At 47.8% G+C, this 57,671-nt stretch carries 58 protein-coding genes (1 of these 58 cut by a window edge); 38 read left to right on the top strand and 20 right to left on the bottom strand.

Annotation, left to right across the window (positions count from 1 at the left end; translation table 11 throughout):
* The 3 genes from DC345_RS23655 to DC345_RS23650 form a co-directional block, all read right to left on the bottom strand.
* A protein-coding gene (locus DC345_RS23655) for a GNAT family N-acetyltransferase (protein WP_113055281.1) crosses the window boundary here: on the bottom strand, window positions 1-179 show its beginning. 352 nt of this gene lie to the left of the window's left edge; only the first 179 of its 531 coding nucleotides appear in the window; its start codon is at window positions 177-179; its stop codon lies beyond the left edge, outside the window.
* A 318-nt stretch (window positions 180-497) separates the two neighbouring features.
* Window positions 498-653: a hypothetical protein gene (locus DC345_RS31840; RefSeq protein WP_162842450.1), complete on the bottom strand. Its 156-nt coding sequence runs from the start codon at window positions 651-653 to the stop codon at window positions 498-500.
* 153 nt (window positions 654-806) lie between these two features.
* Window positions 807-1,097, bottom strand: a complete 291-nt coding sequence (locus tag DC345_RS23650; protein ID WP_113055280.1) for a hypothetical protein — start codon at window positions 1,095-1,097, stop codon at window positions 807-809.
* Window positions 1,098-1,320: 223 nt separating this feature from the next.
* Here DC345_RS23650 and DC345_RS23645 point away from each other — a divergent pair, with 223 nt between their 5' ends.
* The 3 genes from DC345_RS23645 (at window position 1,321) to DC345_RS23635 (ending at window position 4,908) form a co-directional block, all read left to right on the top strand.
* Window positions 1,321-2,829, top strand: coding sequence for a DUF6359 domain-containing protein (locus tag DC345_RS23645; protein ID WP_397333734.1), 1,509 nt, complete (start codon window positions 1,321-1,323; stop codon window positions 2,827-2,829).
* A 145-nt stretch (window positions 2,830-2,974) separates the two neighbouring features.
* On the top strand, window positions 2,975-3,604 hold the full coding sequence (gene cdaS / locus DC345_RS23640) for a sporulation-specific diadenylate cyclase CdaS (protein ID WP_113055278.1): 630 nt from the start codon (window positions 2,975-2,977) through the stop codon (window positions 3,602-3,604).
* Window positions 3,605-3,801: 197 nt separating this feature from the next.
* Window positions 3,802-4,908, top strand: a complete 1,107-nt coding sequence (locus tag DC345_RS23635) for a Glu/Leu/Phe/Val family dehydrogenase (RefSeq protein WP_113055277.1) — start codon at window positions 3,802-3,804, stop codon at window positions 4,906-4,908.
* A gap of 209 nt (window positions 4,909-5,117) precedes the next feature.
* Here DC345_RS23635 and DC345_RS23630 read toward each other — a convergent pair whose 3' ends face one another.
* Window positions 5,118-5,981, bottom strand: coding sequence for a LysR family transcriptional regulator (locus DC345_RS23630; RefSeq protein WP_113055276.1), 864 nt, complete (start codon window positions 5,979-5,981; stop codon window positions 5,118-5,120).
* Window positions 5,982-6,163: 182 nt separating this feature from the next.
* On the opposite strand from DC345_RS23630, the gene DC345_RS23625 reads away from it, so the two are divergent.
* Complete coding sequence (locus DC345_RS23625) at window positions 6,164-7,207, top strand: alkene reductase (protein ID WP_113055275.1); 1,044 nt, start codon at window positions 6,164-6,166, stop codon at window positions 7,205-7,207.
* 70 nt (window positions 7,208-7,277) lie between these two features.
* Here the strand turns inward: DC345_RS23625 and DC345_RS23620 are convergent, their stop codons facing one another.
* On the bottom strand, window positions 7,278-8,483 hold the full coding sequence (locus tag DC345_RS23620) for an MFS transporter (protein WP_113055274.1): 1,206 nt from the start codon (window positions 8,481-8,483) through the stop codon (window positions 7,278-7,280).
* Window positions 8,484-8,740: 257 nt separating this feature from the next.
* Between DC345_RS23620 and DC345_RS23615 the strand changes: the two genes are divergently transcribed.
* On the top strand, window positions 8,741-9,322 hold the full coding sequence (locus tag DC345_RS23615) for a TetR/AcrR family transcriptional regulator (RefSeq protein ID WP_113055273.1): 582 nt from the start codon (window positions 8,741-8,743) through the stop codon (window positions 9,320-9,322).
* Between the two features lie 97 nt (window positions 9,323-9,419).
* Here DC345_RS23615 and DC345_RS23610 read toward each other — a convergent pair whose 3' ends face one another.
* Window positions 9,420-10,544 (bottom strand): LLM class flavin-dependent oxidoreductase, encoded by a 1,125-nt coding sequence (locus tag DC345_RS23610; protein ID WP_113055272.1) that lies wholly within the window; start codon window positions 10,542-10,544, stop codon window positions 9,420-9,422.
* A 410-nt stretch (window positions 10,545-10,954) separates the two neighbouring features.
* Here DC345_RS23610 and DC345_RS23605 point away from each other — a divergent pair, with 410 nt between their 5' ends.
* The 13 genes from DC345_RS23605 to DC345_RS23545 all read left to right on the top strand — a co-directional run bounded on the left by DC345_RS23605 (window position 10,955) and on the right by DC345_RS23545 (window position 22,935).
* Window positions 10,955-12,199 carry a transcriptional regulator gene (locus DC345_RS23605; protein WP_146752155.1) on the top strand — a complete coding sequence of 415 codons (1,245 nt, stop codon included), beginning with the start codon at window positions 10,955-10,957 and terminating at the stop codon, window positions 12,197-12,199.
* 303 nt (window positions 12,200-12,502) lie between these two features.
* A complete protein-coding gene (locus DC345_RS32470; protein ID WP_181586708.1) occupies window positions 12,503-12,619 on the top strand; it encodes a helix-turn-helix domain-containing protein in 117 nt (38 codons plus the stop codon).
* A gap of 224 nt (window positions 12,620-12,843) precedes the next feature.
* Window positions 12,844-13,296: a hypothetical protein gene (locus DC345_RS23595; RefSeq protein ID WP_146752154.1), complete on the top strand. Its 453-nt coding sequence runs from the start codon at window positions 12,844-12,846 to the stop codon at window positions 13,294-13,296.
* 41 nt (window positions 13,297-13,337) lie between these two features.
* Entirely contained in the window at window positions 13,338-13,499 is a 162-nt protein-coding gene (locus DC345_RS23590) for an aspartyl-phosphate phosphatase Spo0E family protein (protein WP_113055264.1), read from the top strand.
* A gap of 136 nt (window positions 13,500-13,635) precedes the next feature.
* Complete coding sequence (locus DC345_RS23585; protein WP_113055262.1) at window positions 13,636-14,145, top strand: DUF1453 family protein; 510 nt, start codon at window positions 13,636-13,638, stop codon at window positions 14,143-14,145.
* A gap of 247 nt (window positions 14,146-14,392) precedes the next feature.
* Window positions 14,393-14,581, top strand: a complete 189-nt coding sequence (locus DC345_RS23580) for an aspartyl-phosphate phosphatase Spo0E family protein (protein ID WP_064642743.1) — start codon at window positions 14,393-14,395, stop codon at window positions 14,579-14,581.
* Window positions 14,582-14,802: 221 nt separating this feature from the next.
* On the top strand, window positions 14,803-16,632 hold the full coding sequence (locus tag DC345_RS23575; protein WP_113055260.1) for a cache domain-containing sensor histidine kinase: 1,830 nt from the start codon (window positions 14,803-14,805) through the stop codon (window positions 16,630-16,632).
* Window positions 16,633-16,637: 5 nt separating this feature from the next.
* Window positions 16,638-17,405, top strand: a complete 768-nt coding sequence (locus DC345_RS23570; RefSeq protein ID WP_113055259.1) for a response regulator transcription factor — start codon at window positions 16,638-16,640, stop codon at window positions 17,403-17,405.
* A gap of 103 nt (window positions 17,406-17,508) precedes the next feature.
* Entirely contained in the window at window positions 17,509-18,804 is a 1,296-nt protein-coding gene (locus DC345_RS23565; protein ID WP_113055258.1) for an ABC transporter substrate-binding protein, read from the top strand.
* A gap of 30 nt (window positions 18,805-18,834) precedes the next feature.
* A complete protein-coding gene (locus tag DC345_RS23560) occupies window positions 18,835-19,548 on the top strand; it encodes a hypothetical protein (protein ID WP_258530775.1) in 714 nt (237 codons plus the stop codon).
* Window positions 19,549-19,790: 242 nt separating this feature from the next.
* On the top strand, window positions 19,791-20,705 hold the full coding sequence (locus DC345_RS23555; protein WP_079695868.1) for a carbohydrate ABC transporter permease: 915 nt from the start codon (window positions 19,791-19,793) through the stop codon (window positions 20,703-20,705).
* Complete coding sequence (locus DC345_RS23550) at window positions 20,689-21,543, top strand: carbohydrate ABC transporter permease (protein WP_113055256.1); 855 nt, start codon at window positions 20,689-20,691, stop codon at window positions 21,541-21,543. Before DC345_RS23555 ends, DC345_RS23550 begins: the two co-directional genes overlap by 17 nt.
* Before the next feature lie 54 nt (window positions 21,544-21,597).
* Window positions 21,598-22,935 carry an FAD-dependent oxidoreductase gene (locus DC345_RS23545; RefSeq protein WP_113055326.1) on the top strand — a complete coding sequence of 446 codons (1,338 nt, stop codon included), beginning with the start codon at window positions 21,598-21,600 and terminating at the stop codon, window positions 22,933-22,935.
* Window positions 22,936-23,063: 128 nt separating this feature from the next.
* Here the strand turns inward: DC345_RS23545 and DC345_RS23540 are convergent, their stop codons facing one another.
* From DC345_RS23540 to DC345_RS23525, 4 genes are all read right to left on the bottom strand, one after another.
* Complete coding sequence (locus DC345_RS23540; RefSeq protein ID WP_063566273.1) at window positions 23,064-23,714, bottom strand: amino acid ABC transporter permease; 651 nt, start codon at window positions 23,712-23,714, stop codon at window positions 23,064-23,066.
* Window positions 23,715-23,767: 53 nt separating this feature from the next.
* Entirely contained in the window at window positions 23,768-24,490 is a 723-nt protein-coding gene (locus tag DC345_RS23535) for an amino acid ABC transporter permease (RefSeq protein ID WP_113055254.1), read from the bottom strand.
* Window positions 24,491-24,593: 103 nt separating this feature from the next.
* Window positions 24,594-25,427, bottom strand: a complete 834-nt coding sequence (locus DC345_RS23530) for an ABC transporter substrate-binding protein (protein WP_113055252.1) — start codon at window positions 25,425-25,427, stop codon at window positions 24,594-24,596.
* A 32-nt stretch (window positions 25,428-25,459) separates the two neighbouring features.
* On the bottom strand, window positions 25,460-26,212 hold the full coding sequence (locus tag DC345_RS23525; protein WP_079695864.1) for an amino acid ABC transporter ATP-binding protein: 753 nt from the start codon (window positions 26,210-26,212) through the stop codon (window positions 25,460-25,462).
* A gap of 437 nt (window positions 26,213-26,649) precedes the next feature.
* Between DC345_RS23525 and DC345_RS23520 the strand changes: the two genes are divergently transcribed.
* Window positions 26,650-28,263, top strand: a complete 1,614-nt coding sequence (locus DC345_RS23520) for a glycoside hydrolase family 28 protein (RefSeq protein WP_113055250.1) — start codon at window positions 26,650-26,652, stop codon at window positions 28,261-28,263.
* Between the two features lie 114 nt (window positions 28,264-28,377).
* Here the strand turns inward: DC345_RS23520 and DC345_RS23515 are convergent, their stop codons facing one another.
* Entirely contained in the window at window positions 28,378-29,229 is an 852-nt protein-coding gene (locus DC345_RS23515) for a helix-turn-helix transcriptional regulator (RefSeq protein ID WP_113055248.1), read from the bottom strand.
* Window positions 29,230-29,487: 258 nt separating this feature from the next.
* Here DC345_RS23515 and DC345_RS23510 point away from each other — a divergent pair, with 258 nt between their 5' ends.
* A complete protein-coding gene (locus tag DC345_RS23510; RefSeq protein WP_109999303.1) occupies window positions 29,488-29,946 on the top strand; it encodes a cupin domain-containing protein in 459 nt (152 codons plus the stop codon).
* Between the two features lie 326 nt (window positions 29,947-30,272).
* Here DC345_RS23510 and DC345_RS23505 read toward each other — a convergent pair whose 3' ends face one another.
* Window positions 30,273-31,100, bottom strand: a complete 828-nt coding sequence (locus DC345_RS23505; RefSeq protein ID WP_113055247.1) for an aldo/keto reductase — start codon at window positions 31,098-31,100, stop codon at window positions 30,273-30,275.
* A gap of 336 nt (window positions 31,101-31,436) precedes the next feature.
* Here DC345_RS23505 and DC345_RS23500 point away from each other — a divergent pair, with 336 nt between their 5' ends.
* The 5 genes from DC345_RS23500 (at window position 31,437) to DC345_RS23480 (ending at window position 34,984) form a co-directional block, all read left to right on the top strand.
* A complete protein-coding gene (locus DC345_RS23500) occupies window positions 31,437-32,693 on the top strand; it encodes a DUF445 domain-containing protein (RefSeq protein ID WP_113055245.1) in 1,257 nt (418 codons plus the stop codon).
* A 157-nt stretch (window positions 32,694-32,850) separates the two neighbouring features.
* A complete protein-coding gene (locus tag DC345_RS23495; RefSeq protein ID WP_113055244.1) occupies window positions 32,851-33,057 on the top strand; it encodes a hypothetical protein in 207 nt (68 codons plus the stop codon).
* On the top strand, window positions 33,044-33,325 hold the full coding sequence (locus DC345_RS23490) for a hypothetical protein (RefSeq protein ID WP_113055242.1): 282 nt from the start codon (window positions 33,044-33,046) through the stop codon (window positions 33,323-33,325). Before DC345_RS23495 ends, DC345_RS23490 begins: the two co-directional genes overlap by 14 nt.
* A gap of 81 nt (window positions 33,326-33,406) precedes the next feature.
* Window positions 33,407-34,657, top strand: coding sequence for a Tle-like phospholipase domain-containing protein (locus tag DC345_RS23485; RefSeq protein ID WP_113055325.1), 1,251 nt, complete (start codon window positions 33,407-33,409; stop codon window positions 34,655-34,657).
* A gap of 54 nt (window positions 34,658-34,711) precedes the next feature.
* Window positions 34,712-34,984: a hypothetical protein gene (locus tag DC345_RS23480; RefSeq protein WP_113055240.1), complete on the top strand. Its 273-nt coding sequence runs from the start codon at window positions 34,712-34,714 to the stop codon at window positions 34,982-34,984.
* 157 nt (window positions 34,985-35,141) lie between these two features.
* Here DC345_RS23480 and DC345_RS23475 read toward each other — a convergent pair whose 3' ends face one another.
* The 4 genes from DC345_RS23475 to DC345_RS23460 form a co-directional block, all read right to left on the bottom strand.
* Window positions 35,142-35,912: a YcnI family copper-binding membrane protein gene (locus tag DC345_RS23475; protein WP_258530773.1), complete on the bottom strand. Its 771-nt coding sequence runs from the start codon at window positions 35,910-35,912 to the stop codon at window positions 35,142-35,144.
* Window positions 35,913-36,156: 244 nt separating this feature from the next.
* Window positions 36,157-37,788 carry a copper resistance CopC/CopD family protein gene (locus DC345_RS23470; RefSeq protein ID WP_181586707.1) on the bottom strand — a complete coding sequence of 544 codons (1,632 nt, stop codon included), beginning with the start codon at window positions 37,786-37,788 and terminating at the stop codon, window positions 36,157-36,159.
* Between the two features lie 243 nt (window positions 37,789-38,031).
* Window positions 38,032-38,688, bottom strand: a complete 657-nt coding sequence (locus DC345_RS23465) for a response regulator (RefSeq protein ID WP_090904095.1) — start codon at window positions 38,686-38,688, stop codon at window positions 38,032-38,034.
* Window position 38,689: 1 nt separating this feature from the next.
* Window positions 38,690-39,520 (bottom strand): sensor histidine kinase, encoded by an 831-nt coding sequence (locus tag DC345_RS23460; protein ID WP_113055236.1) that lies wholly within the window; start codon window positions 39,518-39,520, stop codon window positions 38,690-38,692.
* Window positions 39,521-39,822: 302 nt separating this feature from the next.
* Here DC345_RS23460 and DC345_RS31835 point away from each other — a divergent pair, with 302 nt between their 5' ends.
* Window positions 39,823-39,990, top strand: coding sequence for a hypothetical protein (locus tag DC345_RS31835; RefSeq protein WP_162842449.1), 168 nt, complete (start codon window positions 39,823-39,825; stop codon window positions 39,988-39,990).
* A gap of 128 nt (window positions 39,991-40,118) precedes the next feature.
* On the opposite strand, the gene DC345_RS23455 is transcribed toward DC345_RS31835, so the two are convergent.
* The 3 genes from DC345_RS23455 to DC345_RS23445 form a co-directional block, all read right to left on the bottom strand.
* Entirely contained in the window at window positions 40,119-41,951 is a 1,833-nt protein-coding gene (locus DC345_RS23455; protein ID WP_113055235.1) for a bifunctional diguanylate cyclase/phosphohydrolase, read from the bottom strand.
* A 252-nt stretch (window positions 41,952-42,203) separates the two neighbouring features.
* Window positions 42,204-42,836: a DUF5317 domain-containing protein gene (locus tag DC345_RS23450; protein ID WP_113055233.1), complete on the bottom strand. Its 633-nt coding sequence runs from the start codon at window positions 42,834-42,836 to the stop codon at window positions 42,204-42,206.
* Window positions 42,837-43,075: 239 nt separating this feature from the next.
* Window positions 43,076-44,518, bottom strand: coding sequence for a hypothetical protein (locus DC345_RS23445; protein WP_113055232.1), 1,443 nt, complete (start codon window positions 44,516-44,518; stop codon window positions 43,076-43,078).
* Between the two features lie 276 nt (window positions 44,519-44,794).
* Between DC345_RS23445 and DC345_RS23440 the strand changes: the two genes are divergently transcribed.
* From DC345_RS23440 to DC345_RS23415, 6 genes are all read left to right on the top strand, one after another.
* On the top strand, window positions 44,795-45,826 hold the full coding sequence (locus tag DC345_RS23440) for a BMP family lipoprotein (RefSeq protein WP_113055230.1): 1,032 nt from the start codon (window positions 44,795-44,797) through the stop codon (window positions 45,824-45,826).
* A gap of 104 nt (window positions 45,827-45,930) precedes the next feature.
* Window positions 45,931-47,430, top strand: coding sequence for an ABC transporter ATP-binding protein (locus DC345_RS23435; protein ID WP_113055228.1), 1,500 nt, complete (start codon window positions 45,931-45,933; stop codon window positions 47,428-47,430).
* Entirely contained in the window at window positions 47,427-48,494 is a 1,068-nt protein-coding gene (locus tag DC345_RS23430; RefSeq protein WP_113055226.1) for an ABC transporter permease, read from the top strand. The genes DC345_RS23435 and DC345_RS23430 overlap by 4 nt, the downstream gene beginning before the upstream one ends.
* Window positions 48,478-49,401: an ABC transporter permease gene (locus tag DC345_RS23425; RefSeq protein ID WP_076290669.1), complete on the top strand. Its 924-nt coding sequence runs from the start codon at window positions 48,478-48,480 to the stop codon at window positions 49,399-49,401. Before DC345_RS23430 ends, DC345_RS23425 begins: the two co-directional genes overlap by 17 nt.
* Before the next feature lie 46 nt (window positions 49,402-49,447).
* On the top strand, window positions 49,448-50,119 hold the full coding sequence (locus tag DC345_RS23420) for a sulfite oxidase-like oxidoreductase (RefSeq protein ID WP_113055224.1): 672 nt from the start codon (window positions 49,448-49,450) through the stop codon (window positions 50,117-50,119).
* A gap of 1 nt (window position 50,120) precedes the next feature.
* Entirely contained in the window at window positions 50,121-50,879 is a 759-nt protein-coding gene (locus DC345_RS23415; protein ID WP_113055223.1) for a nucleoside phosphorylase, read from the top strand.
* 186 nt (window positions 50,880-51,065) lie between these two features.
* Here DC345_RS23415 and DC345_RS23410 read toward each other — a convergent pair whose 3' ends face one another.
* A complete protein-coding gene (locus tag DC345_RS23410) occupies window positions 51,066-51,953 on the bottom strand; it encodes a LysR family transcriptional regulator (protein ID WP_113055221.1) in 888 nt (295 codons plus the stop codon).
* A 212-nt stretch (window positions 51,954-52,165) separates the two neighbouring features.
* On the opposite strand from DC345_RS23410, the gene DC345_RS23405 reads away from it, so the two are divergent.
* The 6 genes from DC345_RS23405 (at window position 52,166) to DC345_RS23380 (ending at window position 57,549) form a co-directional block, all read left to right on the top strand.
* Window positions 52,166-53,056: a DMT family transporter gene (locus DC345_RS23405; RefSeq protein WP_113055220.1), complete on the top strand. Its 891-nt coding sequence runs from the start codon at window positions 52,166-52,168 to the stop codon at window positions 53,054-53,056.
* Window positions 53,057-53,180: 124 nt separating this feature from the next.
* Window positions 53,181-53,363, top strand: a complete 183-nt coding sequence (locus tag DC345_RS23400; protein ID WP_063566250.1) for a hypothetical protein — start codon at window positions 53,181-53,183, stop codon at window positions 53,361-53,363.
* A 205-nt stretch (window positions 53,364-53,568) separates the two neighbouring features.
* Window positions 53,569-54,051: a GNAT family N-acetyltransferase gene (locus tag DC345_RS23395; protein WP_181586706.1), complete on the top strand. Its 483-nt coding sequence runs from the start codon at window positions 53,569-53,571 to the stop codon at window positions 54,049-54,051.
* Window positions 54,052-54,274: 223 nt separating this feature from the next.
* Complete coding sequence (locus DC345_RS23390) at window positions 54,275-54,607, top strand: metal-sensitive transcriptional regulator (RefSeq protein ID WP_258530779.1); 333 nt, start codon at window positions 54,275-54,277, stop codon at window positions 54,605-54,607.
* Between the two features lie 48 nt (window positions 54,608-54,655).
* Window positions 54,656-54,856: a copper ion binding protein gene (locus tag DC345_RS23385; RefSeq protein WP_113055216.1), complete on the top strand. Its 201-nt coding sequence runs from the start codon at window positions 54,656-54,658 to the stop codon at window positions 54,854-54,856.
* A gap of 164 nt (window positions 54,857-55,020) precedes the next feature.
* Complete coding sequence (locus tag DC345_RS23380; RefSeq protein ID WP_113055214.1) at window positions 55,021-57,549, top strand: heavy metal translocating P-type ATPase; 2,529 nt, start codon at window positions 55,021-55,023, stop codon at window positions 57,547-57,549.
* Window positions 57,550-57,671: the final 122 nt, after the last annotated feature.

The raw sequence follows: 57,671 nt of genomic DNA, 5'->3' as shown, positions 1-57,671 counted from the left end.
CGTGGTTGTGTTTGCTGTGAATTTAGCACAAATTCCACATAATCTCGCGTATCTTCTTCTGTATTCGGTCCCCATGCCGTATGCTGAGTAACTTCTGTCATGGATGTGTAGTTATGTATGCTCTCCCAGTCTGTCTCCAGAATATCCCGGATAATGAGTCGTTCGGTCTCCAATTGCATCGCTATTCCCTCCCAATATAAATTGAACTAAAGAATATTTACACTTGCCACTCCGATGACAGAACAACCTTCCGATCGCTGTTATCCCCAGATTTTTTTTGAATCCCTTATTTAAAGGGGGAAATCCGGGGATAAAGGCGAAGTGTATGCTTTCGATGCAGCTTTCTTTTAGAAAGCTTTTAGCTCCGCTTCTTCAGGTTATTTCTGTCCTCTCCGTTTCTCGTGTAAATGTTAAGTTCAATTATATAGTAAAACAAAAATAGCCCAATAACCGATTCATGTAAAGAATGGGTTACGAGCTATGTAAGTATAAGCATGCTATTGTGGTTGTTTACATTCAACTGCGGGATAAGTATAAGCCAGCTTGCGGATAATTTCCTTTTGCCATTTGGTGTCACCCAGGTTGGTTGCCAGGTTCAGAAGATCCAAATAATCGTCAAGCTGCAGATCAGCCTTTTGCAGAGTTGTATTCATTCGATGTTCGTTCCCCTTTATCTATAAAATCGTTAAGTCATGTACAGTAGACAGAAGACTTGAGACAGGCTCAAGAATGATAATCATTATCACAGTTATATTATCATTATGCAATGAACGATGGCAAAATGCAATGCCAAGGCTCGAATGTACTCAACTTTTTTTCGAAAAAAGGCTCATCCACAGCAGATAGGGAACGTACACACCCAGGTATGCAGACGGATAAAGGAACCATCGATTTAACAGGAAATGGTGAATTTCTGTGGTGAATGTTGTCATATGGGCATTCGTTGCGTACACATCACCGGCAATGACAGTGGCAGCACTATAGAAACATAACAGGGCAAGTACATGGAAAATGCGGGTCACCATCCGGGAGCGAATCGCAACAAAAACCATAATGAGTGGAACAATCAGTAGGAGTAGAAGAAATAGAAACTTCATGATACAGGTCTCCTTTGGGATACTTTTGTTAACCAGTATGGGCAATTGGTGGAATTTCCAAAAGTTTTTGCAAACATTTTACAAAAAGAAAGAGGAATTCATCATATGAACGATTAAATTAAAGGTGGATAACCCATTATCAGGTAATTATGAGGAGGAGAAGGCAAGTATGAAGAAAGCGATATGGCAGCATTGGATCGGGGGATTCCTGATCTTCATCATGATGGCGACGGCATTGCTTCAACCTGGTTCACAAGGTCCGGTACAGGCCGCTGCAGCACCTATTACGGTATCGCAGGCCATCGCTGCCCAGAGTGGCGGAGCAACGGCAACGGTGGAAGGATATATTGTTGGACATGCCACCGGCTCGCTTACAGCCAAGTTTACATCTCCTTACGCCAATGATTTCAACTTCCTGATTGCAGATTCAGCGACAGAGAAGACGAACGCGAAACTGCTTGACGTGCAGATTCCAGCGTCGTACCGCTCGCAATATGGGCTGGCTTCCAACCCGAATCTTGTGGGGCAGAAGGTTATCGTAACCGGAACGCTTGGCGCATATAACAGTTATGCCGGAGTTAAGAATCCTACCTCAATTACACTCTCCTCTGGAACAACCAATCCTGATCCTGATCCAGGCACAACGCTGCCAGATGGCACAGGGAAGAAAGTATTGTTCGACAACACGCATGCTCAGACAGCCGGGGCTGCGGACTGGGTTATAGATGGGGCATTTTCGGACTTTGCGAATGGTTTGCGAAACGCAGGCTTTACCGTGGATCAGCTGAATCGCAGCATCCCGTATACCTTCGGTGAGCAAGCCTTCACCTTTAATAAATTGAAAGATTATGATGTCTTCGTTATCGGCGAAGCGAACGTGCCTTTCAAAGCGACAGAGCAGGCTGCGCTGCTGCAATATGTACAGAATGGTGGCAGTGTCTTCTTCATTGCCGACCACTATAACGCAGACCGGAACAAAAACCGCTGGGATTCCTCTGAAGTATTCAACGGCTATCGCCGGGGTGCATTCTTGAATCCAGCCAAAGGCATGTCGTCAGCAGAAGCCGAATCTCCAGCCATGCAAGGCGTGACCAGTTCAGACTGGTTGGCATCCAACTTCGGTATTCGTTTCCGCTACAATGCACTGGGTGACGTTAATGCAACGGATATCGTTGCACCTTCGCAGTCGTTCGGCATTACAACTGGAGTGAGCGCAGTGGCTATGCATGCAGGCTCCACACTCGCCATTATTGACCCGAGCAAAGCCAAAGGTCTGGTGTATGTGCCTAGTGGTGTATCCAAATGGGGCAACGCGGTAGATCAGGGCGTATACAATGGCGGCGGACGAGCGGAAGGAGCCTATGCAGCGATCGCCAAGGTGGGGGCAGGTAAAGCAGCATTTATCGGTGACTCCTCACCTGTTGAGGATGCAACGCCAAAATATCTACGTGAAGAAACAGGCGCTGCCAAAACAACGTATGATGGCTTCAAAGAAGTGAATGACGGTGTATTCCTTGTGAATACCGTGAAATGGCTTGCAGTAAAAGAAAGCTACACAAGTCTGTCTCAGGTGTCTGGACTGACATTGGATACGCCGACAAGTCTGCTCGCGATTGAAGCGCCGGCTTCTTCCACCGAGCCGCAAACCGAGCCATGGGCTACACCTGCTGCAGGCTACAAATGGTATGATCCTACAACGTTTAAGACAGGTTCGTACGGCAAAGCGCAGTAAGATAAGCAGTAAGGGAAATATACGGAAAATCGGCCTGTCCGCAATCGTTGCGGATAGGCTTTATTTTGTATAAATGCCCGGAGCAGAGGGAAACGTATGGGTAATTATGAATGTTGAGTGAGATGCCAAGGTGAGGAGGAAGACCATGATGAATCGGCAAGCAGACTGCGACAGCTCGACCATGAGACAGAAACTCAAAGGAGATCTTCATCGTGTGGCAGATCGAATGAACCAGACGTTGTCTACCTTTGATCATGACAGTGTGTGTCTGCTGGGTCAATTTGCGGAGATTCGGGCCGAGATCAAGCAGATCGAGGTACTGGCGTCTTCCTTTTATCTGGATTGTTATCTGTCTCCCTTCACGGAGAAATTTGCCGAGCTGACTGCCAGTGTACAGCATTTGTCGGATCGCAGATATGGTGCGCTCATTGTAATTGAACGGGAAATACCGCTTGAACCGATTATCCACTCAGGGGTTGCAGTGGATGCCAGAGTCACTCATGCATTGCTGGAATCGCTGTTTATACCGGGTGCACCTCTGCATGATGGGGCAGTGCTGATTCGGGGCAATCAGATAGTATCCGCGGGCAATGTATTGCCTTTGTCACAGGCCATTGCACATGAACGGAAGATTGGCACAAGGCATAGGGCTGCTCTTGGATTGAGTGAGCTGACGGATGCGGTTGTGCTGGTTGTCTCGGAAGAGACTGGTCAAGCTTCGTTCGCCGTGGGTGGGGATCTGCATCCCATCAACGTGGTTGAAACTTTGCCATGATCACTCGTTGCTAGATTTTTTTACCGATTCCATGCTGGAGTAAATGAACCTTTTTCCCTGTGAAGAGAGAAAGGTCTTTTTGTTACATCGTGATGTGGTTTTGCACAAACTTGATAATCATGGGTACAATAGAGGATGGAAGACGAACTGAAGAAGGCGATTTGATCGCAAAAATGGTTGGAGGAGACGGTTAACACATGAGCTGGTTTGAAGCAATGGAACATCACGATTATGAGGAACTGGTACTGTGCCAGGATAGAGCCTCTGGTTTAAAAGCAATTATTGCTATTCACGATACAACACTCGGTCCTGCGCTGGGAGGCACACGGATGTGGACCTATGCTTCTGAGGAAGCTGCCATTGAAGATGCCTTGCGCCTTGCGCGGGGAATGACATATAAACATGCTGTATCCGGACTGAATCTGGGCGGAGGCAAAGCCGTAATTATCGGGGATCCGCGCCGTGATAAAAATGAAGCGATGTTCCGGGCCTTTGGCCGATACATTCAGGGACTGAACGGGCGTTATGTCACTGCAGAGGATGTGGGAACGACAGAAGAAGATATGAATCTGATCTATCAGGAAACCGACTATGTTACAGGCATATCGCCAAGCTACGGCTCCTCCGGCAATCCTTCCCCGGCAACAGCCTATGGCGTATATCAGGGCATGAAGGCCGCGGCGAAGGAAGCATTCGGCACAGATCTGCTGGAAGGCAAAACTGTAGCTGTACAGGGTGTGGGCAACGTGGCGATGCGTCTGTGTAAATATTTGTACGAAGAAGGTGCGCATCTGATCGTTACCGATATCCATAAGGATTCCGTGAAACAGGCTGTGGATCAATTCGGTGCAAAAGCGGTAGACCCTGCCGACATTACTGGAGTGGATTGTGATATTTATGCTCCATGTGCATTGGGAGGTACAATTAATGACGATACGTTGAAACTGCTCAAGGCTAAGGTTGTGGCAGGCTGTGCTAACAACCAACTGCTGGAGCCGCGTCATGGTGACAAGCTGCATGAGATGGGAATCGTATACGCACCCGACTATGTGATCAATGCAGGTGGCGTAATTAATATTGCGGATGAGCTGAACGGCTATAACGCAGATCGTGCGTGGAGCAAGGTTGGGGAGATCTACAATAATCTGGAGAAAATCTTCGACACGTCGCGGACCGAAGGCATCGCAACGTATATTGCTGCGGATCGTCTGGCTGAACGCCGCATTGAACTGATGAAGAATACACGTAGCACGTTCCTGCAAAATGGTCATCACGCGCTGAGCTCCCGCAGACTGCGCGGGTAAATTTAAAGGATTCACATTACAATAAAATGTAAAACAGCTAAAGGCAGGCATCCCCATGGTGAACTGCACCCCATTTGTTAGAGAGGAGGTGCAGTGCAATGGATGCCTGCCTTCTCTTTGAGTTTAAAGAGTTTTTTTGTAAGGAGATCATCATATGGTTCGGCTAATATTAGAATAATCCTATAACCCGAGAGGAACGAAATGATATTTCAAAATGTAATACACTTCTGATTCAGCAGCTTCACAAATCGATCCAGCGCGCTGCTGACGTATCGATCTTCACCCCGGACAAAGGTTGTTGTGGTATGTGTGAATCGTTCGGCCAGATCATGTACCGAGAACTCATCCGGTTTCTTGTGAATAACGCTGCAAGGCATAATGGTAAAAGCAATCCCCGACTCCACACAGCTGAGCAAGTTATCCATCGTGCTGACTTCAATCATATTGCGAGCAGACAAACCTTCTTCCTGCAAATATTCCTCCGTAATTTCACGGTATGGGCAGCCCTTTGGGAAAACGACCCACGAAACCTGACACAGGCTTTCAGGTGGAACGTCCATCCGTTTGGAGATGATATGCACCGTGTCTTGCATTTCATATTCCACCTTCAGGCCCTCTTTCACACACGCACCACTAATAAAAGCACCGTCGATCTCATACTCCTGTATTTTCTTGCGAAGGACTTTGGGTGAAGTGGCATTAACAAGTGAGATGGAGACCGCGGGATAGGTCACCTGGTATTCATTGAGAATTTCCATGAATCGGCTGGATGCTGCCGTCTCCACAATCCCGATTTTTAACGTACCTGAAGGCTCACCGGGATCAGTCATATCCTGCTCCAGATCGTTTAACAGGTCACGGATGCGTGTTGCATACTGGACAAACTGTTCTCCTTTGGAAGTCAGCACCACCCCTTTGGGAAAGCGGTTGAACAACTGCACCTGATATTCCTGCTCCAGTTTTTTGATACGTGTAGTGACGTTGGATTGAGCGTAATTCAGTTCTTTGGCGGCCTGTGAGATTTTACCGGACCGTACCACCGCGAGAATAATATCGATATCCGAGAGTTCCATGGTTCTGGCCTCCTGAGTTGTAATGAAATGAGTTGTCAGGTATCTCTATGAGAGATATATCTATATATTTCAATCATTTTACGATATATACATGCCAGCTTACAATATCATTATCAAAAGCTTTTACAGCGCATGGAATTATGCAAAACGCTGATAATGGAGAAGGAGTTGTGGTGAAAAATATGTCTACATTACTGAGCCCGGTGACGATCAACGAATGGCATTTGAGAAACAGATTGGTGATGGCACCTCTTACCCGAGGGTTTGCCAGTGATCAGGATGGGACCGCGACGGAAGAGATGGTGGCGTATTATGAGCGACGTGCCCAGGATGGAGTGGGACTGATCATTACAGAGGGGATCAACCCCTCGCTGGCAGGTAAAGGAACCTATGGCATCCCCGGATTATATACGGCTGAACAGACCGACTCATGGAAGAAAGTAACGAATGCCGTCCATAAACACGGAGGGACCATCATCGCTCAGCTGTGGCATGTGGGCAGACTGTCTCACTCCGATCTGATCGGTACCCAGCCACTGGCACCTTCAAGCATTCCTGCTCAAGGAAGAGTCCATAAATTGCATAAGCCATATCAGATACCACAAGCCATGAGTACGCAAGATATCCGGGAAAGCATTCAACAATTTCAAACGGCTGCCCGCAATGCGGTACTGGCTGGATTCGACGGAATTGAGCTGCATGCAGCACATGGTTATCTGATCGACCAGTTTATCAATGAGAAGACGAACCACAGAACAGACGAATACGGAGGCGATATCCAGGGACGATTGCGTTTTCTGAAGGAGATCATTATTGCAGTTCAAAAAGAAATCAGCGTGGATCGCATATCGGTACGATTTTCCGAGAAAAAAGATGATGACCCTTCCTATGTCTGGTCAGACAAGGCTGGAGTGCTGAACGCCTATCTGAGTCTGTTCCGCGAGACAGGCATTACAATCCTACATCCTTCAACAGATCTGTACACCACAGTCTGGGATGGGGAACAAAATTTCCATGAGGCGATTCGCGAGCAGTGGGATGGAATCATCATTGGCGTAGGCGATCTTGAGGTAAACACAGCAGAACAGGCTGTGCAAGATCGGAGCATTGATTTGGCAGCGTTCGGCAGACCGTTTATCGCCAATCCTGATCTGGTGCAAAAATTGCGTACGGGGCAGCAGTTGATCGAGTATGATGCCAATGCACATCTGACTGTGTTGGTGTGAATGTAGCAAGAAAAGGGCAGAAGCTGATCCTAAAGATCATTCTGCCCTTTGTTTACGTATGGAAGGATGGTTACGGGTTACTGACGACGGTGACTTTCTTTTCCGTTAAGTAGTATACGAGTGCCAGCAGAGGCATTAACAGACCAATCAATGTAGTGAGACTCCAACCTCCATGCGCGTAGGACCAACTGCCAAGAGATGATCCAATTGCGCCCCCTACAAAAAAGATCGACATAAATATCCCGTTTACGCGTCCTCTTGCTTCGCTCAACGAATAGATAATGCGCTGTCCCAGTACCAGATTACCCGAAACCGCCATATCCAGTGTGATGGCAACAACCACAAGCAGAATAAGGGTAGCGGTAGAATGACCCTGGAACAGATAGGCAAGCCCAAAAGATGCAGCCGCGATGACCATGGCGAGTCCGGTTAATATACGGGTTAAACCTTTATCTGCCCATCTTCCGGCAATAGGTGCTGCGATGGCACCCCCAACACCAGCCAGTGCAAACCAGGCAATTCCCTGTTGGGACATGCCATACTCATTGGCGAGCTGCAAGGGAACTGTAGTCCAGAACAAGCTGAAGGCGCCAAACAGACTGGCCTGATAGAGGGCTCGGCGGCGAAGCATGGGAAATGTTTTGAGCAGGGAACCCAATGACAGAATTAATTGTCCGTACTTCATCGCAGGTTGTGGCTGACGTGCAGGAAGTGCGCGTGACAGGAGCAGTGTAAGCAATCCGATAATGATTGCCGAGAAGACAAAGACCGCTTGCCAGCCGAGCAGGCTCGTAATAAAACTTGCGACAGGCCGAGCCAGCATGATGCCCAGCAGCAGACCACTCATCACATTGCCGACAACCCGTCCGCGTTGCTCCTCAGAAGTGAGGTAGGTGGCATAAGGAACCAGAATTTGCGCAACGACGGAACTGATACCGATGACAAGGGAAGCCGTCAGAAATAATACGGCATGGGAAGAGAAGGCGGCTCCAATCAATGCAACGACTAGAATGATGAGGAAAAAAGTTACCAGTCGCTTATTCTCCAAAATGTCACTGAGCGGAACGATAAACAGCAGGCCAATAACATACCCGATCTGTGTTAACGTCACAATCAGTCCAGCAGCAGCGGAGGAAAGCCCTGTTGTAACGCTGATAGGCCCTATAACGGTCTGAGCATAATACAGGTTTGCCGCAATCAGCCCGCACGCCGCAGCCAAAAGTAAAATCAACCAGCTTGGAACTGAATTTGCCTTCACATCAGGTTGTATATCCATAAGTTTAACCCTCCACTTGTTCTCAAATTATTTTTTATTAAAGTACACTTGTATTGAATTTATTAATTACTAAACGGTGCGTTTACTAATTACAAGTATATAATAAACTAAACGTTTAGTATTGTAAATAGACGTGGGGATTTTTGTTGTCAAAGTAAGGTAAGCACAAAATTGTTTAATGGATTGGTGTTTTAGTATAATGAACGTATAGTTTTTATGATTTACAGATGCATTTGTTACACCAAGGAGGGTTTATGATGACAGCCAAAAGAGGGCGTCCCCGCAATGTGGAAACCCAGAATGCGATTCTTGCAGCTTCCTATGAATTATTACTGGAACATGGCTTCGGAGTGGTTACGATCGAAAAAATTGCTGAACGTGCTAAGGTGAGCAAAGCAACGATATATAAATGGTGGCCCAATAAAGGTGCTGTCATTATGGATGGGTACATGTCTGCGGCAAAGGCAAGATTGCCTGTACCGGATACAGGATCGGTATTTGAGGATGTGCGCATTCATGCGAGCAATCTGGTTGATTTTTTGAGCAGCCGGGAAGGAAAAGTGATCACACAGATTGTCGGAGAGGGACAGTCTGATCCAGGACTTGCAGAAGAATACCGAACTAGATACATTCAGCCTCGTCGGCGCGAAGCGTGGGGGATTTTTGAAAAAGGTATAGAACGGGGACAGTTGAAAAAAGATTGTGACATCGGACTGTGCATAGACCTCGTCTATGGAGCGATGTTCTATCGCATGTTGGTGACTGGCGAACCGTTAGATACTGAATTTGTACAGCGTTCGTTGGTTTCCTTGTTTGAAGGTATTAAATCTGGATCATAGAAAAAGACATCTTGGGGGAGGGATAGGGCGATTCGCAAGAATCACCCTTGGTGCAGAAGGCTTGTTGATGAATGGGGAACGTGTGGAGAATTGCGAACTACACCTGGAAGATCGGTGAGATGGCAGGGGGCCATGAATCGGGAGAAGGCGAAGTGGAAGAGGGAAGAGACTCGTTCAAGAGCGGGGGCTCGTTCCATATGAAACTGGGTATTTCGCGTCGTAACACTGGCGCTACATCCTGGGCAAAGCGTTCTACCTGCTCCAACTGCTCCGCATGGCTGAGTCCATCGACGCTGATACTCAGTACCTGATGTCCATATGCGGCATGGTAGTTCAGAATCTTCTCAATGACCTGCTCTGGACTACCAATCAGTACAGGGCCATGCGCAATGTTATCCTCCAGGTCCTTAAAAGGCGACTGGTTGTGCTGCGCAGCGGCCGTAGCATGAAAGGCCTCATAATAAGGCGTATAACGCCGGATCGCTTCTTCGCGTGTATTCGCGAGGTATAGGCTTCCTGCTCCGGAGCCAACCACCGCTCGGTTCGCATCATGACCATAATAGTCGAGACGCTCCCGGTAATGGTCAATTAACGCTTTGTATTTGGCCTGCGGGTGGAAGGAATTCGAGCTAAATATCGGTTCGCCATACTTGGCTGCAAGCTCGGTAGAGCGGGTGCTCGATGCGCTGCCATGCCAGATCGGAATGGATTGCTGGAGTGGTCTCGGCTGAGTGGTAACCTCTTGAAGGGGAGGGCGATACTTTCCCTGCCAGGTTACATTCTCTTCAGTCCACAGTCGTTTCAGCAGTTCGTAGCGCTCACCGAGCGAATCCCATTGTTCCTCTTCGCTAATGCCAAATAGGGGATAGTGCCGAGGATCATTGCCTTTCCCGATGATCATCTCCAGCCGCCCGCCCGATAATTGATCCAGCGTGGCATAATCCTCGGCAACTCGTACCGGATCAAGTATACTGAGAACAGTGACCGTTGTTAGTAACCGGATACGTGAAGTCGCAGCAGCGACGGCGGTTAGCACAACGGGAGGCGAGGAAGACAGAAAAGGTGCACCATGCCGCTCGCCGATCCCGTATGCATCGAATCCCAGCCGTTCGGCCAGTTTGGCTTGTTCCAAAATATTGTGGAACTTCTGTTGTGTTGTTAGTGATTCACCAGTTACGGCATTTGGAAGATTCATCATGAGACTAAATAGGGCAAATTTCATCTAACCATCCCCTTGGATTGGATTGGAAAAGCACCTGGGTTGTCTATTCCCATGGAAATAGTAGGATATTCAAGCTGAAGCTAACTTTACCATGTTGCCAGGCATTCTTCTAATGGATTTTTTCTATAAGGCGGATTAAAGCTGCTTAAACCTAAACATATAGGCAGGAAATTGCCACGATTTTTATTGACCGCTGTAAAATTTAGGATTAAAATTGTACATATCATATAAATTCAAATTTATGGATTTTCATTGTGGAGGTGGGAGACATGGAACCTACAACTACGATACGCTCCTTTATTGAGGACTACATCAGGAAACAGGGCTATACCCTGCAATACTTTGCCGATATATCGGGTGTGAACGCTGGAACGTTAAGTGCGATCATCAAAGGGACGCGGCCAATCGCCATGGCTCAACTGGATCTGATTACCCAAGGCATGAAGCTGGAAGAGGGGCATTTCTACGAAATTTACGGCGCTGAGTGTTTTGTGGAGTCTGCACCGCATTGGAGGAGACTGGAACCTTTTCTGCAACGTTGCGCCGAGCTGGACAAGCTCGAATGTATTCAGAGGGTAATCCAGCAAGTGACGGATGATCGATCCTATATTTCCGAATTGTTCGAGATGGCAGAAGGCATGCTTAAGCGAGGACAAAAGAAAGCGGCCCGCATGTTATATGAATGTGTTGCAGAGTGTGAGAAGTACCAACACTCGGAACGTCTCGCGTTGTGCCAGTATCGTATTTTCACATTATCTCTGGGTCAGGATCAGCATGAAAATCTCAGGGCGGCCGTGCACTTCGAGCCATATATTAATCGGCTGGATGAAGAGCGGCAACTGGATGCGATCAAGGATCTGGCGAATACATATTTGGCTTTGAGATATTGGGACAAGTTATTTTCCCTTTCTGATGAGTTGGATCAGAAAACGAAAATTTTACAATCGTATACAAAGAAAATAACGGATAAAAGTAATCGATTAACCGCTTATCCCTTATTTGTATATAGAGCATATTCAAATTTACTTAAATCCTCCGCATGTGAGAGGCAAGGAAAATATGCAGAGGCACTACATTATACAGAGATCTATGGAGATCTCATGAAAATTTCTGAACCTGATGAGGAAGATCAGATCTATATTGATAAATTTGCAGGATGGACAGAAGCAAATACCTATCTGTACAGGCTGATGATGGGTGACTTAAATATCTTGCCAGCTTATATTAATTTCATTGAAAATAACGAAACTGAACTTTTGCCAGCAATGATTAATATTTTAGAAGCTGCTAATAAATTCGATAATAATATCGATGACATCCTTTACATGTATAACGCCCGAATTAATTCAGAAATCACTCAATTAAAGGGTTACACTGAACAGGTCAATTCGGATATGTATATCACATTTTTACTTGAACGGACAATTTATCACCTCAATCGTAAACAATATACTGAGGGATTCAAGCAACTGGTCTATTGTCTGAAAGAATCTGTAAAGCTAAACAATCAAACTGATATTATTCGCTGTGTGGCGTTATATGAAAAATATAGGAATATAGCTACTGCGGATATTGAATATCAGTATAAATTAATAATAATGGAGGTACAGAATTATTATGATAAAAAAGAGAATCCTATATTTAATCTTGCTTAGTTTTATTCTTATAAATGTTGGTCAATTAGGTTCATATAATAATTGGTTTCCTATGGAAACACTTCTTACTGTACATGGTGGTGGAGGATTGTAGTAACCAAGCGATGAGGTTGATATATTTTAAAAGGTTTATTTCCGTAATCGGAAGTAAACCTTTTGTAATTTTGCGCACATTGACCATTGTAAAATTCAGGATTAAAATTACATTTATTAAGAACTGATGAATCCTTAAGTTAGTTTGGTTGATGGGGGTGGGAGAATTGAAACTTGCACCTACGATACGCACATATATAGAGAATCACATTGAAGGAGCATAAATATAAACTACAACAGTTCTCTGAAGTCACTGGTGTCAATGTTGGCACGCTAAGTGCCATAATCAAAGGGAACAGGTCCATTTCCATGAACCAATTAGATTAGATTACTTCTGGAATGGGGCTTGAACAAGGGTATTTCTGCGAAATGTACAGTGTGGAATGCTTTGTGGAAGCCGCACCCATTGGAGGCGTTTGGAACCGTTCCTGTATCGCTGCGCTGAACTTAACAAGCTAGGCTGTATTAAAAAGGTGGTATATCAGGTTACAGATGATCGATACTATATTTCAGAACTGTTTGAAATGACAGAAAATCTGTATTCCAAAGAAATGAAGGAAGCGGCGCTTATTTTATATGAATGCGTAGCCGCAGGTGAGAAATATCAGCACTCGGAACGGTTGGCGTTATGCCAGTACCGTATTTTTTTGCTTCATAAAACAATGAGCAAATTCGATAATCTGGCAGCAGCGGTCCAATTGGAACCCTATATTGAGAAATTGGATGAAGAAATACAACTGGATGCTGTTAAAGATTTGGCGAATGTTTATAATACAATACATCATTGGGATAAGGTCTATGAATTGGCCGAAGAACTGGAACGAAAAGTTGATTTTCAACTTGAACTTCAATCTCGAAGACGCAAAAATAAAAAAAGAATTGCCTTTTACCCCATATTTACATATAAAGCATATGCGAATCTATTGAAGGCAAGTGTCTGTGAAGTGCGTAAGGAATATGAAAAAGCTTTGGAATTTGCAAAGCATTACATTATGAATTTTTAGATAAATGCACCCTAAAATAGGTTGAAAAAGGGGTGCATGCTGTGAGAGAAATCAAGCAGATCAAAGGTCAAATCGAGCAGAATCGGCAACATTTGCGCCGATTGGTGGAGAAACATGGCATGCATGATGATAAGGTCCTCAAGCAGTCTATGGTGCTGGATGAACTAATTAATAAATATATTCGACTAAGAGAGAAATACTAATTATTAATGCTGGTACCCTCTTCTAAAATCCACCTATAGGTGGACCTCTTTATCCACCCGGTTGTGGACGCTAGAGCGACGTTCTCCCTGCTATGCTTAAAGCATCAAATCAAGCAAATTACAGGGGGAACAACGTATGACGACGAGCATGTGGGTTCAGATGATCATCATGTTTGCAGTTTTAGTAATCACTTCAATTGGCCGAAAGCCAGTACGTTATTATCGTTTATTGCTGCCTTTCGTTATTATGGGTTATTATGCATTCAAATTCCTTAAAGATATGACTTTTACAGGCAATAATGTACTGTTTTTGTTGGTGGCCGTGATTGTAGGGGCATTATTTGGAATGATTGTGCTGGGAATAACACGTATGGAATTCGATGCAACGGCAGGTAAGTGGTATACCCGAGTGGGGATAGGTAGTGTGGTCGTTTGGGCGGCGGCATTCCTGCTACGCATTCTGCCGGTGGAATGGATTACGCATCATCCGCAGCAAGCATATCAGTATGCAACTGAGCATCAACTGGATCTTCAGAATATCGGTCCTGCATTTATATTAATGACTGCTGCTATGGTGTTGGTGCGTGTAGCAGGGATTCTATTCCGCTCCAGAGTGAGTAAAGTTCAGCATACGATTGGAACATAATTTATAACGTGTTTCTGTCTTTTGCTTCTGGGTTAAGATTCTCTATTTTTTCGAGAGTTCGATATGTAGCTGAATGTGAGGAATACACATCTATATATTGTAGTTGTGACAATTTTCACGGATTAATGCAAAATGTTGTGTTATGAAAGTATTCCTCTGTAAATAAACATTTTATTTTGCAAAGGAATAAAATATGAATTTTTTGGCAATGTATCCTAAAATGTTTTAAAAAGAGGGGGTGCATGCTGTGAGAGAACCGAAGCAGATTAGAGACCAAATCGAACAGAACAGGCATGAGTTAAGTCGTTTGGCGGAATATCATGGCATGCAAGACTACAAAGTCCTTCAACAATCGATGGTATTAGACGAGTTAATTAATGAATATAATCGCTTCAAATATAAAAAACACTTTATGAAAAGACAGCCGATTGCATAATGCAGTCGGTTTTTTTGTGCAATAGAAGAGAAGTCGACTGTAGCGATACAGTCGGCTTTTTTGTGTTTCCCGGAAGACCAGCACTTCAATCTTGAAATTCCGTACCAATCCCATGATTGGCAGGATAGCCAATGATCATTAAAACTGGATATGATGACCCCAGTTATATCCAGCTTGATCTGTGAAGGGGGATCATACAATGATCGGAGGGGGAGGGATGAATGGAAATGATGGACAAGGTACAGGATTATTTTGGAAGAAACATGAACCTGCGCACCAAGTTGCTCCTATTGTTCCTGGGGATGACCTTGCTGCCGCTAAGCTTGCAGGGAGTGGTGAATTACCTGCATTTCTCGCAAACGATTGATCGCAAGACAGAGCAGTTCACCATTGATATTGTTCGCCAGATTAATACCAATCTGAATCGGCTGCTCAAGGACTTCGAGCGGTTGTCGCTCTTGCCGCTCTACGATCAGATGGTGCTCGGCATTCTGGGCAAATACAATGCTCCGATGGGATCGGGTACATGGGCGAGGTCCGATGACTATCTGAAAATGAAGCTCTACACGTCCGGTCAAGCGTATGACCGACCGGAAATTCGTGGCATCCATCTGATCAGCAACAGCGGTATTTTGTTCTCCAATCTGGATTCGCTGGCAGTAAATCCGGTATGGGACAGCAGGCAGGATGACTGGTTTGCAGAGCTTAACGGCTCGGAAGGGGAATGGCGTCTGCTTCCTCCGCACGATCCAAGCTATTACACGGGCAGTCATGAAGAGCCGTATATATCAGTTGCCCGTGAGATACGTGATCCGGGTACTCTCCAGCGACTGGGTTATATTCTGATCGACATCCAGCTGGAAGCCTTCGGCCAACTCTTGTCCAATCTGAATTTTGAGCAAAATGCGAGCCTGATGATTGTCGACGGCAAGCAGCGTCTCCTGTTCGAACGCACCTCAGCAGGGGGTCTGTCTGCATACGACCAACTGTTAACGCATGGCCAGCTTCAAGGCTACGCAGGCAACCAAAAGGTTGTCCTTGATGGGAAGTCCTATCTGTACGTACAGCACCATTCCAGTTATTCAGGACTTTCGGTGATCAGCCTTACACCTATTGCCGTTATTCAGAAGGAGTCGGGCGAGATGCTCACGTTTACGTTTGGGTTCGCTGTGTTATGTATGGCGGCCGTAGCAGTTCTCGCTGTTCTCTTATCCTATCGTATAACGAGACCATTAATTCGACTGAAACACAATATGATTCGAGTAGAGCAGGGAGATTTTAGCCAGCGCGTAGCGCACTTCAGCAATGATGAGTTCGGGCAGATTAGCCGGGGTTTTAACCGAATGATGGAAGAGATTAACCGACTGTTTAACGAAGTATTTCTGCTGGGCATTCAAGAGCGAGAAGCGGAGTTGTCAGCATTGCAGAGCCAGATTAATCCCCATTTTATATACAACACATTGGAGTCCATCAACATGATGGCGGTGCGCCAGAAGCACGCTGAAGTGTCTGATATGGTGACGGCACTTGGCAAGCTGCTGCGTTATACGATTGATAAGGTGGACCGGAGGGTTCCGCTTCAGGAAGAACTGGTTTTTGTACAATCCTATGTACGCATTCAACAGGTACGTTATGATGGCAAGCTGGAAGTAATCTATGACATCGATGAAGCCATTACAGAGTGTCTGATTCCCAAGCTGATATTGCAACCGCTGGTGGAGAACGCTGTCTACCATGGCATTGAAGGGCAGGTCGGTGGCGGAGTGATCTGGGTGTCTGCATTGAAATTTGATGATGAGCTGCTGATTATTGTGCGTGACAATGGCAAAGGCATGGCTCAGGTAGAGATTGATGAATTAAATGAATCTATTGCTCGGCAGCCTTCCAATGAGGCATTGCGCTGTCATGCGGGGGACAGGCTGGGACTTAACAATATCGCCCAAAGGCTCCGCCTCATGTATGGGGAAGGTGGCAGCCTGAGCGTCGATGGCAGTCCAGGGCAGGGCCTGGCGGTCACGATATCCATTCAATTTCAACCGAAAGGGGAATGAAGCGCATGTATAAAGTATTGCTTGTGGAGGATGAGACGGTCATCCGTCAGGGGCTGAGAGAGCTGATTGTACAGGCAGCTCCTCAGTTCGAGGTAACAGGTGAAGCTTCGAGCGGAATCGAGGCACTGGATTTTCTGAGATGTGAAGTACCGGATGTGTTGATCACGGATATTCGCATGCGTGAAATGGACGGGCTGACACTGGTATCCAAAGCAAGAGATATGTACCCTGAATTGCTGATGATCATCATTAGCGGCTACGGCGAGTTTGAATATGCACGCAAGGCAATGGAATACGGGGTGTTGAACTATCTGCTGAAGCCGATTGAACGTCATGAACTGGCATTATGCATCCAAAAAATTCAATTGCTGCTGGATCGCAGGTACGGCATTTCAACCCTTCCAGTCACGGAGTTATCTGGGAAAGCAGAGCACTCTGCAGGAGATACGCGGAAGATTATCCGCGATGTGAAGGAGCACATCAAGCAGCATCCCGATGGGGATCTGCGACTTCAGACCATAGCAGCTCTGGTTAATCTGAACCCAACTTATCTGAGCCAGCTGTTCAAGAGCGAAACAGGAACCAATTACTCCGAATACATCGCTGAGTCTCGTATGGAACGGGCCAAGTGGCTGCTGGTTAACACAGGGCTCAAAATCTATGATGTTGCAAGGTTATCCGGGCATCAGAGTCCCAAGCACTTCATGCTGGTGTTCAAGCAGCAGGTGGGATGGACAGCAGGAGAATATCGTGACCGATTCAGTATTTCTTGAAAAACCATACCATTTCTATAATTGACGTGATTTATGAGAGGCCGATGCCTTCGTTATACTTTGGTTGCACATGTATACCACTAAGTCCATAAGGGGGATTTTCATGAAAAAAGCAGGACTGATATTGATACTCTTACTCATGATGATTGCTTCAATCGGGTGCACAAGCTCCAATTCCGGAAGTGATCCTGGGCAAGCAGCCGGGGAGAATGGAGAGGTTGAGCTGAAATTCATGATGTGGGGCAATCAGGCACATATGGATGTATACAACAAGCTGATCGATGGCTTCACGCAGGAAAATCCAGGCATCAAGGTGACGATGGAATCCGTCCCTTTCGCGGAATACCAGCAAAAAATTTCGGTGCTTGCCGCTGGGGGCTCTCTCCCGGATATCGCCTGGGTATCGGAGCGGATGGTACCCCAATTCAAATCCAATCACATCCTGGCAGATGTATCCGAGTTCAAGGATGATGCACAGTTCAAGCTGGATGATTATATACCAAGTACATTGGATTTGTTCCGTGATGGAGATCAACTGCTAGGGCTGCCTTTCTCCACACCTCCAGTGGTCATGTTCTACAATAAAACGCTGTTCGACAAAGCAGGCCTGACCGACCCCAATACACTTGCCAGCCAAGGACAATGGACATGGGAACAGTTCGAGAATTCTGCCAAGGCGATTACCAGCAAGGAGGCGACCAACCGGATCTATGGCGCCAACTTTTTTCGCGACTGGAAGACCTGGGCTGTGCTCTCCTCGTATTCATGGTCCAATGGCAGCGGCCCGTTCGACGAAGGCATGACGAAGTTCACCTGGAACGATGCTTATGGCGTACAGACCTTTGAACTGCTGGAGCGCATGATGTTCACCGATGAATCGCATCCAAAAGCAGGAGAGCAGGTCAGCTTCGATGCTGGCAATGTGGGCATGTTCTTCGATAACTACAGCTATGTCTCCAAAGCAAGAGAGATTGCGGATTTTGAATGGAGTATCGCTCCCATGCCTTCCGGTTCACAGGGCAGCGTACCGATGCTGGGGCAGGCTGGATATGCCATGTTCAACGACAGCAAACATCCGGAGGAAACCAAGAAGCTGTTGAAGTATTTTGCCAGTGAGCAGGGCATTCAGGCGACGGCCACCTACTTTGTGCCTCCGCGTACCTCTGTGCTGAACTCCGACGCGTTCATTAATCAGCCGAATAATCCGAGCAAGGAGCATATTGTGCAGGCGGTGATTAATGAAATGCCAAAAGCGCGCCTGATTCCCGGTCATATCCGTTGGCAGGATATCGACAATGCGGTGTTGCAGGGATTTGATCGATTGTTCGCCCGTTCAGCAACACCCGAGGATAATCTGAAGCAAATGCAGGAAGAGATCCAAAGCGTACTGCAGCAATAAATCATTTTATTGAAACAGGAGGTGGTGAACATGATGGGCAAATTCAAGGAATTGCTTGATCGGAAATCTCTATCACTTGTGGTCAGCTTACCCGAGAACGATCTATCTTTGGCCCGGGCAGCAATGGAAGAGGGCGCTGATGCACTGAAGGTGCATTATAATGTCGGCCATCGTGCCAGTGGGAATCATTTTGGTCCACTGGATAACTATGCCGAAGTTTTTCAGGTGATCCGTAGCGAGTTTGGCGGCCCGCTTGGGGTCGTGCCGTCCGGCAGTATTGATGGAGCAAGGCGGGAGGATGTGGAGCGCCTTTCGGGGATGGGCTTTGACTTCTATTCCATCTATGCACATCACTTGCCGTCCTTCATGCTGAATGACCTGGGGTTGGACCCCACGTTTGCAATTAATGACGAATATGAACCTTCCCTCGTAACGTCAGCGGCTCATTACGGCTTCGCAGCCCTGGAGGCATCCATTGTGCCTGGGAATGAATATGGTACACCGCTAAGCTTTGCGGATGTGCTCAAATATCGCCGCCTGGTCTTGCAGGCACAGATTCCGGTATTGGTTCCTTCCCAGCGTAAGCTGGTGCCAGAGGATGTTCGGGTGCTGCACGATACTGGGGTCAAGGCGATCATGCTTGGAGCGGTCGTAACAGGCAAAACGGAGGATCAGCTTCGAAGGGCTGTTCACGGGTTCCGCAATGCGGTGGACAGTCTGAACCGTCCGGACCATATAAGTTGAACTAAACATTTACAAGAGAACGTAGAGGACAGAAATAACCTGAAGAAACGGAGCTACAAGCTTTCTGAAGGAAAGCTGCATCGGAAGCATACACTTCGCCTTTATCCCCGGATTTCCCCCTTTGTAAAATTGAATCAAAAAAATCTGGGGATAACAGCGATCGGAAGGTTGTTCTGTCATAGGAGTGGCAAGTGTAAATATTCGTTTCAGGGAAGAAATTTGATAAAGGGGAGGGCCTAACTGTGACCCATTCACGCAAGCGTACAGGAAGAGGTCCGCTCGCCAGAGAGGCCCAGATCGCGGGATGGCTGTTTGTATCACCTATGGTGCTCGGGTTTACCCTGCTGCTGCTGTTTCCCATGGGTTTGGCGCTGTACATGAGCCTGACCGACTGGCCGCTGCTGGGGGATCATCATTTTATTGGACTGGAGAATTACCGGAATGTGATGACAGACGCCATGTTCTGGAAGGTGCTTGCCAATACGGTCTATTTCACTGCGGGGCTTGTGCCGCTTAATATTGTGCTCGCGCTGCTGCTTGCGTTGCTGCTATCCAGAAGTTTGCGCGGCATCGGGATTTTTCGAACAGCTATCTTCGTTCCGGTCATGACCTCGCTGATTGTATGGTCCATCGTGTGGAAGCTGATGTATGCCACAGAGTCGGGACTGATTAATCAGCTTCTGTTGATGATCGGTATCAAGGGTCCGGCATGGCTCTACAACCAGGATCTGGCGATGCCTGCAGTTATTGTGACGAGTGTACTGAAAAATGTGGGCCTCAATATGGTGCTGTTCATTGCAGCCATTCAGCAAGTACCGCGTTCACTTTACGAAGCGGCAACACTGGACGGCGCGGGCAGAAGGGGAACCTTCTTTCATGTCACGCTGCCCATGATTACGCCAACGGTGTTTTTAACCATGGTCATGACTGTGATTGGCTCGCTTAAGGTGTTTGGACAGATCTACGTCATGACACAGGGAGGGCCGAGCAACAGCACGAAGGTATTGGTCTATTATATCTGGGAAAAAGCATTCAAATTATTTCAGTTCGGCTACGCCTCTTCGCTTGCCTATGTGCTTTTCTTTATCGTGCTAATTCTGACGCTGCTGCAATGGCAGCTTCGAAAGAGGTGGGTATTCAATGAAGGCGATGCCTAATCCTTCGATTCGCAAGACTGGCAGTGCCCTGGGGACGTACTTGCTGCTGACACTGATCTCGCTGATCATGATTGTTCCATTTATCTGGATGATATCGACGTCATTCAAGGAGCCTCAGAGCATATTTACCTATCCACCCCAATGGATACCGGATACCTTCCGATTTCAGAACTACATCGATGTCTTTCGATTGATTCCGTTTCATCGTTTTTATTTTAACAGTGTATATATTGCTGCTGTGGTTGTGCTGGGTACGGTGTTCTTTGCATCTCTCGCCGGGTACGCATTTGCCAAAATTCCGTTCAAGGGACGTAATGTGGTATTTCTCATCCTGCTGAGTGCGATGATGATTCCCCATGAGGTGACGGCAATCCCGATGTTTCTGTTCATGCGGCAGCTGGGGTGGATTGATACACATCTTCCGCTGATTTTACTGCCGATATTTGGGGCGGGCGGTGTGTTTGGCATCTTTGTGATGCGGCAGTTCTTCATTACGGTACCCACCGAGCTGGAAGAAGCGGCGATGATTGACGGTTGCAACCGATTCCGGATCTATGCTCGTATTATGCTCCCCATTGCCAAGCCCGGCATGGCAACGCTGACGATCTTTACTTTTGTGACGATCTGGAATGAGTTTTTCGATCCGTTGATTTTCATTAACTCGCGAGAATTAATGACGCTGCCGCTTGGGTTATCCTTGTTCACGGATGAAGTGGGTACGGCCTGGCAATATCTGATGAGCGCCACCGTCATGGCGACTTTGCCGCTGCTGATTGTCTTTTTCCTGGCACAACGGCGCTTCATTGAGGGGGTTGCCATGACAGGACTGAAAGAGTAGTCCATGCAATAGAACGGAAGGAGTGATAACTTGAGTGAACGGATAAGGATGAGTATGAAAAAGGAAGAAGCGGATGTGGTTGTTGTGGGAGGGGGTCCGGCGGGTATAGCGGCAGCCATCGCTGCTGGACGACAAGGTGTTCGAGTAGTACTTGTGGAGCGGTACGGGTTCGTTGGAGGAATGTCGACTGCCGCCATGGTCTATCCTTGGATGACTTTCCATACGGAGAGTGGTGAACAGGTGATTCGGGGTATCGCCCAGGAAATCGTTGACCGACTTCAGGCGCGCGGCGGCTCTCCGGGGCATCTTCGTGATACGGTTGGATTTGTGCACACCGTTACGCCTTATCATCCGGCGATCTATCAAGTGGTTGCGGCGGAGATGCTGCAGGAGGAAGGTGTGCGGCTGTTATTGCACAGCTTCGTAGATGAAGTGGTTATGTTGGATGATCGGATAGAGGCGGTACGTCTGACGAACAAGTCTGGCCGAATGGAGCTCAGAGCGAACGTATTCGTGGATGCCAGCGGTGATGCGGATGCGGCTTATCTTGCGGGCGCTTCTATTGCAAAGGGGCGAGATGGCGATAACCAATCACAGCCGATGACCATGAAATTTCGAATGCGTGGTGTGGACCTTGGACGAGTAAAACAATATATGCAGGAGCACCCTGAGGATTTCTATGCCAAAACCCCCTTCTCCGAACTGGACAGTATTCCGTTAACCGGGGTGAGTGGCTTCTATTCCCAATGGAAAAAAGCAGGTGTGCCGATTAATCGTGATCAGGTATTGTTTTTTACCGGTCCTGCTGAAGATGAAGTATTGATTAACTGCACCCGGGTACAGGGGTTGGATGCTACAGATGCAGAAGATCTGACCTCTGCTGAACAGGAAGGCAGGAAGCAGGTGCTGATGATCGCTGAGTTTTTGCAGCGTGACGTGCCTGGATTCGAGCGGGCTTCGATCTCAGCAGTAGCACCTCAGATCGGTATCCGTGAATCCAGGCGAATCATGGGACACTATGCATTGACCAAGGACGATGTGGTTGCAGGGCGAAAATTTGACGATGTAATCGCCAGAAGTGGCTATCCGATTGATATTCATGATCCCTCCGGTCAAGGCGTCGTAGCGGCCTTTATAGAAGGAGACGGAGCATACGATATTCCGTACCGCTCTCTGATCTCCCGTAATATTCGTAATCTGCTGGCGGCAGGTCGATGTATCTCTACCACACATGAGGCTCACGCAACGACAAGGCTGACTCCAAGCTGCATGGCTACGGGGCAGGCGGCGGGAACAGCATCTGCTTTAGCTGTTCAGATGAAGCTAGATCCGTTGGAACTGCCGGTAGCGGTGCTGCAAAAGGAACTACGTTGTAACGGAGCAGCGATTTGAGGGATGATTCCTGTGCGAGCAGACTATGATGAAATCCAAATAAGACTCCAAAACCACTATTGAAGTGGAGCTGGAGTCTTATTTGGGTTGTAATGGGGGTTGCAATGGAAGCGTCAATCATCTGATCATCAAGTCATTCGTGCTTCAAGCCGCCGCGCCACAATGGACAACGTGTAGTTGATGACGAAGTACAATACGGCTGCGAGCAGCAGGGCAGGGATGACGTAATCGAAGCTCTGACCACCGAGGATCTGCACATTGTGCATCAGTTCCGGCAAGGAGATGATGATCGCCAGTGAAGTATCCTTCAACAAAGAGATGAACTGGCTCACCATCGGTGGCGACATACGTCGCAAAGCCTGGGGCATGATGATGCCGCCAAGTGTCTGCATATAGCTCAGGCCGGAGGAGCGGGCGGCTTCCACCTGTCCGCGCTCGATCGATTTGAGTCCGCTGCGGACGATCTCTGCGATCATGGCGCCTTCGAACAGACTTAGTCCAACAACCGTGGACCAGAAGACGGACATTTTGATCCCGAGCTGGGGAAGTACGATATGAATGAAGAAAATGATCAGCAGCAGCGGCAGATTCCGGATCGTATCCACGATGACGGCCACAATCTGTGACAGGACCGGAATTCGGGTGTATCGAACGGTACCGAGCACGGTACCGAGAACAAAGCTGAATACAATCGACAACCCTGCCACTTGCAGGGTAATCAGGAATCCGTGCAGCAGGAAACGAAGGTTGGGCCAGGCGTAGGCCCCGCTAAAGTCCATGGATCATCGGCCTCCTTCTGTGAGTTGGACAAGGGTTAGAATGACTGTCTGTTTTACATGGTGACCTGACCCGTTGGTTTGTTCTTTTTTGGTTTGCCTTTGGCGCGGCTGGCATCCGCATCACTTTGTCCTAAACGGCGCTCCATATAGTGAACCAGGAAGCTGAGCGGCAAAGTCAGCACCAGGTAGAACAGTGCAACAATGGTGTAGACGCTCAGCGGCAGGAACGTATCCGAGTTGATCAGATCGGCAAAATACATCAGATCCATGCCTGCTACAACCGCTAGGATGGATGAGTTTTTGACCAGATTGATAAACTGGTTGCCAATGGACGGCAATACAATCTTGATCGCTTGTGGCAAAATGATCAGGTTCATGGCCTGTACGTAGGACAGACCGGAAGATCTCGCAGCCTCTAACTGCCCGCGAGGGACTGTCTGAATGCCCGCCCGGATCGCTTCGGCAATGAAAGCGGCCGTATAGATGGTAAGACCGAGTGTACCCGAGATGAAGCCATCCAATGAAATGCCGAGTGCCGGCAATCCTAGATAGAAGAAAAACACGACAAGCAGCAGCGGGATGTTACGGATAAACTCCACAAAAGCCGTGCCGATCCAGTTGAGTGGTTTGATGGGGGATATCCGAAAGATAGCCATGATTGCACCCAGAATAAAGCTGCCAATCAAGGCCATGATGCTCACCTGGATGGTATTGAGGAACCCTTCCAGGAATCGATCCGAATGTTTGATCAGTACGCTGAAGTCCAATTTGCCCATGTAGGCAAAGCCTCCGTTCTCCAGATGTAGAAGCGACGATTGCATCCTGCTCATGCATTGCATATTACAGGCGAGGTCGCCGCTTAACCATCATTAATCGGGGTTACTCTGGCTTGCTGCCCAGCCATTTTTCATGCAACGTATCATATTCACCGCTGTCTTTCATGCTTTTGAGCAGGCTGTTTACTTCTTCGACGAAGGCTGTGTCGCCTTTGCGAATCGCTATGCCGTAAGGTTCGCTCGTGAAATTGCCACCAACCAGCTTGTAGTTGTTATCTGTCTGCTGCATGCCGATCAGGATGATGTTATCGGTCGTCAGAGCTTCGCCTTTGCCCGCTTTGAGGGCTGTGAAGGCATCCTGATAGTTATCGAATTCCAGCACCTCGGCATTTGGGGCTTTTTCGCGAATGTTTTGCGCAGAGGTCGAGCCTTTGACGGCAAGAACCTTCACACCGTCGAGACTTTCCAGACCGGTAATCGCGCTATCATTTTTCACAAGTAGGGACTGCCCGGCTTCAAAATAGACATCACTGAAATCGACTTGTTCCTTGCGTTCATCTGTAATCGTCATCGTAGCGATGATGAGATCAATATCGCCGTTTTGTAGCATCGGAATGCGAGTTTTGGACGTTACTTCCTTCAGTTCTACCTTTGTTTCGTCTCCAAGAATTTGTTTGGCGAGTGCTTTGGCGATATCAATATCGAATCCTTCGACTTCGCCACTTGCAGGGTCCTTCAAACCGAACAATTTGGTGTCATATTTCACGCCGGCAATGAGCTTGCCGCGCTCTTTAATCTGTTCAATCGTGCCTTTGGCTTCTGCATTCCCACCAGAACCACCGCTGCTGCTACTTTCCTCTCCCGTGCTACAACCGGACAAGACAAGGGATAGAATCAGAACAAGCATAAACGACGGCCACTTTAATACATTTTTCATTTGGTAAAGACCCCTTTCAAAATGGATTATTCTCAGTGGTGAATCAGACGACTCAGAAATTGCTTGGCCCGTTCTTCTCTCGGGTTGTCGAAAAATTCAGCGGCGGAGGCTTCTTCCACAATTCGGCCTTCATCCATAAAGATGACTCGGTCTGCGACCTCGCGGGCAAAGCCCATCTCATGTGTAACGACGACCATTGTCATCCCGTTATGGGCAAGAGACCGCATGACATCCAGAACTTCCCCGATCATTTCGGGATCCAGTGCAGAGGTGGGTTCATCAAAAAGCATGATTTTGGGCTCCATGGCAAGACCTCTTGCAATGGCTACACGCTGCTGTTGTCCACCGGACAATTGGGAAGGATAACTGTCTGCCTTGTCGGCAATGCCTACACGGGTCAGATACTTCATTGCCGTAGAGGCTGCCTGTGCTTTGGGCTGTTTACGCACCTTCATGGGTGCAAGGGTAATGTTATCGATGACTTTTTTGTGAGGGTAGAGATTGAAGTGTTGAAATACCATGCCGATGTCACGGCGGAAGAGGTTGATGTCCACCTTTTTCTGATGTAAAGGGACACCACTGACGACAAGTTCACCTTCAGTAATCGTCTCCAGACGATTGATGCAGCGGAGCAATGTACTTTTGCCTGAGCCGGAAGGGCCGATAATGACAACGACTTCTCCTTCTTCGATGTGAAGATGAATATCTTTGAGGACATGAAAATGGCCAAAATGTTTCTGGACACCCCTAAATTCAATCAAGAGACCCCATCCTTTCTGCAACATCTGTTTGTAAAAGGAATAATAAGGAATAAATTGAAACTAGTTATTTAATCATACATACTCATCCTGCTAAAGGCAATTGGTTTGTGATAAAACATGACATAAGTAATGGGTTTTATAGGGCTATAGCCAGTAATTATGTTACATGTTTGTTATATTGGTAGCCTCTTTGTGACGAATCCTGACTGAAAAATGAATCCATTCTCCTAGTTGTTTTACAACCATTGGAATAGATGTATAGAGTATACTGGAAGGGATGTTTACTTTATGACTCTGATCATGAAAACAAATAACATCAAATTCTGAATCGTACATGGCAAAAAAGCTCAACCTTATGCCCTATGGCATTGATATGATGGAGCGAGAATGCGCTTTCCAATAAGCGATGCAATACTAAAAATAGTCCGATCCAATTATAGGTAGAGAGGATGTTCTGAACGATGAATACATATTACTCCCCACTTGATACAGGAGAAGGTGTTAAATCCGATACGAAGGCTTATGAAGTGAGTTTACCTGTCATCCCTGCACAGGATTTTCAGATTACGGATTATGGTGCGGTAGGGGATGGATTGACGGATAATACCGAGATGTTTCGACTGGCTATAGCAGCTTGTGCAGAAGCGGGAGGTGGCCGACTTGTCATTCCAGCGGGTGTTTGGTTAACGGGTCCGATTGTTCTCCGCAGTCGAATTGAGCTTCATGCTCAGGCGGGTGCTCTGGTAACGTTCATCCGTAATTTCGATCAATATCCCCTGATTGCGTCCAGCTTCGAGGGTTGGAAGGCAGTGCGGTGTCAGTCCCCTATTGATGGTGAGCAGTTGGAGGATATTGCGATCACGGGTGAGGGGGTTTGGGATGGCGGTGGAGAGGCGTGGCGTCCGGTGAAACGATCGAAGATGACTGCCTCGCAGTGGAATCGACTGGTCTCTTCGGGTGGTGTAGTGGAGCATGCTGGCGGAGACGAAGCCATTTGGTGGCCGTCGACTTCTGCTCTTGAAGGTGGTGCGGTTGCGAATCGTCTGCATCTGGAGCAAGTGCATGATGTGGCTGCTTATGAGGAAGTCAGAGACTTTTTGCGTCCTAACATGGTCAGCTTGCGTCAATGTAAACGAGTGCTTTTGGACGGTCCGACGTTCCAGAACTCGCCTGCATGGAATCTGCATCCGTGGGCATCCGAGCATGTCACAATTCGTAACGTAAGTGTACGGAATCCATGGTTTTCCCAGAATGGTGATGGGCTTGATATCGAATCCTGCCGTCATGTCCTTGTGGAGCAAAGTGTATTCGATGTTGGTGATGATGCGATCTGTCTGAAATCCGGCAAGGATGCAGAAGGTCGTGAACTTGGTCTGCCTTCGGAATATATTACAATCCGCGATTGCACCGTGTATCACGGTCATGGCGGTTTTGTCATTGGCAGTGAAATGTCCGGTGGCGTGCGGCATGTCCGGGTCTCGGATTGTACGTTTATTGGAACGGATATTGGGCTTCGCTTCAAAAGCGCGCGTGGGCGCGGCGGGGTCGTTGAGGATATTCAGGTGGAGCGCATTTATATGAAGGATATCATAATGGAGGCTATCTCGTTTTCCTTTTTCTATGCCAATCAGGAGGGTTCCGCTCGTGGTAGCGACTTGGCTCAGGAGGTCAGTGAGGAGACACCGGTGTTCCGGGATATTCGAATATCGGAGGTGGTCTGCGCAGGGGCAGAAACCGCGTTATTGGTGAGTGGTCTGCCGGAAATGCCACTGGACGGTCTGGTCATTCAGGGATTTACGGTGACGGCTCGTAACGGGGTGCAATGCGCTCATGCGAAGCACCTGCGAATCGCCGATATGAACGCATATATTACCCAAGGATCGTTAATTCATTTGCACCAGTGTAAGGGTGCGGAGCTGGAAGCGATTGAGGGCATGGGCGCAGACGGTCGGCTTCTAATGGTGACAGGACATGAATCGGCAGGGATCGTATGCCGGGAAAGTGATGCAGATACGGAGGGACGCCAAATCTCGGTTGGTCCTGAAGTAAGAAGTGGTGTAATTATCCGCAGGTAAAAAGGGGCCAAACTAGTATACGTTTAGCATATCACCGCGGGCATCTCCTGGCGCGCGGTGTCATGATAGGTTGTCGTATGACAGACGTCCTGCCTCGCTAGTCGCTTTGAAGATCTATCGATGTTCTTTGCGATAGCGAAGTGGCGTCGTCCCAGTCACCTGTTTAAACGTTTTATTAAAATGGGCTGTATGCTCAAATCCTACCTTCTCCGCAATCATTTGCACCCGTTCCTGAGTGGACAGTAAACGTCTCTGTGCCTCCCGGACCCGGGTAACACGCAAATATTCGCTGAAGCGAAACCCGGTAAAACGGCTGAACATCCGGCTCAAATAAGATGGACTGATATAAAATCGTGCTGCGGCCTCTTCTAATGTGAGGGGCTCGGTATAATGATTGTTCACGTAAGTGACGATCTCACTGATCTTATCCTGCATGGGATGATGGGGGACCGGAGAAGATTGCCGAGTATCTTCTTCAACCCGGTGGATCTGAATCAGAATCTGGGCAAGCAGGCTTCTCACCACGATGTCATAATGAGGGCGCCGCTCCCGGCATTCTTGCAGCATCTGCCACAGCATTCGTTCGATCTCGGGCTGTTCCGCATCAGGGAAGTGCAGCAGCCTTGAATGATCGAAGGGGAGCAGACCACATATTCCAAGCTCCATCCCGGTTGCAAAAGAAGGTGAGAATCCGATCAGGATTCGTTCAAAGCCGGGAAGGCTTCCTTTGGATGTCGTATGTACATCATGGGGATTGATCAGGATCAAATCACCTTTGCGGGCGGTAAGAAGCTGACCATTCATGGAATAGACACGTTCTCCTTCAAGCAGATAATACAGTTCGTAAAAAGGGTGGGCATGAGGCTGTGGCATGGCGTTCCCGTCGTGTCTGCTCATATGTTCAATGGTGAATGAACTCTCGCCAATTCGATATTTGGGTCCAATGCGATCCTCTATAACACTCATAACACGTCTCCCCTCTGCGCCAGCTGATTTACGGTTAATATCCATATCATAACGGAAAATCCAGTTTGTTGTAAACGCTATCATTCGAATGAGGGCCCGAATAGACGAAATGAATGGAATGCGGGTGGAATGATTTTCGGCAAGCTTAGATATGCTGTAAAGGTGACAAAAGTCTATTCATGTTTTACAGTAGGGGGAGTGAGGCTAACCTCTGGATAGGGGTGTCTCCAATTCGATTTGGAAGGAAGGAAATAGAATATGACGACACATGAATTATCGCCACTCGTTGCTGCACTGAATATGCAGCCACACGTTGAAGGCGGTTGGTATAAGGAAGAATGGAAGGCATCGTATCAAATTCCCCAATCCGTACTGCCGGATACATACTCAGGTCCTCGATTCTCGGCAAGTTCGACATACTTCCTGCTGCACGCGCATGAAGTCTCGGAATGGCATACCGTTTTGTCAGACGAGCTCTGGTTGTGGCATAGCGGCAGTCCGATTGAATTGAAATTGGGCGGCAACGGAGAAAATCCGGAAAATGAAGAAGTGCTCGTGTTGGGTATGGATATTGCTGCGGGTCAATCGCCGCAGGTACTTGTTCCAGCCGGAGTATGGCAAACCGCACGTCCGCTGGGTGATGAACCTGTACTGGTCACGTGTGTAGTAGCTCCAGGTTTCCATTTTGATGATTTCAAACTGGTATCCAAAGGCTAATATAACCATAAATGAACAAGCAAAATCCCGATCCAGGTGCGTGTGCATCTGGATCGGGATTTTTTGATATTCTCTATATAAGCTGAACTAAAGATTATTTACACCTGCACTCCGATGACAGAATAACCTTCCAATCGCTGTTATCCCCAGATTTTTTTGATTCCCTTTTCTTAAGGGGAAAATCCGGTGATAAGCCTATGCTTACGACGTAGCTTTCTTGCAGAAAGCTTTCAGGCGAACGCTTCGCTTTTTCAGGTTTTTTCTGTCCTCTCCGTTTCTGTGTAAATGATTAGTTCAACTTATATAACTTTGATTATATATTGAGGTTAGAAGTTAAAGTTGTCCGGATCGGAACCAAAACGTTTATTCTCGTTCAATTGATTAATGCGTTCGATTTCTTCCGTGGTTAACTCAAAATCAAACAGGTCTGCGTTATCGCGAATGCGCTGTGGTGTAACGGATTTAGGTATGGTTACAATACCATTTTGCAGATCCCAACGCAGTATGACCTGTGCCGGTGATTTGCTGTACTTGGCAGCGATCTCCAGAAGAAGCGGATGCTCCAGCAAATGTCCTTGACCCAGTGGAGACCAGGCTTCAATCTGGATCTGATGTTTGCTGCAATACTCCCTTAGCTCCGTTTGGATCAACAGCGGATGCAGTTCCACCTGATTCACAGCAGGTTTAATGGTGGCATCGGTCATGAGGTCCTCCAGATGGTGGATCTGGAAGTTGCTCACTCCAATGGCGCGGATGCGTCCTTCCTTATGCAGCTTCTCCAGCGCTCTCCAGGTATCCTTGTACTTGCCTTTGACAGGCCAGTGGATTAGATAGAGATCGAGATATTCCAGTTCGAGTCGTTCCATGCTTGCTTCAAAAGCCGCCAGTGTGGATTCGTAACCTTGGTCTCCGTTCCACACTTTGGTGGTAATGAACAGATCCTCGCGGGCGATTCCGGATTCACGAATACCCTGAGCTACACCGGTTTCGTTGTTATACGCTTTTGCTGTATCGATACTGCGATAACCTGCCTGAATGGCCGTTTTGACGGCATCAACCACTTCTTCTCCATCTTTAACTTTGAATACGCCAAAACCCAGCCAAGGCATTTTGACTCCGTTATTAAGTGTCGTTGTGTCCTGCACGTGTTTCATGGTCCGAAATTCCTCCTCTGATTCATTCATTATTCCATTATGTAATTACCCTGTTGACCGCCAGCCAATCCTAAATGAAGGGCCGTCTGTATTGATTATACTAAAACCTTTTTGGTAATGGAAAAGAATACGACCATTTCGATAGGAAAAACCCCTCTTTTATCCTTTTTCGCCAGCCAGAGGTTTGGTTTTGACGCTTACGGGTGATAAGATGAAGTATACGAAATATGGAAACAGAATCTTTCCTATGGAAGGGATCACATGAAGAACAGAGGAGCACGGGAAAGTTGAAGGTCATTGAACCTGTGTGATTAACGATAAAGGAGTAAGAATAAAATGGCTAAACCTAAACAAACCAAAAAAGCAGCAGCCTGGTCTCTCGTTGTTATGGGAGCAGGGTTTGCTGCATCATTGCCGTTTCAGGGTGGTGTTGTAGGCAAACTGCTGGTAGGGTCATTTGAAGCGGGGTTGGTAGGTGGACTTGCGGACTGGTTCGCCGTAACAGCGTTGTTCCGTCATCCACTGGGTATTCCGATTCCCCACACGGCATTGCTGCCCAAAAATCGGGATAAATTGACCGAAGGTCTTGTCTCCGCAGTGGAAAATAACTTGCTGAACAAGGATAGCATCACCGAGAAAATTGCGGGTTTCAAGGCGGCAGAAATCGTGCTGGATACGATGACGCGGGAACTTCACAACGATGGAGTCAAGACCATGATCGATACGCTCTGCAAACGAATCCTTGCAGGTCTGCCGTTGGAGCAGATTGCTCCACTGGTTGCGGGCGAGATCAAATCACAGGCAGGAGCCTTCGACCTAGGGCCTATTCTGGAACGGGCTTCGATCCAGATGAGTGAGCGTGGATATGATGCCAAAGCACTGGACTACGGTCTGAAGCAGGCAGAGGAATGGCTGGTGAAGCCAGAAACGATTATGTTTTTGGGTGAGAGTGGCTTAAAGGCGATCAGTGGCATCCAGATGAACGGATTAATGCAATTTGCGATGAATGCGTTCATGGGCTATCTGAATGAGGAGCGTATGGGCAGCATTTTGCAAGGGTATCTGTTTGACCGGGTGGAGGATATGAAGCGAGAGGGCAGTGCTCTTCGTTACAAAGTGCTAGATCTGTTGCGAACCCAGGCTATCCGGCTGGCAATGAGTGAAAGTGTGCAGGATGGAGTCAACGGCTGGAAAAACAACATGCTGGATGGATGGAACGCAGAGGAAACCGTGCTGAACAAACTCATTGAATTGAGGGATAAGGCGCTCGCTGCGATGGAAGATGGTCAATATGTGGAGACGTTTGCTTTACCTGCGATTGAGCGGGTATTGTCTGATTTGCGGTCAGATGATGCTTTATTGGCAGGATTGAATGCCAAGATTGTGGAAGGTGTAACGACGCTGCTGGAGAAAAACCATTCCAAAATCGGCAACCTCGTGCGCGAAAACGTGGACAAAATGGACAATGCCTCATTGATCTCCTTGATTGAGGATAAAGTAGGACAGGATCTGCAGTGGATTCGGATTAACGGGGCTGTTACCGGATTTATAATCGGGATTGCATTGACCGCCCTGCGGATGGTATTGGAGTAAATCATTGAAATGGTAAGATTAGGGCCGCTCTCTGGAGCAGGCTCTTTTTCGTCTGGGAAATTTATGAATAGACAACTGGTGCAAAAACAGTTGAATTGGGTAATGTACACCCGAATGCTCTAATGGAATCATTTAGGAACAAAGTTACATAAAAACGATGCCAACAGCCGATGTGATCATGTTGATTTTGTACTATGATGCAGTTAACAGGAGAATAGAGTGGATACAGGAATATATTTTAATGATTAATGAAAAAGAAAAGGTGATTGATAATGAGATTGAAGCGGCGATTCGCATGTATGTTTTTTTTGATCATACTATCCACTTTTATTTTGGGAGGGTGTCAGAACATGAAGGAAAGTGAAAAACAGGCCTATTTTAAAGAAGCGGAAGCGGAAGCCGTAAAATATCTGAAAAATAAATATGAACTGGATGTCGTCATCACGAATAAAGAGTTGTTACCTGAGATGGCGCTTGATTCTATAGCTATGGAAGGACATGTGGTTGAACATGAGGACCAAGAATTTACGATCTCGTACGACTATGAGGATAAAAAAATCAAAAACTTTGGCATGAGTCCGGCAATTAAGGAAGCGATTATAGCTAAGGGATATGATCCGTTTAACAAATAAATCATAATTCAGGATTGATTTTTTTGGAGGTGCACGGTTGTGAGTAAATCACCAAAAATTGATGATGAGACATACAACAAGATGTCTGAATTAGCATATGAGAATCTGAAATCAGGTGTTGAGTTTGAGGATCTTCCTGGATGGCAAGTTCTTGAGGACACGCATGGAAACAAAAAATCCGGTTTTGATGCGGTGACCTTCTACAATCCGGAGACCAAGCAGGCGGTTATTGCTTATCGTGGCACGGAGGGAAGTGCATCGTTGGATCGCAGCGTTCCTGATTATTATGCGGACGCTCAAATCGGTTTGCCCGAGCTTGGCAGAAAGATTGAACAAAGTACTGACCTTACGCCAGATTGGTTAGCTAATGGAATTCAGAAGGTAAGAGATGTGACCGGGGTCACTAAAGTCGAGAATGCTGTGGGAGAACTGGATAAAAAGCTGGATAAGACATTTGGCCTCGGCCCCAACCAGATGTATGAAGCGGAAGATTACGCCAAAGATATGCAGAAAAAATACAAGGATTTGGATTTTTCGCTGACAGGGCATTCGCTTGGAGGGGGGAATGCCCAGTATGCGGCTGCATACACGGGACTTTCCGCGGTGACGTTTAGCGCGCCATCCGTAATCTCCAGTCTCACGCCAGAGGCGAAACGAAAGGCCGAAGAGGGTGGGTTTGATAGCCAAATCATTAACTACGGACATCCCGGAGATTTTGTAACCAGCGGATTTTTTGGTGGATATGATCGTCACGTAGGTTCCATGTATTACATCAATTCCAACTATGAGGATATGAATGATGACATGGGCATGTGGGATAAAATCAGTAACACCTTTGGTGGTGAGGAGTACCACAGTCTGAAACAGTACAAGTTCGATAACGGCTATATTTCCAATGATTTATACGATCCGATTACAGGCGAGCAAATCAGTTATTCACCACGTCAGCCGTCCAATGTCCTGTCTGATCTCGCAGCATTCATGCGGAACCTGGGTGGACAAGCAGGAAGCCTTGCAAGAGGTATGGCCGCAGCAGCAGGAGTGTCTGGCCTGATTCAGGTGACGCCCGAGGAACTCAAAAGTGTCGCTGCCCGGTGGAAGCAAAATGCACAACAGTGTAATGCAGAGTTGAATACGGTACGGAGCCGGATGGCTCAATACCTGCATTCCAGCCGCAGTCGCAGACTTGAACCTATCGTCACTCATCTGGATGCATCTATTAACGAATTGAGCACATGGCATATGAAGCATACGAGTCAGTTTTTGAACTTTATCGAAGAGAAGGCGGAAGCATTCCGTCAGGCAGATGAGAGTCAAGTCAGTTTTAAATAGAATTTTGCAAGAAGGGCCTGGCGGTTGGAACTTACATAAAGGGAGGGAACACGAGTGAGCGGACAATTGCTGGTAGAGTTGAATGATCTTCGGATTGCTGAAAAGGAATTGACCCAGCTGCTTGCCCGTCTCCAGGCAGATGAGCAGGAGGCGAGAAGCCTATACAACCGTCTCGACGACTGGAAGGGACAATCGGCTGATTATACAAGGCAGCAGATCGAAGCGTTCTTCGCGGGTCTATCTGGACGGATACAGTCGATTGAACAACAGAAGAAAAGCTTGGTGCAATATATTGAAATTATGATCCAAACGGATCAGGAACGGTAGGTGACACTGTTCATCATCAGCGGGCGTAAGCATGAGTTTGAAATCGAAGTCAGCTTATGCATAGAGATAACAAAAAGGAGCCTCGGTACATCGGGATAGATCCCGTATGCCAAAGGCTCCTTTCTTTTTTGTCTACATACAAGATTGCATGTTAGTCTTAACGTTTTTTGCGGCGTGTTGCCAGAGCGATACCCAGGAAGGAAAGGATCAACGCCAGAATGGATACAATCAGTGTTGCCTGCTGCAGCTTCAATGTGCCTGGATCTGAATCCGTGTTGTTTGGCTCACCAGTAACGGTGTCATTCAACGCGTCACCCAGTGTGGTATCGTCGTTTGCCTTTGTATCATCAACCTTCGCTGCTTCATCATCATGACCCGCATTGCCGGCTGTGCCCGCACTATCATGACCCCCGCCTGCAGCAGCATTACCTGCAGCAGCAGGATCTTGGCTGATTGCCGTAATACTGTGCGGGTTGCTGTCGCTTGGTCCGCCTGTCCATTCCACGATGCTGCCATCGCTATAATACTGGAACGCATCCCAGGCTACTTCTGTTTCGGCATCCGGATTCTGTGCTACGAAGTTGAACTGCTGGAATTGACCAGCCAGAATTCCTTCGTTATCTCCGTCCACTTCCCAAGTGATTGACGTCACTTCATTGGAATCATTTTTTTCGGTAGTGATTTTCCAGCCTGCCAGTGGTTGGTATTGCTTGAATGCAACGCCTTGCGGTACTTTTAGCGTGACTTTGGTGGTAGGCAGCTCTTTTTCGGATGGAATCTTGATGCTATACGTCTGCCATGCACCTGTCAGTGCCACGGTTGGGTTAACGGTAACGTGCGCACTGGCGAATCCGGCGAACAGCATCAGCGCAGCAGCTCCAGCAGTGAGGCTGGATGTCAGTTTGGAAGTCCATGATGTTTTCTTCAAAATAATTTACCCCTCTCAATTCTTCTAATATATAAGCTCAACTAAAGAGTATTTACACTAGCCACTACAATGACAGAACAACCTTCTGATCGCTGTTATCCCCAGATTTTTTGATCCTCTTCTTCAAAGGGGAAAATCCGGGGATAAAGGCGAACGCTTCGCTTCTCCAGGTTTCTTCTGTCCTCTCCGTTATTGTGTAAATGTTTAGTTGAACATATAAGGCCAATCATTAATCGGTTTTAACCTACGGATTAGCAGTGTCGATCTCAAATTCGGTATCCAGCGAATCCAGAGATCGGGTTAGCAGATGCACCTTGATGTTCCAGCGTCCTGGCATGGAGATATATTCTTCTGCCTCGTATACGCCAGTATCATTTTTCGGAATCGTGATCTCGTAAATGCCCATATCCATATCCAGGTGGGTCAGTGAAAGTGTGATCTGTTCCAGATCGTTAACTGTAGTGCCGTCCGGTTTCTTCACGTCGACCTTGAACTGATTCTCTCCGGTACGATTTGGGCTTACCTGAAGTGTAATTGTGGTCCCGTCATCCGTAGTCTGCACTTCTTTATAAGGTCCTGCGGCTGCCGGTTGTCCGGGAGACAAGTGTGTCAGCACGGCAGCCAGCGCAAGCACGACGGCTCCAGCAATCAGTTCGGCCTTGAGGCTGCCAGCAAGTCGGTTGCCACTGCTTGCACGTGCCATTCTGGCATGACGCCAGGCCAGCACAAGCATCACAACAAGCAAGACAACTTTAGCGATAAGCACGAGACCATACGACGTTGTGAATAGGGAGGTAAGTATAGGTGCGGGCAAAATGATCAGGCTGCTGTATATCCCCGTAGCGACGAGAGCAGCAACAGCACCAATCCCCCAAGCTGTAAATCGTCGGATCGCCGTCCAGTAGACCTCTCCTCTCACCGTGGAAGGCAGTTTATCCGCGAGCGGAGGCAGACACACAGCCATGGCGGTTAAAGCGCCGATCCAGAAAGCGGCTCCGATCAGATGAACGAAGTCCATCGAAATGGCGAGTGCGCGTTGTTCCGCCGCAGCGGGATGTCCTGTCATCGCATGGGTGAACAACCAGCCAAGAACGAGGACCAGTGATCCGTATGATGACCAGATCCGGATACGCAACGAGCGATCCCGGTCATATCCGGAGAGGATGGTAACCGCCAGAAGCATCACAATGAGGATCTGTACCATCCAGATCTGGCCAAATGACGTCAATTTAAGTGCACTGCCCATCAGTGCCCAGCTGAACTCCCCAATGGAAACGCCTGATTCATACAATGTGTTCAGGGGCAGGCTGATCAGAGCGGCAACAGAAGCGGCGCCATAACTGATCCATAACAACCTGTAGCTTCTTGGCACTTCCAGTGGTTCTCTCGCCATGGAAGCAGGCGCAATTCGGAACAGCAGGAAAGCAAGTGTGCCCAGAATCACAGACAACCCCAGATATTGAATCCAGTCGGTCAGCGACAAAATCCATTTTAACGGTCCACCAACCTGGCCTGAACCTGAGGTTAAATCCGCGAGACCGGCAGGAGCGCCAGATGGTTCCCCAATATGAAACACATAGGCTCCCTGAATGGGGTGACCATCCGCAGATACAGCCTTCCAATTCACGGCGTAGGTTCCGTTTCCAAGTCCGGTCCGCAGTCCGGTCTCCAGGATATGAGGACGATCCTCATCGACATGCACATTGCCGTCATCTGCCTGTGTTCCGTCAGGTCCGGTGATTTTAATATCAAAAAAGGCCGTCTGCAAAGACTCGTTGAACTCGAGAGTCAGGCGTTCAGGTGCAGTCGCAACCAGTTCATTTTCACCTGGTGAGGCCTGCACGATATAAGCATGGGCCGATGCCCATTGTGGCATAACAAGGCAAAATAATAACATCAGGGCGCCCATCAATGCCCAGTGCCGTTTGCCCAATTTCGTGGTGAACCTACTCAAAATCAAAAAATCATCACCCTTAGGTCTAGAATTGTAAGTCATTCTTTGTTATCCGAGCACAATCTATACCATTATAACTTTGTCCAAAATAACACCGTATGACTACATTGGGCTATAAAAAAACGAAATGATCCATAGAATTGTGACAAAAACATGAATGCATCGCTATTTGCGCAGCTTACGGCCTGCCAGTCCGCTTTCCAATGCATAGCGGGTTAATTGCACACGATTTTCGAGATGCAGTTTCTGTAAAATATTCTTCAGATGATTTTTCACCGTTTGATCCGAAATGCCGAGTTGGTCGGCAATCTCACGATTGGTATAACCCGCAGATACCCATTGCAGGATCTCTAGCTCCCGCGTAGTCAGGGGATTATCGGGTACATCTTCCGTGCGAGGTGCAGGGAACTCCTGAAGGATTCGATAGGCAAGTTCCTTGCTCAGGGGTGCATCATCACTGACGATGGCGCGAAGGTATTCAAGCCAGGTGGAAGGAGCCAGATTTTTGAGCAAATACCCTTGAGCCCCTTGCTTCAGCGCTTCGAACAGGTACGTGACATCATCAGACACAGTGACCATGACGATAATGACATACGGAAAGCGCAGTTTGATCTGACGGGTGGCTTCCAGCCCATCCATATCCGGCATCTGCACGTCCATCAAAATAAGATCGGGCATCCATTGCCCGGTAAGCTCCAGTGCTTCCAGTCCAGTCGAAGCGGTACCAATAACTTCAAACAAGCTGTCCTCGGATAAAATACTGCAAATCGCCTCACGTGCATGCGCGTGATCATCGACGACTAATACCCGTACAAGTTCCATATTAAGCATGCCCCTTTCCAATGGTTATTCGTGTGTAACCTGGCCTTGAATCAAGGGCGAAAGACCAGCCCATCTGAGCTGCGCGTTCCTTCGTAATTCGCAAGCCGTACCGGTCCTTCAGGTGCAGTGGATCTCCGCTCACACCAACGCCGTTATCCTGAATGAAGATCGACCAGACAAAAGGAGTACCTTCTGCAATGACTCGAATATCTGTGGCCCGGGCGTGTTTGTGTACGTTAAGCAGTGCTTCACGAATGCAGGCGAGCAGTTCTACCTGCTCCTTTGGAGAGAAGAAGGCGCTGTCCAGATTCCATTCCAGCCGCGCCGAAGGGACCGTCTCCACTATAAGTAATTCCACCTGTGATAGCAGGGAAGTTCCCTCCGGTACTGCCGCTTGTCCAGGGACGTAGCGGAGCTGGGCGATGGCCTGCCGTACGTAAGCGTTGACCTCATGTACGGTTTTGCGTATTTCCTGAATTTCATTTTCGTGGCCACTTCCAGCCAAACTGCGCTCGGCCTTGTCTGTTTTTACCGACAGGAGAAAAAGAGACTGCGAGATGCCATCGTGAAGCTCACGGGCCAGTTGATCCCGAGCTTCGAGTGCCATTTTGGAAGCGCGCTCCTGCTCCAGAGCGGCCCTGGCACTTTCCAGCATATTAAATAAGCGACTTAACAAGGTGACACTTATGAGGTAAAGGATAAGCGGGGTAAGCCAGTTGCCCGCATCCATGGAAAGGTAGGGCATCAGGAATTGGTGACGGATGTATTCCCAGATACCAACTGTGAATGTAGGGACCAGCAGAATCATCCATTTAATCTGTTTGTATGACATGAATACAGAACTCCTTTAAGATAAGGTCCATTTATATGTATCCGTTTCAAGGGTTGGCACCATTATAACGTATGCTTGCCTCAGACCCTAGTCTGTCTTTCTTCGGAGGAAATTCGGGTGGATAAGGGAGCATTTAGAAGGATATCTAAGAACAACATGGGGTGAAATTATGTCATGCAGGGTGAGCCTTGATGAGTACAGATGAGCGGGGCTGTATCCATTTTCCCTATTGAAGAAGGTCCTCTATACTTATATAGAACACAAATTCATTACAAAAGATGTTAAGGAGTGAACGCAACAACATGAATCAAGAGGTATTGGAACGTCGCAGCGAGTTGCTTAAGAAGAACATTCATCAAATGCTTCTTCAAGACAATCAGCACGGAATCAGTCGTCAGGATAACATGTTTTTGCAGCAGATGATTAAAGAGCTGCATCAGACTTCACACGAGATGAACACCACTCGATAACGCAGAATCTGCACAAGAATGAAGTGGTCTAGTGCACGATTAATTCTATGATGAACATGAAAATGGCGCTATCCCCGATTAGGCCGGGGGTAGCGCTTTTGGCTTGGTAAGGGGGGATTCTGCGGGTGTTACACAAGTTGTTGCTGCACCGTTCGTTTCTGAATATATCGGATGAACAGCTCGGCCAGCTCGGGATCAAACTGGGAACCGGAGCACATTTGTAGTTCCTTGATTGCTTCATCCACATTTTTCGTTTCCTGATACGGTCGCTCTGTCGTCATGGCATCAAAGGAATCAATCACCGTGAGCATCCGGCACAACCGTGGAATCTCACAGCCTTTCAGACCATAAGGGTAGCCTGCCCCGTCATATCGTTCATGATGCAATTCAATATAGGGAATGAGATCGGCAAAACGCTCGTTCGTCATGGCCATTTTTTTGCCCCAAATGACATGTCCCTTGATCGTTTCCCACTCTTCAGCGGTAAGTTTCTCTTTCTTATTCAGAATGGACCACGGAATCTCCAGCTTCCCGATATCATGAATCAGAGCACCCAGCACGAAATTGCGCTTTTCCACATTATCAAGTTCCAGCAACTCACTTAAATCGAGAGCATATTTATATACACGTTTGGAATGTTTGAACGTATCCATGTCCTTGTATCTGAACAAGTTGAGCTGTTGCTCAATGTCGCGCACATCCTGCACCAGATCAATCTCTTGCTCCATGCCATCATTGCTACCGTGGCGATGCACATTGTTTTTGCCTTGCTTTTTGGCATAATAGAGCGCTTTATCCGCCTGATCCACAAGTTGTGACTTGTTGTACATATCAACCTCATAACGCGCAACACCTGCGGAGAAGGAGAGACAACCGTGCGGAAAAACTTCAACTCCTTCAAAAGGAGTGTCGTTCAGCTGCTTGCGCAGCTTGTTCATGAACGCATAAGCTTCGTCCAGATCCATGCCTGGCATGAGTAAGGTGAACTCTTCTCCCCCGTAACGAAAAGCGGTAACGGGAGTGCCTTCCGTCTTCCGACTGAGGAAATCTCCGAGAAGAGCCAGCAGGCTGTCACCCTGGAGATGACCGAAGCGGTCGTTATACTTTTTGAAATCATCAATATCGATGAGTCCCAGCGAAAGCGGCGTGCCCTGTGAACGGGCGTTCCCGAGCTCGGTCTCCAACATACTTTCAAAATGACTGTGGTTAAACAAACCAGTACGTTGATCCGTGTTGGCCTTTTCCTCAATACTTTGGTACATCACAAACAGCTGTTTGAACGCATGCGATAGCAAAATGCTAAGACTGAGGTAAAGCAGCAGGCCGAGAACGCCGTTATGTACAACGAGAATGGTCAACACGAGCGCCAAAATCAATGTACATAAATAGACGAGCAGCGATTCGGTAACGAACACACGCTTCATCTGCTGTAATGCATCTTTTGTTGAGAAATGAAAAAACAGGCCAAGCGTGATTGTATTGATGATGAAGTAGGCTGCAAGTGCCGCGAAATAGGGCAGCAGGTTATATCCATCCAGTGCTCCCGGAATTCCTCCAGTCCAAGTGAATACATAAGCCGCTCCTGCAATCATTAGGCTGTAAATGCTGAAATTGACAATATGTTTCCACCAAGTGAGTTTGCGATCCTTGATTAACAGGATGAGGGAAACGGGCAGCAGTACAGACAGACTGAATGCACCACCAAACATGAAGATACAGGCGAGGTACACGGAAGAGTCCATGGATTGCTGATTGCCTTTGGGCGGAATTTGAAACGTGAAGTAATCCAAAATCAGCGCCGCACCGAGCATCGTATATACCATTACCCATTCATCTGAGGATAGATGGAGATAAGACCACTTGTTCATATACAAAAAAATACCGATGCCGGTGCAGCTAAGCAACACGACATACATGCTGCTCCGATCTGCTCTATGGATAAGGTTACGAATAAAGTTCATAAAAATTCTCCTGCTTGGTTTAGTCTGCTCTTGATGTGAATATATCGGCTTGTACTATATTGATGTATAACATAACAAGTTACCTCCCAAAAATCCAGAAAGAAAAAACAGGCCGCTGGCAGCCTGTTTGTCTTGGTTGGCGAGTTATGTACTAGCCGCCCAGCTTGTATCCCGAAGTCAATGCAACAACGACAGAAGCTACGATGATTGCGTTGATGACAAGACGGGAATATTTAATGCCTTCGAATTTTTTCATGGAAAAGACCTCCCTTCCTTGGAGTCTGTCCGAATCTCTTCTGACCTGATGGAATTCAATGGCTGCAAAGCTTCTCCGGTTCGATTCACCATCATGTACTGGATAAACAGGAATATGCCAATGTTCATGACTACATCGCCGATGCTGATCACCTGAGTCCGAGGATAAGGACTGGACAGCGGGATGATATCGCCTAGGAATGAAAGATGTGTGGAAGCATCCATCATATAGTGCTTCGACACCGCTCCGCCTTCACGCAGCATGTCCACATAATAGGGACCAAGGACAGCAGAGGCTTCCACGGAAACCGGCATACGCCCACCGTTCACCACCATGACGATGAAGTTGAGAAAGACACCAATCCAGATCAGCGTAAAACCCTTATGATGTCGATTAAGCCACAAAAATGCCAAACCTGTGACATAAACGGCAGCAAACAGGTATCCGTTGATGGATGCAACCCATTCAAGCCTTTCCTGCAAGAAAAAGATGAGGAACTGGGCCAGAAGCAACAGCGGGAAAATCCATCCGCCTCGCAGCTTGAGTGCTGCAAATTGGTGCAGACCATACCGAAATCCTCCACGGAACAGTCCAATGATCAAACCGAGCAGAATGCCGTCGTATACCATGATTAACTCCTGTCTTACAGATATGTGTAAATGTGATTGCGTGTTTGTGTACCTATGTTATTCGACCTTTTACTGGTAAATCCTGCAATGAAATATATTATTTCGAGAAAAAATTTGCAAAAAAATATACAAAAAACCGCCTTCACGAACCAATGGGTCGAATCCATTGTAAAATTCGGTAAAGACGGCTTTATATTGTGCCAAAATGCGAGGTTTAATGCACTTGAAGAATGTTCAGTTTATTCCGATTCCCCGTTCAGATAGTTGAAGAATGGATGGTCAACCCAGAAGGTGTAACTTGAAATGTCCGCATCAGGGGCCAACTTACGGAAACCTTCCTGAATCGCCTTGGAATTCTCCTTAAGGGAGAAGGATTGTGCGTAATAGTTGCCAAGTGAAATTTTATTGTTGGCAATGATCGGATATTCCGCTAGAGCAGTCGGCGAATAATAGAGCGGCTGCCACCAGGAAGCATGGATCAAGGCAGAGGTGTCATCGCTATTCTTTTTGGCGTACTTCAAAATAATGTCGTTGAAGCGGGCTTTGTCCGCTGTGTTATTGAACTCGAACTGAATGTCATACTCTTTAGCGTAAGCGATGTAGTTGCCATTCTCGATCTGGGTTACTTTGTAATCCGGTGTTTCTTTGGGCTCTCCCCATTCCTTCAAATAGATGAAGGCAGATGTCTTCGGCTGGAACTGTACGTCGGCATCAATGCCTTCACTGCGCAACAGTCCAATTAACTGCACCGCGTGTTTAATATCATCATGACCGTAAGTTAAAGTCAGTTCATCGATGAAGTTGGAATCAAAGCGACTGTCCTTAAGATTGTAACCAGTGACGAGATCATTTCTCAGAGCTTGATCCACAATGGTCCGAAGTTCCGGTGCTTCTATTAAATCAGCCGTGCGATAGGCAGCGTACAATTTGGAGTAAATGTCAGCGTCGCCGGAACGGCCAATTTCATTTTTATATTTACCCTGACTGTTCAATACCCGTCCAAGCAAAATGTTGGCAAAATCGGAAGTTGCTTCGCCACCTTTACGGAGAGCAGGGTACAGACTTTCCGGAATCAGACCAGTATCAACGGCAGCGGCAAGTTCTTGCGCGGCTTGTCCCTGAACGCGGCTTGAGCTAATGCCCAGTTTCGCAAGTGCCTTCGCTGTTTTGTCTTCAGGATATGTATAGGCCAGCTCTTTGAATCCAGCTGCTTTGACTGCAATGAAGACAGCGGCATAAGTACTCAATTTGTCGTTGGCACGCACTTCTGTACCGGATAGGATGCCGTTGTTATATAAGGAAGCGGCAGCTTTATAAGCAGAATCATTCGAGTTCAGATCAGTAAAGGCTGGGGCCTTAGCTTCACTGTTACTAGCGTCATCTGTAGCAGGAGCAGCTTGATCAGCTTCAAGAATGGCAGCAATCGCCTTAATGAAGTCACCCTTCGTTAGCTGCTTCGGCAATTGGATATTGTATTTGGCTTGTAAGAATTGGGCGTAATCGGCTGCACTCTCGGTATAGACTGAAGGAGCTTGTGCTACCGGCCCTTTAACAGCCTGTGAGGTCGTTTGTCCGTCAGGAGTTGTCGATGCTGCGGATACCGAAGCGGGCAAGCTGAGGCTGCCGAGTGTAACCGGAGCGGCGAGCAGAGCGGCCAGTGTGATCTGGGTGATTTTTTTCAAATGAATAGCCTCCTCAAAATATGATTGGAAAATAAAGAAGATTGGGTTATAATTCTGACAAATCCTATCTGAATATAATAATTGGATTGACTTTAGCATGGAGCAGCTCTGGATGTCAACGGAAAAAACCTAGGTATAGAGAGGCTTGGGAGGCTTTGTGGAAGGTAAATCAACTATTATATTCCATTTAGTGTATACGCTCAAAGATTTATTGACAAGGATCGACAGTATCCGCTAGGATTATAAAAAAGAATTGTGAAAAGGGGAATTTTCAAAATGAAAAGAGGTTTATCGTTCGTCTTATCGATCATCATGTTGGCTATTTTACTGGCGGCTTGTGGAAATTCTGCTTCCAAAGACGAACAATCGGCCCAAGGTGGGGACAGTGAGAAATCACTGCGCATGGCGCTTGTACTTCCTGAAAAAATCGGGGTAAACCCGTTCTTCGTACAGATGGATGAAGGTTTCAAAAAAGCAGGTGAGGAATTCAAGGTGGATACCAAAACCATTGAATCGACTGATCCGGCTGCATTTGAGCAAAATCTGCGTGCTGCCGTTGCTGAGAACTATGATCTAATCATTACAGCAACCTTCCAGGCAGAAGATGCATTGAAAAAGGTTGCTGCCGAGAATCCGGACAAGTCCTTTGCCGTTGTAGACACAACGGTTGATCTGCCTAACGTTCGTAGCGTTGGTTTCCATGAATATGAAGGAGCATACCTGCTCGGTGCAGCTGCCGGACTATCTACAAAAACAGACAAAGTCGGCATGATCGCTGCGATGGACGTTCCGTTGATCAAGAAATATACAGAAGGTTTCAGAGCCGGTCTGGAATCAGTTAACCCGAATGCGGAATTCCTCGTAAACTACGTTGGTGGATTTAACGACCCGGCCAAAGCAAAAGAGCTGGCATTGGTACAATTCGGCAAGGGTGCTGACTTCATCGCTGGAGCATCTGCTGTAGGTGATCTGGGCGTATTCGAAGCCGCGAAGGAAAAAGGCTTCTATACTTCAGGTCAGGATACGGACCGTACCGTTGAAGATCCGGAACATATTGTATTGTCTCAATTGAAGTCGACCGACACGGTTGCTTATCAGACAGTGAAGGATTTTGTAGAAGGTAACTTCAAAGCAGGCGCTGTGAACTATGGCTTGAAAGAAGATGGTGTAGGCCTGACTTATGTAACTCGTGATAGCGAATCTCCATTGAATGCTTTTGTTGGACAAGAGGTTATCGACAAGGTTAAAGCGATCAAGGATGATATCGTATCTGGCAAAATCGTTGTGAAAGATCCTTTGCAACAATAGTATTCTTTGTCCAATAGGACTGAGTGATTGAGTTGATCAGCCGGCTGCCCGATCAGGCAGCCGGTTTTGCTGCTATTTAAGACCGAGAGGAGAGAACGCGAGATATGCTGTTGGAGATGGAGCAGATAACGAAGAAATACGGCGGCTTCACCGCTAACCGGGACATCCGTTTTAATTTGCGAGAAGGAGAAATTCATGCCCTCGTGGGTGAGAACGGCGCTGGTAAGACAACCCTGATGCGTATGTTGTATGGAATGGAGCAGCCGACATCAGGCACAATCAAAGTTCGTGGACGCGAGGTCAGCTTCGCAACTCCGTCTCAGGCCATGGCAAGTGGTATCGGCATGGTGCATCAGCATTTCATGCTGTTTCCTTCCTTTACGGTTGCCGAGAACATCGTGATTGGCCGTGAACCGTCTGCGGCAGGGGTATTTGACCGCAAACAGGCAGCTGCCCAGGTGAATGAATTGGGCAGAACGTATGGCATGCCAGTTGATCCGTGGAAAAAAGTATTTGAATGTCCTCTGGGCATGCAGCAGCGTGTTGAAATTCTCAAGGTGCTGCATCAGGGCGCAGATATCATTATATTGGATGAACCATCAGCAGTACTGACACCGCTGGAAGTGAAAGAACTGCTCGCGAATATGAAGTCTCTTGCCAAGCTGGGCAAAACCTTCGTATTGATCACGCACAAGCTGCAGGAAGTCATGGATGTAGCAGACCGAATCACTGTTCTTCGTGATGGTCAGGTGACAGGTACATTGGAAGCAAAAGACACGAATGTGGAGGAACTGTCCCGCCTGATGGTAGGTCGTGAGCTGGTTCGCATGGACAAGCAGCCATCCGTTCCGGGAGAAGATGTGCTTCAGGTCGAAGCGGTAAATTTGTCAGGGGCAGAGGATCGTTCTGCACTCAAGGATATTCATTTGCAAGTTCGGAAAGGCGAGGTCGTTGGAATTGCGGGTATTTCCGGAAATGGCCAATCTGAACTGATCCAGATCATTGCCGGACTGCGGAAGGCAGATAGCGGCCGCGTCCTGCTGTCAGGGCAGGATACAACGAACTGGCCGGTACGGCGCATTCGGGAGCATGGACTTGCCCATATCCCGGAAGACCGTTATATGTGGGGAGCGGCAAAAGATGCGAGCGTTCGAGAAAATGGACTGATGGGCCATCATCACCGGCTTCAATCAAAAGGTATCATTAAAGCGAAGGCAGCACGGACCATGGTGGAGAATTGGATCAAGCAGTTCAGCATCAAAACGGGTTCAGCGGAAACAAAGGCACAGTTCCTTTCCGGCGGTAACTTGCAAAAGCTGATTGCCGCGCGTGAATTTGCCCAGGATACGCCGTTTCTGATTGCGGCTGAACCTACACGGGGTGTAGACATCGGAGCGATGGAGACCATCCACGCCGAATTGCTGCGTAAACGGAATGAGGGTGCGGGGATTCTACTCGTTTCCTCGGAATTGTCCGAGATTTTGCAATTATCGGATCGGATCATTGTCATGTATGAAGGCGCAATTGCCGGGGAATTGAAGGCAGATGAAGCAACAGAAGAACAGATCAGCTTGTTGATGGCAGGAGGGAAAGAGCGGATATGAATCGGGTAAAAGAAACACTTCGCGGACTCGTACAGCCGCTGCTTGCCGTATTCATCGGTTTGCTGGCAGGTGCTGTAGCCATTCTGGTCGTTGGCGGGTCTGTGGTGGATACGTATGCGGAGATGTGGAAAGGGGCCTTCGGCAACTTTTACTTCTTCACTAACACACTGGCACGTTCGACGCCCATTATTCTTGCGGGGCTGGGCGTAGCCCTGGCGTTCCGCGCCGGATTTTTCAACATGGGTGCAGAGGGACAGATGGTTCTTGGTGGACTTAGTGCAGCACTGACGGCGCTCTACTTGCCGGGTCCAGGCTGGTTTGTCTGTATTGCAGCCATTGTGGCGGGGATTATCGCTGGTGGAATCTGGTCGCTGTTTGCAGGTTGGCTGGATGCTCGCTTTGGCATGAATCTGTTGATCACAACGCTGCTGCTCAACTATATTGCGATTTATTTTGGAGGATACATGGTATCCTATCCGTTTAAAGACCGCACGGGATCGGCGGCAATGGCTCAGACGCCCATGATTGATCAGAGTGTCTGGCTGCCGAAGCTGTTCCAGGGTATGGGACTGCATGCCGGCTTCATTATTGCCATCGTGGCTGCAATTCTCATCTATTGGTTCACACACAAGACGGTAACTGGTTATGAGATTCGCATGTTGGGAAGCAATCCTTCGTTTGCAACGTATGGCGGTGTGCGCCGTATCCGCATGATGATGCTGTCCATGATCATCAGTGGTGGACTTGCAGGTCTTGCGGGTGCAGGGGAAGTGCTGGGTACACAATACCGTTTCCTTGATGGGTCGTTGTCATCAGCAAGTTATGCTTGGAGCGGTATTATGGCTACATTGCTTGCCCGCTCGCATCCGCTAGGAACAGCTGTAGCTGCAATCCTGCTTGCAGCATTGCAGACAGGTGCCATGGGGATGGAACGGAATACGGATGTGCCGCTGGAAGTTGGCAGTGTCATCCAAGCGGTTTTGACGTTATTTGTATCGGCTCAGATCGGATATTCATTCCTGAAGCGGAGAAAGGAGAAAAAGTCCAATGCAACAACTGTTTGATGCAGCCATGTTTGGCTCTACCTTGCGGATTATGACGCCGATTCTGCTTGCAGCGCTCGGTGGGGCTTTATGCTCTCGTGTCGGTCTGTTCAACGTGGGTCTGGAAGGACTTGTACTGATCGGTGCTTTCTCCGCTATTGTCGGTAATTATCTGTTCGGCAATGTATTATTGGCCGTACTATTCTCAATTGTGATCGTCATGTTGTTCTCTGCGCTATTTGCCTTTATCAGTATTAATCTGAAGGCCAACGCCATTGTGGTCGGGATCTCGCTTAATTTTCTGGCGACAGGACTGACGACTTTTGCGCTTCGGGCGATTTTCGATGTAAAAGGTGCTTACTATGACAAGGATATGGTAGGGCTCCCCAAATGGGACATTCCTCTTATTAAGGACATTCCGTGGGTAGGCGATGTCATCTCAGGGCATAGCCCGCTCGTATATCTCGGGATTATTATCGTAATTGCCTTGCAGTTTTATCTGTTCAAAAGTGTCTCCGGTTTCCGTCTTCGCTCGGTTGGAGAGAATCCGGTAGCGGCACAAAGTATCGGTATCAAGGTGCGTGGCATTCAATATGGTGCAGTTCTGATGTGCGGTGTATTGTGTGCCCTGGCGGGTGCACAGTTATCGCTCGGTCAGGTTACGATGTTTACTGAAGGCATGACCGCAGGTCGCGGCTTCATCGCATTGGTAGCAACAATGCTGGGTCAAGCGAATCCGCTTGGTGTTATGGGGTCCAGTGTGCTGTTCGGCTTCATGGAAGCTCTTAGTATCCGCTTGCAGGGCTTTGCGCTGCCAACTCACTTTACCATGATGCTGCCGTATATTGTGACATTGGTGGCGATGTTCTTCTTCAAGGACCGTACGTATGCACAAGACGCACTGAAAGCGGGCGGAAGCTCGCGTTAAATCCTGAATGTTATGCTGGAAGCATATAAAGAAGGAGGAATCACGCTTGCATAATAAGGCTGAACGTCTGAAAAAAACGAAAAGTCCGGCACCCAAAGCGGGTGCTGAGCACGGAGACCGGCTGCCGCCGGGGCAGGTACTGACCGAGAAATTCCCGATTCTGCATGAAGGTGAGGTGCCGGAATACGACCTATCCACCTGGGATTTGAAGGTATTTGGTGAAGTTGAAGAGGAAAAGATATTCTCCTTTGCGGAACTTCAGGCGATGCCTCAAGTGAACACGGTGAGCGATATTCATTGTGTTACCCGCTGGTCGAAGTTCGACACGCCGTGGGAAGGTATCCGGTTCTCGGATTTTATCAAGCTTCTTGGTGTCAAACCGGAAGCGAAATACGTCATGATCCACGCAGATCATGATTACGAGACAAATGTTCCGCTCGAAGAATTGATGCATGACGACGTATTGCTTGCTTTTAAATTTAACGGTGAACCGCTCACACCGAAGCACGGTTATCCACTGCGCTTGGTTGTTCCACAACTCTACTTTTGGAAGAGTGCGAAGTGGATACGCGGTCTGGAATTCATGAAAGAAGATCGCAATGGCTTCTGGGAAGTCAATGGTTTCCATCATTTTGCCGATCCGTTCAAGGAGCAGCGCTTCTCTGGCGAAGATATTCCGATTCCGGAAGACGAATGGACGAAGAAGGAGTTTGATTAAGATGTTGATGCCTATTTTGCAAATTCATTCCGAAGATATGCCTGCATACGCCATTGTCTGTGGTGATCCGGCACGTGCGGAGAAGATTTCCCGCAAGCTGGAGCAGGCGAGAGAACTGGCATTTAGCCGGGAGTATCGCACATTTGTAGGATTGTACGAAGGTGTACAAATGGCCGTGGTCAGCCATGGCGTAGGTTCACCTGGAGCAGCCGTCTGCTTCGAAGAGCTGATTCGGGCAGGGGTAACGACCCTGATTCGTGTAGGTACAGCGGGCTCGTATACAGCAGATTATCCAGCCGGCAGCGTAATCGTCAGCACGGCCGCTGTACGTACGGACGGGCTGACACGTCAGCTGGTACCAGATGGTTTCCCTGCGGTAGCGAATCTTGGCGTTACGCAAGCGTTAATCGAGGCGACTCGTGAGCATGCAAGTGGAGCGAAAGCTTCAAGTGCGGGTAAAGTTGGCGTAGGTATTACCGTTACACTGGATGCTTTCTTCACAGGGGTCGAAGAGATTCCTCACCGCAAGTACAAGCAGGCGGGTGCTCTTGCCGCTGAGATGGAAATTGCCGCACTCTACATCGTCAGCACACTGCGCGGTGCTCGTGCCGGAGCTATTGTCGCTATCGATGGTTTCGCAGACAGCGACCTGGCGGCTGAGTATGACCCGCACACAAATGCGGTAGCTGATGCAGTTGAGCGTGAGATCGAAGCTGCACTGCGTGCACTGGCTGCACTGGCTCGTCAGGATCAAGCGTAAAGCTGAGCTTATCAGGTTATTTTGTAGTACTACTTCTGGTAAAATTGCAAAATACGCAAATGAGTCCACCAGCGGTGGACTATATAAAGGGCGTCCCATAAGGTCATGAACATGACCTCGGGGACGCCCTTTTTGCGTTTTGGAATAAGAGCGACTGGCGCTAGATTGGAAGGTGTAATCGATTCGTTAGCTTTGTCCGAACAACTGCTGTGCCGTTTCAATAAATAACCGGGATGCGGGAGAAGCATCAACAAATGAAGGAACGGCAATCTCAATATTACGGTAAGCTTTTGGCTCTGTGGGGAGTGCTTTGACACCCGGAGGCAGCCAGGATAGTGAGATTGCAGGCAGCATGGCGGTTCCGAGTCCCTGCTCAATCATGCTAAGGCAAGTGTTTACGTTATAAACGACAAATCCGAAGTGTAATTCTGCATCTGCTCGATGGAACAGATCAACAATCGGTACCTCGTAGCCACCTTTGCAGATAATCATGGGGTGCTTGTCCAGCATTTGTACGGGCAGAATTTCCTGATTCGCAAAAGGTTCGTCGTCCCTGAATACGGCCAGCATCTCCTCGCTATAGAGCGGAAGCGTCTCATAAGCCACATCTACTGGCTCTTTGTCAGTGGCAATAATTAGAGCTACATCAATGGCGCGTGAACTTAACCACTCCTGAATTTCAATGATGTTCCCCTCATGTAGTTCAAACTGAATCTGAGGGTAGCGGTCCCGAATGGAGCGGATAATTTTCGGCAGCAGATGGGCGGATGACATAGGGAATGAGCCAATCCGAATCGTACCAATCTCCAACCCTTTTTCGGCGGCAACGACCTGCTGAACCTTATCAAATTGCTGTAAAATGCGGCGGAAAATGACCAGGATTCGCTGTCCAACATCCGTAAGCACAATGCCGTTCCTGCGATCCCGTATGATTAGAGTGACATCCAGTTCATTCTCCAGCGAAGAAATGGCCCGACTGACTGCGGGCTGTGTCATATTCAGTTCCTGGCCTGCACGGGTGAAACTTCCCGTCTCTGCAATTTTCACAAATAACTGCAACTGTGAGTTGTTCATAACAAATATGGTATGCTCCTTATGATTAACATGCATTTCAATTATTTTGATCATTATTGTATCATGAATACACGGAAACGATCAAAGACGCATATAAAAAGGGTCTGGATCCGATTCCAAATGGTTTGCAGGCACAAAAGAGAGCGCAGGATAATGTGTACGATTGATTAAACTGCGCATGTAGATGTGTGCCGGATAGGAGAATAAAACATATGGCTTTATCACGTGCAAAAGCAGGCTGGGTCCTGGCTTTTCTGGTACTCATGTGGGGTGTAAACTGGCCCCTGACCAAATACGCATTAAATTTTACACCGCCGCTTATATTCGCAGGCATGCGCCTGTTAATTGGGGGCTTGGTGCTGGGGTTGTATGCTTTTCCCCGCTACAAAACGCTGCGCCTGAAGCACACCTGGCATATCTATGCCATATCTGCGGTGCTTAATATCATCTTCTTCTACGGCTTTCAGACCGTAGGGCTGACGGAGGTGCCGGCAGGATTATTTTCATCCATCGTGTTCTTGCAGCCTGTGCTGCTCGGAATTGGGGCATGGCTATGGCTGGGAGAGTCCATGTATGGACTGAAAATTGCCGGATTGGTGCTCGGTTTTGCAGGAGTGGCTACGATCAGTATTGGTGGCATGACAGGAAAAGTATCCCCTGAAGGGGTTATGCTTGGGCTGTTCAGCGCAATTAGCTGGGCGATCGGGACCGTATATATGAAGCGAACTTCAATGAAGGTTGATGGAATCTGGATGACAGCCATTCCGATTCTGATCGGCGGAGTTGTTCTGACGTTGACGGGTACGGTAACAGAGAGCTGGGCTGATGTGCAGTGGGTGCTTCCTTTTATACTGGATACGCTGTTTATTTCGGTGTTTGTCATTGCGATGGGATGGCTCGCGTTCTTCAAACTGGTCAGCTCCGGCGAAGCCAGCAAAGTAGGATCGTTCACGTTCCTGATTCCGCTGATCGCTTTGCTATGCAGTGTGCTGTTCCTCGGAGAGTCGGTGACGGTCAATCTGATCGCAGGTCTGGTCATGATTATTGCCAGCATTCTGCTTGTGAATGTTAAAGTGAAGGGCAGTAAGGTGGCGAAAATATAAGGTTATGCGGAGAACTTTCTTCAAGTGGTTGTTGAACCTTGTATACATTCCGAATGACAATGCAAAAAATGGGTATGTTATATATAGGAACATCACCAATGATTACGAAGAGGAGGACTCCAACATGACACAGAATAATCAACCTCAGGATGAGGCGGCAATTCGCAACAAACTGGATGAAGACGGGGATTCCTTGATGGAGAAAAAGAAAATTTTGAGCGGTGTGGATATTGAGCCGCAAGCAGACGAGTGGTCTGCCAAACCGTCACCTGTAGCATTTGACGAAGGTAAATCATCCAAAGAATAAGAGGAACCAGATATAGCTTGAAAAGAAGCGGGTACCGTTAAGGTATCTGCTTTTTTTATAAAATAAGAAAAGGATAAGATCAGGAAGATCATCGTTCTGATTAAGGGAATTGTCCGCAACGCGCAGTTGGGGTTCGTGAATCACATCGACAGATGTTTTTTTATTGTATAATCATGGAAACGGTTGTGAAATGGAGAGTGTAAAGATGAGTGGAATCAACATCAGACGAGCTGCCATCGGAGATTACACGGGAGTTTCCGCATTAATGGATGAACTGCATCGCTTGCATGTGGAGGCTAGGCCAGACGTATACAGAGAGTTGCAGACGAGAATGAGCCATAAGGAATATGAACAACTGCTGAAAGCCGATCATCGTTTTCTCTATGTTGCGGAATGGCTGGATCAGGGTGAGATTGTTGGATATGCGAGCGCTCAGTTGAATGTGATTGAGAATGTGGAGTTGTTAAAAGATCGAAGAATGTTATATCTCAATGAGATCATCGTTGGCAGCAATCATCGCGGACATGGGACAGGCAAACTGTTGATGCAGGAGTTAATCGAACTTGGCAAAGGAATTCAGGTCGACAGTGTTGAACTGACCGTATCTACATTTAATACCGGTGCTCAGGCTTTCTATGAGCAGTTAGGTCTGGCTGTACGCAGCAGCAGAATGGAATACATACTATAGAGCGCCTGTACAAAGACTAATAGGATGTCTGGCGCAGTAATCAGCTCAAGAAGTATGGTAAACATCCATTTTGAGAAAAATAATAAATCACCCTTGCATACCCCCACGGGGTATGTTACTCTTATAACAGAACGAAAGAAAAGGGGTGTTCGCAGTGGAACATCAGAGCCATCCCAAGGAACCTTTGGAGTCATCCGAAACAGAGGTGAACGAAGTCTCGCAGATTGATGATCAGCAAGCCGATTCATGTCATACGGCAGGCAGTGACGGGAAGCATGTGCGGAAGAGCCATCACTCCCAAGAGATGAAGGGCAACCTGATATCTCGCTTGAACCGTGTTGAAGGACAGATTCGCGGAATCAAGGGATTGATCGAGAAGGATACTTACTGTGATGATGTGCTGACGCAGATCGCGGCGGCTCAGTCTGCTCTTAATTCGGTAGGCAAGCTATTGCTGGAAGGTCATATGAAGAGCTGTATCGTTGAACGCATTCAGGCCGGAGAGCATGAGGTTGTGGATGAATTATTGGTAACGGTAAGGAAGTTAATGAAGTAATTATTTTTGAATGAACTCATCATTTATATATCTAAGGAGGAACTACACATGTCTAATATTACGTTGAACGTTACAGGAATGTCTTGCAATCACTGTGTGAAATCGGTTGAAGAAGCCGTGAAGAATGCGGGAGCGAATGGTCAAGTTGATCTGGCAGCAGGAACTGTCGCAATTGAATATGACGAGCAAAAAGTCAATGTGGATCAGATCAAAGCAGCCATCGAAGATCAAGGATATGACGTAGTCTAATTATTGCAGGCTTAAACTGAACTTCCCTTTGCATGGAAAGGAATGCAACAGATCTCTTTTCCAATAAATGAGTTCATTGTTTAAGCCTGATTTTTGGTCTTTTATATACCCCTTGGGGGTATTGGAATGAGAGCCAATATTTCATAGAGAAAGGAGCTAACAACATGGATAAGTCATCGACAACGGAAAACACAACAGCATCAGAACCCGTACCTTCACCGGAAGCGGCGGGATTACAGACAACGCTGCAAATTACAGGCATGACCTGTGCTGCCTGCTCTACCCGGATTGAGAAGGGTTTGTCCCGAATGGAAGGGGTCAATCAGGCGAATGTTAACCTTGCTATAGAACAAGCAACGGTATCCTATGATCCGAAGACAACGAACATCAATGCTTTGCGGGATAAGGTGGAGGCGCTTGGTTATGGTACTGTAACGGAATCCGTGGATCTGGACATTACAGGCATGACCTGTGCTGCCTGTTCTGCTCGAATCGAAAAGGGTCTTTCCCGGTTACCAGGCGTATCCCGTGCAAACGTGAACCTGGCGCTGGAAACGGGACATGTGGAATTTGCAGCAGGAGCATTGAAGGCATCCGATATTACGGCGAAGATCAAGCAGCTCGGTTATGGCGCGGAATTGCAGCAGACACAGGAAGATACCCAATCGGTGCGTGAACGTGAACTACAGCGCAAAAAGTGGAAATGGATGATCTCCGCCCTGTTATCTTTGCCGCTGCTTTGGGCCATGGTGGGTCACTTCTCATTTACCTCGTGGATCTGGGTACCGGATCTGTTCATGAACCCATGGTTCCAACTGGTGTTGGCAACGCCGGTACAGTTTGTCATCGGATGGCAGTTCTATGTGGGAGCCTATAAAGCGCTCCGTAATGGCAGTGCCAATATGGATGTACTGGTTGCTTTGGGTACAAGTGCGGCGTTTTTCTACAGTCTGTATCTGACCCTGACCAGTGGCAATGCAGCTTCAACCATGATGGATCATGGTGGGACGGGAATGGCTGCAGCAGCCATGCCAACCGTGGAGCTTTATTATGAGACGAGTGCAATCCTGATTACGTTGATCCTATTGGGAAAATGGTTCGAAGCCGTAGCTAAAGGGCGCTCCTCTCAGGCGATTAAAAGCCTCATCGAACTGGCTCCGCGTGAAGCCAGAGTGATTCGTGATGGACAGGAAGTTATTGTACCGTCGGCATATGTTGCGGTTGGTGATCTGGTTCTGGTCAAACCCGGGGACAGCATTCCTGTCGATGGCATCGTGGAGGAGGGGCAGTCTTCTGTCGATGAATCCATGTTAAGCGGAGAGAGCCTGCCCGTGGATAAAAAACCAGGGGACGCCGTTACAGGCGCTACGTTGAACAAAAATGGAGTATTAAGACTGCGTGCGACCCGAGTAGGATCGGACACGGCGTTATCGCAAATTATTAAAGTGGTTGAGCATGCACAGGGCTCCAAAGCACCCATTCAGCGGATTGCAGATGTGATTTCAGGCATCTTTGTTCCGATTGTTGTAGGCATCGCGGTAGTCACGTTCCTGATCTGGTACCTGTTCGCCAGTCCCGGTGACTTTGCCGGTTCGCTGGAGAAGGCCATTGCTGTACTTGTCATTGCCTGTCCTTGTGCGCTTGGACTTGCAACCCCAACGTCCATTATGGCTGGATCCGGACGTGCGGCAGAATACGGTGTGTTGTTCAAAGGCGGCGAACATTTGGAATCGGCGCAGCAGATCCAGACGGTTGTACTGGACAAAACAGGTACAGTTACCCAAGGCAAGCCCGTGCTTACGGATGTGGTGACGGCTCCGGAATGGACGGAAGCAGAGCTGCTGCAGCAGGTGGGAGCGGCAGAGCAGAGTTCGGAGCATCCTTTGGCTGAGGCCATTGTAGAAGGAATCCGAGGTAAAGGTCTGGAGTTAACCCCATCAGAGCAATTCGAGAACATACCGGGATATGGCGTGCGAGCTCGAGTCCAGGGACAAGAAATCCTGGTCGGGACACGCCGGCTGCTTACGGATGCGAAGGTGAATGTCTCCGAGGAAACCATGCAGCAGATGAATAACCTTGAAGAACAAGGACGCACAGCGATGCTGGTCGCGGTGGACGGTCAGTGGGCTGGGGTTGTTGCTGTAGCTGACACCATCAAGGATACTTCACGGGAAGCCATTCAGCGGCTTCATGCTATGGGAATCGATGTCATCATGATTACGGGAGACAATGAGCGGACAGCACGCGCCGTAGCGGAGCAAGCCGGAATTAATAAAGTTCTGGCTGAGGTACTGCCTGAGGGTAAAGCGGCAGAAGTGAAAAAACTTCAGGAGAGTGGCCTCAAGGTAGCGATGGTTGGAGATGGAATCAACGATGCTCCGGCCCTTGCTACAGCCGATATTGGAATGGCGATTGGAACCGGAACCGATGTAGCGATGGAAGCAGCGGATATTACGCTAATGCGCGGCGATCTGAACAGTATTGCAGACGCAATCGAGATGAGCCGGCGCACGATGGGCAATATCAAGCAGAACCTGTTCTGGGCACTTGGTTATAACGTGATTGGTATTCCAATTGCAGCAGTGGGCTTCCTGGCTCCTTGGTTGGCAGGTGCGGCCATGGCGTTCAGCTCCGTGTCGGTTGTACTGAATTCGCTGCGTCTGCAACGAATGAAACTGAAAAGCAATGACTGATGTCCATTGAGGGACGTGAATCAACTTTTCATTTTGCTCAAAAGTAAGTATAGGGTGCGGTCCGCTACGGCGGATCGTGCTTTTTTTTTTTGTTGGGGGGAAGGTGGTTGAGATATGTTAAA

Origin of the sequence: Paenibacillus taichungensis, from assembly GCF_003287275.1 — a bacterium.
Lineage (GTDB): Bacteria > Bacillota > Bacilli > Paenibacillales > Paenibacillaceae > Paenibacillus > Paenibacillus taichungensis_A.
This window is presented reverse-complemented; position numbering and strand designations above follow the sequence as displayed.

Coding starts and splice junctions, on each gene's coding strand:
- DC345_RS23650 (WP_113055280.1), bottom strand. CDS start 1,097: ATGAAGTTTCTATTTCTTCTACTCCTACTGATTGTTCCACTCATTATG.
- cdaS (WP_113055278.1), top strand. CDS start 2,975: ATGATGAATCGGCAAGCAGACTGCGACAGCTCGACCATGAGACAGAAA.
- DC345_RS23425 (WP_076290669.1), top strand. CDS start 48,478: ATGCAACAACTGTTTGATGCAGCCATGTTTGGCTCTACCTTGCGGATT.
- DC345_RS23505 (WP_113055247.1), bottom strand. CDS start 31,100: ATGAAACACGTGCAGGACACAACGACACTTAATAACGGAGTCAAAATG.
- DC345_RS23520 (WP_113055250.1), top strand. CDS start 26,650: ATGAATACATATTACTCCCCACTTGATACAGGAGAAGGTGTTAAATCC.
- DC345_RS23585 (WP_113055262.1), top strand. CDS start 13,636: ATGACGACGAGCATGTGGGTTCAGATGATCATCATGTTTGCAGTTTTA.
- DC345_RS23540 (WP_063566273.1), bottom strand. CDS start 23,714: ATGGACTTTAGCGGGGCCTACGCCTGGCCCAACCTTCGTTTCCTGCTG.
- DC345_RS23450 (WP_113055233.1), bottom strand. CDS start 42,836: ATGGTATACGACGGCATTCTGCTCGGTTTGATCATTGGACTGTTCCGT.
- DC345_RS23510 (WP_109999303.1), top strand. CDS start 29,488: ATGACGACACATGAATTATCGCCACTCGTTGCTGCACTGAATATGCAG.
- DC345_RS23465 (WP_090904095.1), bottom strand. CDS start 38,688: ATGGAACTTGTACGGGTATTAGTCGTCGATGATCACGCGCATGCACGT.
- DC345_RS23605 (WP_146752155.1), top strand. CDS start 10,955: ATGGCTCAACTGGATCTGATTACCCAAGGCATGAAGCTGGAAGAGGGG.
- DC345_RS23535 (WP_113055254.1), bottom strand. CDS start 24,490: ATGGGCAAATTGGACTTCAGCGTACTGATCAAACATTCGGATCGATTC.
- DC345_RS23500 (WP_113055245.1), top strand. CDS start 31,437: ATGGCTAAACCTAAACAAACCAAAAAAGCAGCAGCCTGGTCTCTCGTT.
- DC345_RS23645 (WP_397333734.1), top strand. CDS start 1,321: ATGGCGACGGCATTGCTTCAACCTGGTTCACAAGGTCCGGTACAGGCC.
- DC345_RS23415 (WP_113055223.1), top strand. CDS start 50,121: ATGTTGATGCCTATTTTGCAAATTCATTCCGAAGATATGCCTGCATAC.
- DC345_RS23530 (WP_113055252.1), bottom strand. CDS start 25,427: ATGAAAAATGTATTAAAGTGGCCGTCGTTTATGCTTGTTCTGATTCTA.
- DC345_RS23470 (WP_181586707.1), bottom strand. CDS start 37,788: ATGCCACAATGGGCATCGGCCCATGCTTATATCGTGCAGGCCTCACCA.
- DC345_RS23440 (WP_113055230.1), top strand. CDS start 44,795: ATGAAAAGAGGTTTATCGTTCGTCTTATCGATCATCATGTTGGCTATT.
- DC345_RS23400 (WP_063566250.1), top strand. CDS start 53,181: ATGACACAGAATAATCAACCTCAGGATGAGGCGGCAATTCGCAACAAA.
- DC345_RS23410 (WP_113055221.1), bottom strand. CDS start 51,953: ATGAACAACTCACAGTTGCAGTTATTTGTGAAAATTGCAGAGACGGGA.
- DC345_RS23515 (WP_113055248.1), bottom strand. CDS start 29,229: ATGAGTGTTATAGAGGATCGCATTGGACCCAAATATCGAATTGGCGAG.
- DC345_RS31840 (WP_162842450.1), bottom strand. CDS start 653: ATGAATACAACTCTGCAAAAGGCTGATCTGCAGCTTGACGATTATTTG.
- DC345_RS23495 (WP_113055244.1), top strand. CDS start 32,851: ATGCCAACAGCCGATGTGATCATGTTGATTTTGTACTATGATGCAGTT.
- DC345_RS23635 (WP_113055277.1), top strand. CDS start 3,802: ATGAGCTGGTTTGAAGCAATGGAACATCACGATTATGAGGAACTGGTA.
- DC345_RS23380 (WP_113055214.1), top strand. CDS start 55,021: ATGGATAAGTCATCGACAACGGAAAACACAACAGCATCAGAACCCGTA.
- DC345_RS23565 (WP_113055258.1), top strand. CDS start 17,509: ATGAAAAAAGCAGGACTGATATTGATACTCTTACTCATGATGATTGCT.
- DC345_RS23630 (WP_113055276.1), bottom strand. CDS start 5,981: ATGGAACTCTCGGATATCGATATTATTCTCGCGGTGGTACGGTCCGGT.
- DC345_RS23595 (WP_146752154.1), top strand. CDS start 12,844: ATGAAGGAAGCGGCGCTTATTTTATATGAATGCGTAGCCGCAGGTGAG.
- DC345_RS23625 (WP_113055275.1), top strand. CDS start 6,164: ATGTCTACATTACTGAGCCCGGTGACGATCAACGAATGGCATTTGAGA.
- DC345_RS23560 (WP_258530775.1), top strand. CDS start 18,835: ATGATGGGCAAATTCAAGGAATTGCTTGATCGGAAATCTCTATCACTT.
- DC345_RS23550 (WP_113055256.1), top strand. CDS start 20,689: ATGAAGGCGATGCCTAATCCTTCGATTCGCAAGACTGGCAGTGCCCTG.
- DC345_RS23435 (WP_113055228.1), top strand. CDS start 45,931: ATGCTGTTGGAGATGGAGCAGATAACGAAGAAATACGGCGGCTTCACC.
- DC345_RS23460 (WP_113055236.1), bottom strand. CDS start 39,520: ATGTCATACAAACAGATTAAATGGATGATTCTGCTGGTCCCTACATTC.
- DC345_RS23395 (WP_181586706.1), top strand. CDS start 53,569: ATGAGTGGAATCAACATCAGACGAGCTGCCATCGGAGATTACACGGGA.
- DC345_RS23610 (WP_113055272.1), bottom strand. CDS start 10,544: ATGAAATTTGCCCTATTTAGTCTCATGATGAATCTTCCAAATGCCGTA.
- DC345_RS23575 (WP_113055260.1), top strand. CDS start 14,803: ATGGAAATGATGGACAAGGTACAGGATTATTTTGGAAGAAACATGAAC.
- DC345_RS23430 (WP_113055226.1), top strand. CDS start 47,427: ATGAATCGGGTAAAAGAAACACTTCGCGGACTCGTACAGCCGCTGCTT.
- DC345_RS23485 (WP_113055325.1), top strand. CDS start 33,407: ATGTCTGAATTAGCATATGAGAATCTGAAATCAGGTGTTGAGTTTGAG.
- DC345_RS23615 (WP_113055273.1), top strand. CDS start 8,741: ATGACAGCCAAAAGAGGGCGTCCCCGCAATGTGGAAACCCAGAATGCG.
- DC345_RS23525 (WP_079695864.1), bottom strand. CDS start 26,212: ATGTTGCAGAAAGGATGGGGTCTCTTGATTGAATTTAGGGGTGTCCAG.
- DC345_RS23405 (WP_113055220.1), top strand. CDS start 52,166: ATGGCTTTATCACGTGCAAAAGCAGGCTGGGTCCTGGCTTTTCTGGTA.
- DC345_RS23385 (WP_113055216.1), top strand. CDS start 54,656: ATGTCTAATATTACGTTGAACGTTACAGGAATGTCTTGCAATCACTGT.
- DC345_RS23455 (WP_113055235.1), bottom strand. CDS start 41,951: ATGAACTTTATTCGTAACCTTATCCATAGAGCAGATCGGAGCAGCATG.
- DC345_RS23490 (WP_113055242.1), top strand. CDS start 33,044: ATGAAGGAAAGTGAAAAACAGGCCTATTTTAAAGAAGCGGAAGCGGAA.
- DC345_RS23545 (WP_113055326.1), top strand. CDS start 21,598: ATGAAAAAGGAAGAAGCGGATGTGGTTGTTGTGGGAGGGGGTCCGGCG.
- DC345_RS23570 (WP_113055259.1), top strand. CDS start 16,638: ATGTATAAAGTATTGCTTGTGGAGGATGAGACGGTCATCCGTCAGGGG.
- DC345_RS31835 (WP_162842449.1), top strand. CDS start 39,823: ATGAATCAAGAGGTATTGGAACGTCGCAGCGAGTTGCTTAAGAAGAAC.
- DC345_RS23620 (WP_113055274.1), bottom strand. CDS start 8,483: ATGGATATACAACCTGATGTGAAGGCAAATTCAGTTCCAAGCTGGTTG.